This is a genomic window from Streptomyces sp. NPDC048734 (assembly GCF_043198675.1).
In the GTDB taxonomy this organism is placed as follows: Bacteria; Actinomycetota; Actinomycetes; order Streptomycetales; family Streptomycetaceae; genus Streptomyces.
Genome location: NZ_JBICUZ010000004.1, coordinates 57,672 through 113,602, shown reverse-complemented (window position 1 = coordinate 113,602; position 55,931 = coordinate 57,672). Strand labels below are relative to the sequence as shown.

Here is a 55,931-nt window from a genome sequence, read left to right as displayed (position 1 = left end):
GCGGGGCGGGCCGGACGGCGTACCGGTGAGGGTGACGGGAGGGGGGACATCGGCCAGCATGGGAGATCCCGCCCGCCGGACCCGGTTCATCCGAGGAGCCTCAGTGCGTGACATCTCCGTGTTCAGCGGCAGTGCCCACCCCGACCTGGCCGCCGAGGTCTGCGCCCACCTCGGCGTGCCCCTCAGCCCGTCGCGGCTCAGCAGGTTCGCCAACGACTGCCTGGAGGTCCAGCTCCGGGCGAACTGCCGGGAACGCGACGTCTTCCTCGTGCAGCCCCTGGTCCGGCCCGTGCAGGAGCACCTGGTGGAACTGCTGCTGATGTGCGACGCGGCCCGCGGGGCGTCCGCGGGCCGGATCACCGTCGTCATGCCCCACTACTCCTACGCCCGCTCCGACAAGAAGGACGCGCCCCGCATCTCCCTGGGCGGACGGCTGGTCGCCGACCTGATGACGGCGGCGGGAGTGCACCGCGTCCTCACCATGACGCTGCACTCCCCCCAGGTGCACGGCTTCTTCTCGGTCCCCGTCGACCACCTGCACGCCCGCCGGGAACTCGCCACCCACTTCCGCCGCCACGACCTCACCCGCACGACGGTCGTCTCGCCCGACCTCGGCAACGCCAAGGAGGCCGCCGCGTTCGCCCGGATGCTCGGCGCGCAGGTGGCGGCCGGCGCCAAACAGCGGTACGCCGACGACCGGGTCAGCATCAACACGGTGATCGGCGAGGTCGCCGGACGGGACGTGATCGTGCTGGACGACGAGATCGCCAAGGGCAGCACCGTCCTCGAACTCCTGGACCGGCTCAGGGAGTCGGGGCCCCGGTCGATCCGGGTGGCCTGCACGCACGGACTCTTCGCGGGCGGTGCCCTCAAACGGCTCAGCGAACAGCCGGACGTGCTGGAGATCGTGTGCACCAACACCGTGCCCGTGGCGGCGGAGGAACACACGGAGAAACTGCGCGTGCTGTCCATCGCCCCGGCCCTCGCCGAGGCCGTACGGCGCATTCACAACGGTGAGTCGGTCAGCGCCCTCTTCGACGCGGACCGTACCGAATAGACCCCGGGAGGGGTCATGACGAGCCGGACGTGGCCCCCGGCCGTGCCAGGGCCGCCTCCAGGCTGGCCGCGGGCGGCAGCAGCCGGGACAGGCCGGTGGCCCGCAGGACGCGCAGCGTCAGCGGGTGGGTGCAGACGAGGTGCAGGTCACCGCCGTGGTCGCGGACCCGGGCGCGGGCGCGGTAGAGCAGGCGCAGCCCCGAGCAGTCGAAGAACTCGATCCCGCTCAGGTCGAGCACGACGCGCGGTGCGGGGCCGGCCGTCGCGCCGTCCAGGAGGGGACCGACCTCCGCCGCGGCAACGATGTCGATCTCGCCGCGGAACTCCAGCACCGTGTACCCCCGGTCCTCGCGGACGCGCAGGTGCGGGGTGCCCGCGGCGGGTTCCTGCTGCACGACGACATCGCCTCCCACACAGCTCCACCGGTCGGGAGCCTTCAACGGCGGGGGTGCGCACGGCAGTTCCCCCCCCAGCAAGTTACCCCCGATCGAGTGAATTCCAGCATGTTCGATTGACATATGTCTTCGAAATAAGGGCGTGTCTCGACCGGGTTTTTTCGCGTCGTGAACGAAGTGGTGAAGAATACCCCTACGGCGGGCGTACGCGCGCCTGCGAAAGGGCACCGACCGGCGGCGCGCGCATCCACAGCTCCACCGGCCCGGAGCACTGCGACTGGCAGTCCGCGCGCTTCCTGACCCTCGGCCGCGGCGAGACGGCCACGACCTACGTCCGCGACCCCGACGGCGTCCTCGGAACCGATCCGCCGACCGCCCCGTACGACCCCGACGTGCCGCTTCCCGCCGGCGCGCGACACCGGGTACCGGTACGGGGAGGAGCGGTTGTGGCTGACGGACGACCGGGGGACGGCGTACGTCCGCACCCCCGACGGCGTCGAGGCCTGGCCCGCGGTGCCGGACGGGCCGGCCTGCGTGTGAGGGCTCAGCGGCTCGCGTGCAGGGCGACCAGCAACTGCCACACCTGGTCGGCGATCTCGGCGGGCCCCGCGTCCAGCAGGCCGTGCAGCCAGTCCGCGAGCACCCCGGCGAAGGTCGCGGCGACGGCCGAGGCGACGAGCGGCGCGTCGGCCGCGCCCGCCCGCTCGCGCTCCCGCAGGCTGTAGGCCCGCAGGTCCCGGTGCAGCACCCGGCCCAGCGGGCCCCCGCCACCCGGTGTCAACAGGGCGCGGTACAGCGCCGCGTGCGGGGCCAGCGACGCGAAGAACTCCGCGAGCGCCGCGGGGGCGTGCACCGGATCGGGCCGCCCCCGCCAGGCGTGCAGCGCCTCCACCGCCTCACCCACGACGTCCGCGCAGGCGTCGACGGCGAGGGCCTCCAGGCCGTCGTAGTGGACGTAGAAGGTGGCCCGGCCGACGCCGGCTCGGCGGACCAGCGCGGCGACACCGACCTCCGCCAGCGGCCGCTGCGCGCACTCGTCGAGGAGCGCGGTGCGCAGCCTCGCCCGGGTGCGGGCCGCCCGCGGGTCCTCGGGCTCGCCGCGGATCACCGCGCGATCAGCACGGCGGTCAGGGCGAGGGCGCCGGGCAGCGCCTGCGCGACCAGGATCCGGCGGTTCGCCGTGACCGCGCCGTAGACGCCCGCGACGATCACGCAGCACAGGAAGAACACCTGCGCACGGAAGCCGGTCGGGTCACCGGCGACCAGCCCCCAGACCAGGCCTGCCGCCAGGAACCCGTTGTACAGGCCCTGGTTGGCGGCCAGCGGGGCGGTCGCCCGGGCCATCTCCGCGTCGAAGCCGTGGAAGGCGCGCCCCCGTTTCCCCTGCCACAGGAACATCTCCAGCACCAGGATGTAGACATGCAGTGCGGCGACCAGCCCCACGAGAACGTCGGCGACGGCTTCCATCGTCTTCCCCATTTCTTGGACAGGTGTCCACTATAGCTGGACGGGTGTCCAAGAAGTCTAGCGGCCGGGGCGCCCTGCGCGGACAGCCGTCCGCGGCCACACTGGGATCATGACCTCAGCACCCGCACGCTCCCCGCGGCAGCGCAAGCACGACACCCTGCGCCGGCTGGAACACGACGTCGACGCCTGGGTCGCCACCGCCGCCGAGGACGGCGCGGCCCCCCACCTGATCCCCCTCTCCTACGTCTGGGACGGCGCCACCCTGCTGATCGCCACCCCGGCCGCGAGCCGTACCGGACGGAACCTGCGCGCCACCGGCGTCGCCCGCCTCGGGATCGGCCCCACCCGGGACGTCGTGCTCGTCGAGGGTTCCGTCCTGGCGGTGGAGCCCGCCGACCTGCCGGAGGAGGACGCCGAGATCTTCGCGGCCAAGACCGGCTTCGACCCGCGCGAACTGGCCACGCCCCACCTGTACTTCCACGTCCGGCCGCGCCGGATCCAGGCCTGGCGCGAGACGGACGAACCCGCGGGACGGGAGCTGATGCGGGACGGTGAGTGGCTGGTGGCCGACTGAATCCGGGGTAACCGCAGGTTTCGGGGGCGGCGCGGGTCCGCCCCGCCACCTGAACCTCGCGGAGGAGACATGTCACTGGTCAAAGCGGGCGTCGTGGTGCTCGACTGCGCCGAGCCCGAGAAGCTCGCCGAGTTCTACGCGGGCCTGCTGGACGCCGAGGTGACCCACGCGTCCGCCAACCTCGTGGAGATCACGGGCGCCGCCGGCACCCGGCTGGGCTTCCGGCGCGACGTCAACGCGACCCCGCCCAGCTGGCCCCGCCCCGAGGCCTCGCTCCAGGCCCACCTCGAGTTCCTGGTGGAGGACCTCGACAAGGCGGAACGCCGGATCGTGGGCCTGGCCGGGCGCCCCGTGGAGACGAAGGGCGCCGCCGGCGCGCACGAGGAGCGCCAGTACGCCGACCCGGCCGGGCACTCCTTCACCCTGCGCCTGCGGCCGTCCACGGCACCCAAGCAGAACTGAGGGCGGCGCCGCCCCGCGAAGGGGCGGCGCCGGCCGTGTCCGTCAGTCCCGGCCGCCCTTGTCCTTGGCCGGCCACACGCCGGTGGACCGTTCGATGGCCTTCGCGCCCGCACGGTCCGCCGCGCTGCGGACCGCGGCGAAGATCGCCCCCTGGACCGCCGCGGCGAGGAGGACCTCCCCCCAGCCGCGGTCCCGGTCCAGGGCGTCCGGCGCGTCGTCCTCGTGACGGACGACCTTCCAGATCTTGCGGAAGGCCATCCCCGCCAGCGCGCCGCCGGCCCAGCCGAAGGCGAATCCGACGGGCTGGTAGACGAGCGGGAGCTTCTGCTTCTTTCCCATGTGTACCTCCTGGTGCGTAGGGACTGGGTAGGGACTGGACAGTGCGTACTCGATGGTGCGTACTGAGTGGTGGGTAAGGACCGGACGAGGTGTGCGGGAGTCAGGGACGGCCCTGCGGCGGGACCTCCTCACCCGGCCGCGCCGGACCCGGCGGCGTCCCGTCGCCCAACGGCCGCACGCCGAGCCGCTTTTGGGGGTGGCGCCGCGCGCGCCGCTCATGGGCCCCGGCGAGGAAGCGGATGCCGAGCGCCGGGTGCCGTCCGTCGCGGCCGTCCGCGGTGGTCCGGTGGGCGAAGTGGGTCTCGGCCCGCTCGAACGCCTTGTGCCCGTAGGCGCCGTTGCCGTCGGCCCGGCCCGCCATGGTTCCTCCCGGTCGTGGTGCGTACGTGCGTCGTCCACCGCCTTCCCCGTTTTCCGCCGACCGCACGGTATGAGCCCGATCGGCCGGGGCAACCGGCGGAAGTGACCGGTACCTCATCGAAAACCACGACCGCGAGAGGCGCCACCTCGCAGACGGCGGCCCGGACGCCACGACCACGCAGGGCACGGCCCCGGAGGGCGCGACGGCCCGAGGGACGAGCGCGGAAAACACCGCGGAGCCCGCTGCCGACCGCAGTACCCGCGTCACCGTGCTGGTGGCGCTCGCGGCCAACCTGGTCATCGCGGTCGCCAAACCGGCCGGCGGCCTGCTCGCGGGCTCGCCCGCGCTGCTGTCCGAGGCGGCGCACTCCGTGGCCGACAGCCTCAACGAGGTCTTCCTGCTCGCCGCGCCGCAGCCGCCGCCCCGCCGACCGCCGGCACCCCTTCGGCTACGGCAAGGAACGCTTCTTCTGGTCGCTCCTCGCGGCCGTGGGCATCTTCGTCATGGGCGGCTGCTTCTCCTTCTTCCAGGGCGTCGAGGCCCTGCCTGCCGGGAGCACGACGAAAGCCCCGCCGCGACGGGGGAGCGCGGCGGGGCCTGACAGTCGACTGCCCGGCACGCGGACGTCCATGCCGTGGCGGGCAGGTTTTTCCCCGGGACCCCTCCGCGGGGGCGCCGGCCGGCGCCCCCGCGGAGGCCGGCGGGTCAGTGCGCCCGGTCTGCCGGCTCCAGGACGAACACGGGGATCTCCCGGTCCGTCTTCTCCTGGTACTCGGCGTACTGCGGGAACGCGGCGACCGCGCGCTCCCACCACCGCGCCTTCTCCTCGCCGGTCACCTCACGGGCCCTCATGTCCTGCTTCACCGGCCCGTCCTGCAGCTCCACGCGCGGATCGGCCTTCACGTTGAAGTACCAGACCGGATGCTTGGGGGCCCCGCCCAGCGAGGCGACCGCGGCGTAGTGTCCCTCGTGCTCCACCCGCATCAGGGGCGTCTTGCGGATCTTCCCGCTCCTCGAGCCCACGGTCGTCAGGACGATCACGGGCTTTCCGGTGTCCAGGAGCGTGGTCCCCCGGGTGCCGCCGGAGCTCTCGTACAACTCCACCTGCTCGCGCACCCACTGGGTCGGGCTCGGTTCGTACTCGCCCTCGAGAGGCATGGCATCCGTCCCTTCGTCATGTCGTCGACCGGCAACCACCCTCAACACTGGCACCGGCGCGTTTCATCCGCCGCGCGACGCACCGTCGCCCCGCCGCGCGCCGGGCCGGCACGATCAGGCCACCATGCGCAGAGCCCGCACGGTCATGACCGCGCTCGGGTCGAGCGCGGTCAGCGGCCGTCCCCGGTGGCCGGGCAGGGCCCGGCCCGGCAGGGCGCCGCTCCCGGTGAGCAGCGGCCGTCGGCTCACCGCCCCCGCCTCACCGCCCCCGGCTCGGTGTGTCCGGTCCCGCCCGGTCCCGCCCGGCGGCCGAGGGCGGCCGGCTGTCCGGCGGTACGGCGCTCAGCAGGTGCCGGGCGGCCTCCCGCGCCTCGGCGGCCGGACCGGCGGAGCCGGTGATCCCGGCGGTCACCATCGCCCCCTCGGCCAGCAGGAACAGCGGCCCGGTCAGGCCGGCGGGCAGCCCCGCCCCGGCCACGAGAGCGGCGAGGTGGTCGCGGAACGCCTCCTTGTGCGCCCGCACCTGACGCGCCACCCGTTCCGAACCGGCCCCGAGTTCGCCGTACGCGTTGATCCAGGCGCAGCCGCGGAAGCCGGGCTCGCCGAACCATCCCTCCAGCCAGTCGAACACGGCGAGGATCCGGTCCGAGGGATCCTCGCGCCGGGCGACGAACTCGGCCAGGCGCCCCCGCCAGCGCACGTCGCGGCGCTCCAGATAGGCCTCCACCAACTGCTCCTTCGCCGGGAAGAGCTGGTACAGCCGCTTGAGCGACACGCCCGACGCGCTCCGGATGTCGTCCATGCCGACGGATCGCACGCCCCGCCCGTAGAACAGCTTCTCCGCGGCGTCGAGCGCCTGTTCGCGGGCCGTCGCCGGGTCCATGGCCGGTCTGTCCCTCCCGTGCCGGGTCCGCCCCGCCTTGACGCGAGAACGAGCGTTCTCCTACCGTAGCAGCCATGGTGGAGAACGTTCGTTCTCCCGCTCTCGTCAAGCGAGGAGCCCCTGTGCCGTCCGACGTCCGCCCGCCCGTGCCGCCGTTCACCCGTGAGAGCGCCGCCCGCAAGGTCCAGGCCGCCGAGGACGCCTGGAACACCCGCGACCCGCACCGGGTCGCGCTCGCCTACTCCGAGGACTCGGTCTGGCGCAACCGCGACACCTTCCTCACCGGCCGTGCCGCCATCGTCGAGTTCCTCACCGCCAAGTGGACCCGGGAGCGTGAGTACGCCCTGCGCAAGGACCTGTGGGCGTACGACGGCCACCGCATCGCGGTCCGCTTCCAGTACGAGTCGCGGGACGCCGACGGCCGCTGGACGCGCAGCTACGGCAACGAACTGTGGGAGTTCGACGAGCGGGGGCTGATGACCCGTCGGGAGGCGAGCATCGACGACGTCCCGATCGAGGAGCGCGAGCGCCGCATCCACGGCCCGCGCCCCGAAGCCGAACGCGGGCTGTCCCTCCCCCTTCAGTAGGGTGCGCGCGTGACCGCACAGGACGAGAAACCGCCCTTCCTCTACGTCGTCGTCTGCGCCGCCGGCATCGCCGCCGACGTCGGCAGGCTGATCACCGCCGCGCAGGAGAGGGGGTGGCGGGTGGGAGTGATCGCGACGCCCGTCGCCGCGGACGGCTTCTTCGACACGGCCGCCGCCGAGGCGCGCACCGGCCTGCCCGTGCGCTCGGCCTGGCGGCGGCCCGGCGAACCGCGGCCGTTCCCCGCCCCCGACGCGGTCGTCGTCGCCCCGGCCACCTTCAACACGGTCAACAAGTGGGCGGCCGGCATCGCCGACACCCTCGCCCTGGCCACCCTGTCCGAGGCGGCCGGCCTCGGTGTTCCCGTCGGCGTCCTGCCCTGTGTGAACGACGCGCTGGCCGGCCACCCCGCCTACCAGGAGAGCCTGGTACGGCTGTGCGGGATGGGTGTCCGCTTCGGACACCCCCACGACGGCACCGGGGGCGCGGAGTTCGGCTGGGAGCGGGCGCTCGACCTGATCGCCTGAGGCGGGCGGCGGCCGGCCCGCCCGCCGCATTCGAGACGGAATGCGCCCCGCAATTACCTCCCGAAAAGGGACACCATTACCGCGACCGCCCCGAATGGCGATCGCAATTGACGGTTTGTCAAAACCATTGTCGCGGCGAGCAATGCGTGAAGCCGTGGGATCACTTGTTCTGTCCGGCCCGCCTGTGCCAAGGTGGGGCCTTGTCGGCGCACGGAGAGCCTTTTTCCGACTGTGCGCACGAGGCGTCCCCGTCCTCACCCCCCCCACACTCCAAAAGAGCCGTACCCGGCGGGCGTTCGGGATGTCGAACGCTGTGCGCAGAGAGCCCCGTCGCCGCGAGGACGGGTTCGCGCACCCCTTTGGTACGGACTTTATGCCGCATGTCCCCGGGAGGAATGCAGCCGTGAAAGACGCAGGCCTGTCGAAATTCTCTTCGGCGCGCCGCTTCGAGGTGACGGACGAACAACTGAGCGCCGAGCTCAAGGGCTGGACGGGCACCTCGCCCGCGTTGCACCCCGTCGGTGAACTGCTGGACCGGCACTGGGAGGCGGCCTTCGCCTACGCGCGGTTGTGCACCGACGGCGAGCGTGCGGCCGGCATGCTCACCACGGCGGCCTTCACCCGGCTCTTCGGCGAGACCCTGCGGCAGGACGGGCCGACCTCCGCCTGGCGCCCCCACCTTCTGGTCACCGTGCGCCGCATCGCCGCGGAGTGGGACTCCGACGGCCGCCGGGACCTGCTCCACCCCGACCTGCGCGCCGCCGAGGGCGACGGCGAACGGCCGGCCGGCCGGCTGCTGCCGCCCGTGCACCGCCGGCTGCTGTCCCGGGCGTTCCAGCGGCTGCCCCAGTCCGCGCGCTGCCTGCTGTGGCACACCGAGATAGAGGCCGAACCCCTCGCCGTCCCGGCCGGACTGCTCGGCCTGGAGGAGGAGGGGGCCCGCGTCGAACTGCGCCGGGCCCGCGAGCGCCTCCGCGAGGAGTGCCTCCAGGGCCACCGCGAACTCGCCGTCGACGAGGACTGCCACCGCTACCACCGGCTTCTCGACGTCACCTGCCGCCGCGGCGGCATCGACGTCGACCCCGACCTGCGCGCCCACCTCGGCCACTGCCGGCACTGCGCGCACACCGCCGACCAGTTGGGCCAGTTCGACGCGGGCCTCGGCATCGCCCTCGCCGAGGGTGTCCTCGGCTGGGGCGCCGCCGCCTATCTGCGAGCCAGGACGGAACCCTCCGCCGACGCGCCCGCGGCGGTACCGCCCCCGCGGCGGCCGGCCTCCGTCGGCGAGGCGTTCACCGACGACACACCCGCCGGCGTACCTGCCGACACATCCGCCGCCGCGCCCGGCGCCGCGCCCCCCGGCGCGACGACCGGTGCGACGACCGGCACCGGCGAGCGGACGGGGGCCGCGGCGCCGGGCGCGGAACCGCACACCGCCTCCCCTTCCCGCTCCCGCTCCGGCTCCCGCTCCGGCGGGAACACCAGCCCCGTCTCCCGCCGTTCGGCCCACAAGGCGGCCCGCCGGGCCCGGCGCCGCAATCTGGCCGTCGCCGTGCTCACCGTCAGCGGGCTGGTCGTCCTCCCGCTCGTGCTGTGGTCGGCGCTGTCCGGCGACTCCGCCCCCTCCGGCGACGACACAGCGGCCACCCCGGCACCCGGCACGGACGCCTCCACCTCCGACCCGTCCTGGGCGGGCGCGGGCGAGGAGACCCAGGGCACCCTGCGCGGCCGCCTGCACAACGTCGCCTCGGGGCTGTGCATCGGCATCGTCGGCACGAAGGCCGTGAAGGACGCCGAGGCCGAGCTGGCCACCTGCTCCTCGGACGCGGGCCAGCAGTGGTCGTACGAGGGCGACGGGCAGCTGCGCAACACCGACGACCCGGACCTCTGCCTCGACTCCCGCCTCGGCTACTCGGTGCGACTGTCCCCCTGCGCGGGCGCCTCGCAGCCCGGCGCCAGAAGCCTCCGCTACGACTTCACCCTCCAGGGCACGCTCGTCCCGCGCTCCGACCAGAACCTAGCCCTGGCGCCCGCCGCCACCGACGGCTCCGGCGCCCTCGTCCTGAAGAACCGCACGGACAGCGGCGCCCAGCGCTGGGTGATCGACACCTCGCAGCCGGACCCCCAGATGCAGGCCGTCAACTGGGGCGCCGACGACGCCCTCGCCGACACCCGGGCCTCGACCCCGCCGCCCGCCCCCGAGGCGTCGCGACCCCCGGTCCCCACGTCCGTCCCGAAGCCGGCCCCGACGCCCACCCCGGCCCCGAGCACCACCCCCGCCCCCGGAACCACCGCCTGCGCATCCCCCTACGGGGCCTACTGCCCGGGCGGCGGCACCCCGGACCACGGCTACGGCGGCTACGGCGGCTCCGGCTCGGACGGCCGCCGCTGACGGTACGGTCGGCGGGAGCGCTTCCGGGCGGCGCGGTCGCGGACCGGTCCGGACGCCGGGTCAGGGGCCGGTGCCGGGCGCGAGCACGGTGAGCCGTACCGAGGACGCGTTGCCCGCCACGGGGACCTTCCCGCCCGTCCACGGCACCCGCAGCGGGTCCCGCTCGTCGGGCGGGGTCACCACGAGCGTCGTGGGAGTCGCCGCCTCGGCCCCGCTGACCTCCGGGTGGGAGAACGTCAGCCCCGCCCACGCGCTGCGGCCCGGCGCCAGCGTCACGGTGACCGGCCCGGGCCCCGGTTCCCGCCGGGGATCGGGTCCCAGCCGCCTGCCGGAGGCGTCCAGGAAGGCGACGCCGGGGTAGCCGCGCACGGTGCACGTCCGCCCGGAGGCGTTGGTGAGGACGACGGGGAAGTTCTCCTGCCCGGCCCCGGGGTCGTTGCGTCCGACGAAGGCGCGCAGCTGCGAGGTGTGGCAGCGACCGCCCGCGGCGGGCCGGGCGGGGGAGGACGCGGTGGAAGCGGCGGCCGGCGCCGTGGGCACCTGCGCTGACGTCACCGTCGACGAGGACGGAGGGGACGGAGGGGAAGCCGCCGATGACACCGGCGCCACCGACGACGAGGCAGCGGGTGGGGACGCGGAGCCCGTACCGTCCGCACCGCCTCCGCCGCAGGCGCTCAGCGACCCCAGCGCCGCCAGGGCGCCCGCCGCCAGAACGGCCGGACGCCGTCCTCGCCGCGACCGGCCCGCAGGGGACGGGCGTACCCGTGACGACCGGGCCGGGGACGGGCCCGCCGGGGACGGGCGTGCCGGGTCCGTGAACGACCGGTCCGTGTGCGCCAGAGCCGAATCCGCCATCGCTCCACCCTCCGATGCCGCGTCACCCCGCTCCGGGTGCCCGGGGCGAGTGCCCGCCGGGGCACAGCCGGCACGCCGCTCGTCCGCCGGCCCGTGACGCCCTCAGTCGTCCCCGAGCAGTCCCAGCTCCGCCCAGATCGTCTTGCCCTCCGCGTTGTGCCGGCTGCCCCACCGCTGGGTGAGCTGGGCCACCAGCAGCAGCCCCCGGCCCCCCTCGTCGAACGTCTTCGCCCGGCGCAGGTGCGGCGCGGTGTGGCTGGTGTCGGAGACCTCGCAGATCAGGGTGGCCGCATCGTGGATCAGCCGCAACCGGATGGGCTTGGCGCCGTACCGGATGGCGTTGGTGACCAGCTCGCTGACCACCAGCTCCGCCGTGAACGAGTGCTCGCTCAGTTCCCAGCGCCCGAGCTGCTCGACCACCTGCCTGCGGATCGGCGCGACGAGCGCGGGGTCCGCGGGGATGTCCCAGGTGGCGACCTGCGAGGAGGGCAGCCCGCGGGTGCGGGCGAGCAGCAGGGCCACGTCGTCGGAGGCCCCGCCCTGCGGCAGCAGGGCGTGCAGCACCCGGTCGCAGGTCTCGTCGAGGGAGTCCGAGTACGCGGCGAGTGCCTTGTTCAGCATCCGCAGACCGGTGTCCGCGTCCCGCTCGCGGGACTCGATCAGGCCGTCCGTGTAGAAGGCCAGCACGCTGCCCTCGGCCAGCTCCAGCTCGGCCGACTCGAAGGGCAGTCCGCCGATCCCCAGGGCGGGACCGGCGGGCAGTTCGACCCGGTGCGGCTCCCCGTCCGGTCGCAGCAGGACCGGCGGGGGGTGCCCGGCCCGGGCGAACGTGCAGCGCCGGGACACGGGGTCGTACACCGCGTAGAGGCAGCTCGCGCCCACTTCGCCGGGGTCGGCCTCGCCGCCGGCCTCCTCCGACAGCCGTACGACGAGGTCGTCGAGGTGGGTGAGCAGCTCGTCGGGGGCCAGGTCGATGTCGGCGAGCGTGCGCACGGCGGTCCGCAGCCGGCCCATCGTGGCGGAGGCCTGGATGCCCTGTCCGACCACGTCCCCGACGACCATGGCGACCCGCATCCCGGACAGCGGGATCACGTCGAACCAGTCGCCGCCCACCCCGGTGCGTGCGGCCGGCAGATAGCGGGACGCGGCGTCGACGGCGAGGGTGTCCGGCAAGGTGCGCGGGAGCAGGCTGCGCTGCAGGGTGAGGGCGGTGTCCCGCTCGCGGGAGTACCGGCGGGCGTTGTCGATGCAGACGGCGGCTCGTGCGGTGATCTCCTCGGCGAGCAGCACGTCGTCCGGGGTGAAGGGGTCCGGCCGCCGGTACCGGGTGAAGACCGCCACCCCGAGCGTCACGCCGCGGGCCTTCACCGGTACGGACATCGTGACGTGGACGCCGAAGTCGCGGACCCGTTCACCGCGCAGGACGTCCCGGGTCAGCCAGGCGTCGAGCCCGTCCCCGGAGACGACGACGGTGCGCCCCGCCGTCAGGGAGTCGGCCTGCGGCGATCCCGCCGGGTAGTCCTGGACCTCGCCGGGCTCGGCCACGGCTATCGGGCTGCCGGGATCGACCGAGTGGTGAGCGGCACGGCGCAGGCCCAGCGGAGCGGCGAACCGGGCCGGCGGATCCGCTTCCTCCCACGGGTCCAGCAGGTCGACGCTGACGAAGTCGGCGAGCGCGGGCACACAGACCCGGGCCAGCTCCTGAGCCGTCCGGGTGACGTCGAGGGTGCTGCCGATCCGCACACTCGCCTCGTTGACCAGTTGCAGCCGCTCGCGGGCGAGGTGGTTCTCGGTGAAGTCGTGCGCGGCCAGGCACACCCCGCGCACGCGGCCCGCCGCGTCGGTGACCGGCGCGAACCTGGCCAGCCAGGCGTGCGCGCGCTTCTCGCCACCGGTGCGCGTGTGGATCTCGACGTCCTTCGCCCGCCCGTCGGCGAGCACCCGGAGCATGTGCCCCTCCAGTTCCGCGCTCTGCGGCCGGCCGCCGATCTCGGAGGCCCTCAGACCCCTGACCCGCTCCTCGGGCAGCCCGATGACCTCGGCCATGGCGTCGTTGATCCGGACCAGCCGCAGCCGCTCGTCGTAGACGGCGACCGCGCACGGCGACTGCGTCAGCGCCGCCGTGGCCAGGGTGTCGTCGGGGGAGCGGGCGCCGGCACGGGGGAGCGGGGTCACGACGAGCCAGGTGGCCGGGGCGCCGTCGCGGGGCGGGCGGTGGTGGGCGAGCAGCCAGACCCGTACGGCCCGGCCGTCCCGATGGCGCAGGGTGAGCGTGCCGTCCCAACGGGGGGCGGCGGCCGCGGGGAGGTCCCCCTCGGCCAGCAGTTCACCGGCGTGCCGTCCCACGACCTCGGCCGGCTCCCAGCCCAACAGGGCTCGCGCACCCTCGTTCCATCCGACGACCGTGCTGGTGTCGTCGATGACCACCCGGGCCGTCGCGGCCTCGTCGAACGGGTACTCCGGGCTCATCGTCGCCACTCCATCGCGGGAACTCACAGTGAACGGGCGCGCCACGTCCGCTCCAGCCTAGGCCCTGTCGTCACCTTCCCGCCTGCCCCGCGACGTCGTGCACGCTCCCCCGGAGGGGGGAGGGGCCCTCACTCGCCGCACCGGACCCTGACCCGAGTACGTCCGGTACGAGGGTCAGGGCCCGGCACTCCCCCGGCCTTCGGCCGGGGACCCCCGGAGCACGTACCTGACGCCGCAGGGCCCGCCCGCCGGGCGGACGGCGGGAAGGTGACGGCAGGGCCTGGACCGTCCCGCTCAGGCGCGGTTCTTCGACCGGGGGAGACCGTCGGGTGGGCGGACGCCCCGGACGGGACGCCCCGGACGGGACGCCCCGGACGGGACGCCCCGGACGGGACGCCCCGGACGGGACGCCCCGGACCGGACGCTCCGAACCGGACTCCAGGACCGGACGCCGGTGATCGCCCAGGTGATCGCCTGCGAAGCCGTCCGCGGCACCCGGCCTCGGCCCGCCCCGACGAGCGGTCGTCCCGGGGAGGCTCGAGGGGCCGTCACCATCGGCACATGGGACAAGGAACCGGCCGGATCCGGGCGGGGCGGGTGGCCGTGCCGGCCAAACCGTCCCGTCCGGACCGTTGACGGGGCGTCACGACTGCAACAAACATGTCCTCCGACCGTCATTGGGAGCGCTCCCACCGTACTGCTGCCGAGCGTTCCCGCCCCTCCCGGAGGAGCCCGGACGTGAAACGACGCAGAACCACCCTGCTGTCCCTGGCGGCCCTGCTGGGCGCGGCCCTCACCGCGCTGCCCGTGCCGCAGGCCGGGGCCGAGGAGGTCGAGCAGATCAAGAACGGAACCTTCGACGCCGGCGCCGACGCGTGGTGGTCCAGCAACGTCACCGCCGCCCCGTCGGAGGGCCGGCTGTGCGCGGACGTGCCGGGCGGCACCGTCAACCGCTGGGACTCCGCCGTCGGGCAGAGCGGAATCACCCTGGTCGCGGGGGAGACCTACCGGTTCTCCTTCAAGGCCTCCGGCGTGCCCGAGGGGCACGTGGTGCGGGCGATCGTCGGCCAGGCCGTCGCGCCGTACGACACCTGGCAGGAGGCGAGCCCGGTGCTGGGCGAGACGGCCGGGTCGTACTCCTACACCTTCACCTCGCAGGTCGACTCCGCCGAGGGCCAGGTGGCCTTCCAGGTCGGCGGCAGCGCCGATCCGTGGCGGTTCTGCCTCGACGACGTGTCCCTGCTGGGCGGAGTGCCGCCGGAGGTGTACGAGCCGGACACCGGACCGCGGGTGCGCGTCAACCAGGTCGCCTACCTGCCCGCCGGCCCGAAGAACGCCACCCTCGTCACCGACGCCACCGAAAAGCTCCCCTGGCAGCTGAGGAACGCCGCCGGGGCGACCGTCGCACGCGGCTGGACCGTGCCGCGCGGCCTCGACGCCTCCTCCGGGCAGAACGTCCACTCCGTCGACTTCGGCGCCCACCGCACCCGCGGCACCGGCTTCACACTGGTCGTCGACGGCGAGACCAGCCACCCCTTCGACATCGGCACGGCCGCCTACGAACGGCTCCGCCTGGACGCCGTCAAGTACTACTACCCGCAGCGCAGCGGCATCGCGATCCGCGACGACCTGCGGCCCGGCTACGGCAGGGCCGCAGGTCACCTCGGCGTCGCCCCCAACCAGGGCGACACCTCCGTGCCCTGCCAGCCGGGCGTGTGCGACTACACGCTGGACGTCTCCGGCGGCTGGTACGACGCCGGCGACCACGGCAAGTACGTCGTGAACGGCGGCATCGCCACCTGGGAGCTGCTCAGCACCCACGAACGCGCCCTGACGGCCCGCACCGGCGACCCGGCGAAGCTCGGCGACGGCACCCTCGCGCTCCCCGAGAGCGGCAACAAGGTGCCGGACGTCCTCGACGAGGCCCGCTGGGAACTGGAGTTCCTGCTGAGGATGCAGGTGCCGGACGGCCGGCCGCTGGCCGGCATGGCACACCACAAGGTCCACGACGAGCAGTGGACCGGCCTGCCGCTGCTGCCGGCCGACGACCCGCAGAAGCGCGAACTGCACCCGCCCACCACCGCCGCGACCCTGAACCTGGCGGCGACCGCCGCCCAGGCGGCCCGCCTGTACAAGCCCTACGACAAGGTCTTCGCCGCCCGCGCGCTGACCGCCGCCCGCAAGGCCTGGGCGGCCGCCCTCGCCCACCCCGCCGTGTACGCCGACCCGGCCGACGGCACCGGCGGCGGCGCCTACAACGACGACGACGTCACCGACGAGTTCTACTGGGCGGCCGCGGAGCTGTACCTCACCACCGGTGAGCGGCAGTTCGCCGACCACGTCCTGAACTCCCCGGTGCACACGGCCGACATCTTCGTCCCCAGGGGCTTCGACTGGTCGAGGACCGCCGCCGCGGCCCGCCTCGACCTCGCGACCGTCCCCAGCCGCCTGCCCGGCCGCGACGCGGTGCGCCGCTCGGTCGTCAAGGGCGCGGACACCTACCTCGCGACGCTGCGCGGCCAGGCGTACGGGATGCCGTACGCGCCGGAGGACAACCGCTACGACTGGGGCTCCGCCCACCAGGTCCTCAACAACGCCGTGGTCATCGCCACCGCCTACGACATCACCGGCGCCTCGAAGTACCGCGACGGAGCGGTCCAGTCGATGGACAACATCCTCGGCCGCAACGCGCTGAACATCTCCTACGTCACCGGCTACGGCGACGTCGCCGCCCATCAGCAGCACAGCCGCTGGTACGCCCGCCAGCTCGACCCCAAGCTGCCGAGCCCTCCGGCCGGCACGCTCGCGGGCGGCCCGAACTCCAGCATCCAGGACCCCCTCGCCCAGGCGAAACTGGGCGGCTGCGTCGGGCAGTTCTGCTACATCGACGACATCCAGTCCTGGTCGACGAACGAGACGGCGATCAACTGGAACGCGGCCCTGGCCCGGATGGCCTCCTTCGTGGCCGACCAGGGGTAACAGGGGTAGCGGTCGGGGCGAGAAGCCGCCGACGGACCGTTCGTGGCCGAACGGTGTCCGAACCTGCCCGGAAATGACCGGTGGCAGGCTCGCTCGGGCACCGTTCGGTACCGTCTTCCCACTGGTTTGACCAGGGGATATTTACGAGTAAGTACCCGAGCGGTACCGTGAAGGACATGCCAGCCCTCAATGTGGAATTCAGCGATCGCGAGCTGGAGGACCTGCGGCAGATCGCCAAGGAACGCGGTACGTCGATGAAGGCGCTCGTCCGGGAGGCCGCCGCCGCCGACATAGCCAGGCACCGGGCGCTCCAGGAGGGGGCGGAGGCCTTCCGCAGGTTCTTCGCCACCCACGCCGACGAGTTCGCCGCGGCGTTCCCCGACGACGAGGCGCCCGTCAGGGGCGAGGGGCGGGTCGCCTGACCGATGACCCCAGTCATCCACATCGACGTGCCCTGGCTGCTCCAGCGCCACGAAGAGGTCCTCCCGGACCAGCCGACCATCAACGACTTCTCCGCGCTCGTCGCCGCCGTCGCCCGCCACCGGGTCGACCCGCCGCGGCTCGGCGTGGACTCCGACCCGGCCTGGCGGGCCGCCGCGCTGCTGCACACCCTCGCGCTGCTCAAGCCCCTGCCCTCGGCCAACGCCCGCTTCGCCAGCGCGACGGCGGTGGCCTACATGTTCGTCAGCGGCGTCGGCATCGACCCGCCCTACGGCGCCCTCGTCGACCTGACCCGCGACCTGATCGACGGCAAGACCGACGTCTACGGCGCGGCCGACCGGCTGCGTTCCTGGCAGATCTGAGGAGGGGGCCTTCTCGGGCCGCCGGCCGAGGGCGGGAGGAACGGGGCCGGCGGCCGTTTCGCGCGCGGAGGGCCGCCGTCCCGCGCGTGGCCTCCGAGGAAGGGCCGCTCCCGGTCCACTACGCGCCGCGCACGCCGGGAACGTGTGCACCGCACCGCCGTGTGCGCGCTTCACGCCGGGCGCGCGGTCGGACGGGACCAGGGAAGGCGCGACGGCGGGGGAGGGGAGAACCGAAGCCGGCGAAAGGGGGGCGGTGCACCGGGAGGGACGGAACTGGCGGAATCGGGGCGGAACGGGCGCCGCCTGTCGACATCTTTTCAACAGTGGCCGGGGACCTCCGGCGGCTTGTTGCGCGCTACTCGGTTGTGCGAAGGTGAGCCACTCGTGCGGGGGCCGGGGCCGGGTGCCCCGTGTTCGCCGGCGGAGGCGAACACGTGCTCCCGACGCGCCGGACAGGTACGTACCGAAGGAAGCCGCACCGTGCTCACCCCCCAGCCCCCTCGCCCGCCCTGCCCCCCGCCCGGCCCGGGACCCGGGGAGTCCGACGAGTCCCTCGCCGCGGGGACCCGCGGGGGGACGGACGGCGAAGTGGCCCAGTCCACCGCGGTGCTCATCGCGCGGCACTGGCAACCGGTGCACGACTACGCGGTGATCTGCCTCGCCTCGTCCACCGGCGTCGCCTCCATGGTCACCACCGCCGCCTTCCACCAGGTCCTCGACCGGCTGAAACTGGGCGAGCACGGCACCGCGCTGCGCCCCCGCCTCCTGCTCACCGTGCGCGACACCGTCCGCCGGTGGGCCGCCGACGAGGCACTCTCCGCAGCCCTGCCCGACCTCGGGAAGCCGGCCGGCGCCCGGGGGATGAAGGCCGCCACGTCCCTGACCCCCGAGAACCGGCTGCTCACGGAACGCGCCTTCGAGAGCCTGCCCCCGGTCGCCCGCTGCGTGCTCTGGCACACCGAGGTCGAGGCCGAGCGCGTCACCGTCGCCGCCGGTCTGCTCGGCATGGACACCGACACCGTGACCGCCGTCCACGAACAGGCCCGGGAGAAGCTGCGCGAGGGCTGCGTCCGCGCCCACCGGGACCTCGCGCCCGGCAAGGAGTGCCGGTTCTACAACCGCCTCCTCGACGTCCCCATAGGCCGCGGCGGCGACCTCCTGCCGGACGTCCGCCGGCACCTGGACGCCTGCCGCTACTGCCGTGCCGCGGCGGAACAACTCGGCCACTTCGAGGGCGACCTGGGGATCCTGCTCGCCGAGGCGGTCCTGGGTTGGGGAGCCCGCCGCTACGTCGAGTCCCGGCCCGGCCGCGCCGACCGGCGGCCCGTGAGCCCGCGCGGCTCCGCCCGGCACCGCGGCGGCCGCCCCCGCGGCACCCGCCGCGCCGCCGCCCTGTTCACCCGCACCCCCGCGTCCGGCCGCCGCGAACCCGGCGCCGGCCCGCGCTCCCCACGGGCCCTGTTCACGGGCGTGGGCCTCGCCGGGGCCGGTCTGCTCACCACCCTGCTCGCCGCCGGCCTGTGGACCGACGACGGCACCACCGGCCCGGCCGCCTCACCGGTCGGCGGCACGGCCTCCTCCGACACCGGTTCCCAGGCCGCCCCCACGGTTCCCCCGGGCCCCGACACCGCCCAACTCCCCGACGCCCCGCGGCAGACCCGGCTGCGCAACCTCGCCGCCGACCTGTGCCTGGACGTCCGGGGCGAGGCGAGGGCGGGCGCCGCCCTGGAGCTGGCGGACTGCGCGAACGACCGGTCCCAGCAGTGGTCGTACGAGGAGGACGGGCAGCTGCGCAGCCTGGCCGAGCCGCAGCTGTGCGTGGACTCCCACGCGGATGCCGGCGTCGTCATCCTGGAGGCGTGCACGGGCGCCGACGCCCCGCGCGCCGACGACGTCCGCTACGACCTCACGCCGCGGGGGGAGTTGCTGCCCCGCTGGAGCGACTCCCTCGCCCTCGCCCCGGCCGGCACGGACCCCGGTGCGGACGTGGTCGTCAAGGTCCGCGACCGCTCCGACGGACAGCGCTGGCAGACCGACGCGGTCCCCGCCGCCACCGGCTCGCTGTCGATCACCGGCACCGAGCCGCCCGCGGCGCGGCCCGTCGAACTGCCGGACGGCACCGCCTGACCGACGTGCCCGCCGGGCCCTCGGCCGTCACCCGGCGTCCCCCGTCGCGGCCGCGACCTCCTGTCGTCGGCGTGCTCGACGCCGACGACAGGAGGAACGGCACGCCCTGCGCGGCGGCGGCCCGCGCCACCGCCGGTTCGGCCTCCGGATGCGCGATCGACAGCACACCCACCGGCGCCAGGGCCACCGGCGCGGGCGGCGAGCGGCCCGGCACCTCCACCGACAGATCGCGCTCGGCCACGTCCCGCAGCACCCGCGGCACGATCCGACGGCGCTCCAGGGCCGCCCGGTTGGCGCGGGCGGTGCTGCCGTCACCCGCGCAGCCCGCCACGTAGCCCACCGGTCCGGGACCGAGCCGCCGCTCGGTCAGCTCCTCCAGCCGGCCCAGGTCGGTGGGCAGCCGCGGCACCGCGCCCGTCATGCCGTTCAGAGGGATCCCGTACGGGAAGCCCGCCCAGTGCCTGGCCATCCGTACGCCCCGCCCCTCGCCGTCGAGCCGCGCTCCACGGCGACCGTACCGGCCGGCAGGAGCCGGCAGGAGAGGAGCGGACGACGGCTCGGAAGCCGCCGGACAGGGCTCGGGGGCCGGCGTCCGCCGCCTCGTGGAGGAGGCGCGCCGGTTCACGTGGAATGTTTCCGGACGATTGACGAGCCTACGGAAACCGGACACTCCGGCCGGTGAAGGGATCATGAAGCGCTTGCCCGGGCGGTTGGAACGTTCGAACTCCGTTACTTCACGCCACTGATTCAATACGCAAGGTTACCGAAACCCGTGGGGTCGATGTGAGTTCCGGCGGCGGAGTCGGCAGACTCGCGCTCGCCGCGTTCGACACCGACCGAGCCGGACCGGCACACCCTCGAAACGAGCGGAAGGATGCACACAATGCGGAACACCGCGCGCTGGGCAGCGACCCTCGGCCTCACGGCCACCGCAGTCTGCGGACCCCTCACCGGGTCCGCGCTCGCCGCCCCGGCCGCCCCGGCCTCGCTCTACGCCCCGTCGGCCCTGGTGCTGACCCTCGGGCACGGAGAGAGCGCCGCCGCCGTCAGCCCGGCCCGTGCCGTCACCCTCACCTGTGCGCCGGGACCCTCCGGCAGCCACCCCGCCCCCGCCCTGGCCTGCGCGGAACTGCGGGCGACGGCAGGCGACCTCGAGGTGCTGGCCGACCCGGGTGACGCCTGGTGCACCAGGGAGTACGACCCGGTGGTCATCACCGTCGACGGCGTGTGGCAGGGCAAGCGCGTCTCCTACGAGCGCACCTTCTCCAACGAGTGCGTGAAGAACTCCTCCGGGAGTGTCCTCTTCGCGTTCTGAGACCGGGGTCGCGTGGCCCCGTGGGCAATGCGACGGCTCGTGACGTGGGGAGTGCGAGCCACTGACACGGACAACCACGGCGATCCCGAGACCAGGGGCCGGCCGGGCGGAGTGGGGCCGCCCGCCGGCCCCTGGCACATGGACGCGCGAAGTCCCGCGGAGCGGGCCGGGTCAGGCCCGGTCACGGTGACTCGTGTCGCACCACGGATAGCGGCGGCTGCGCCGGCACGTGCACAGGGCGACCCGGAAACGGTCGGAGACGACCGTGGAACCGTCCTCCAGTTCCACCTCGACGGGCCCTTCGACGAGCAGGGGCCCCTTGCGCTGCACACGGAGCCGGCACGGCCGGTCAGCGGGGGAGTTCGGCACGGACGACCACCAGTTCCTCGTTGTTCTCGTCACCGGACAGCAGGCCCCGCCGCCGCAGCCACTCCTCCCGGGAGCGCAGGACCGGCCCGAACGGAATACGCTGCCTCCGCGTCACGGACGCCTTCAGGTCCGCCGCGCGCAGGTGCCGGACGGTCCGCTCCGGATCGCTCAGCGCGGAGTGCACCAGCAGCAGCACCCCGCCCGGCCGCAGCAGCCCCGGCGCCTCGCGGCAGATCCGGTCCAGCACCAGCCGGCCGTCGCCGCCCGCGTCCCAGGCACGGGCCGGCCCGCGCGGCGCGCGGCCGCCGGTCGGAGCGGGTACGTACGGCGGATTGGCCAGGACCAGGTCGAAGGTCCGGCCGCGCACCGGTTCGAAGAGGTTGCCGCGCAGCACGCGCACCGGCAGTCCGGCCCGCCGCGCGTTCCAGCGGGCGGCGTACACCGCTCGCCGGGACACGTCGACGGCCGTCACACGGGTCCCGAGCCGCGCGGCCTCCAGGGCCAGTGCGCCGGAGCCGGTGCCGACGTCGAGGACGTCGGCACCCGGCGACAGGGGTTCTTCGGACAGCGCCCCGGCCAGCAGGTCGGTGTCCTCCTGAGGGGCGTACACGCCCGGAAGTACCAGCGGATTCACGGTCGTCGAGTACCCCGGCAATCAAGAAATACGAGCCATTTCGGAATACAGGGGCGTGCGCAGCGAGGAAAGGCCGGCACGCCAGGAGGCGAGCAGCCGTGCGGCCAGCCGGTCCTCCAGCAAGGTGGTGACGCCGACGCCGAACGCCACGTCGGCGGCGAGATGCGGCTCCTCTTCGAGCAGACCGCCGATCACGTCGTGCCGTACGACCTGCTCGTGCACCGCGTCGGCCTCGACGTGCTCGTCGTAGAAGTGCACGGCCGCCGGGCCGGCGTCCGCGCGGCGCATCGCCTCCGCGAGCCGCCGGGAACCCGGCGAGGAGGTGATCTCCACCGTCGCGAAGTGACCGACCAGCGCACCGCGCAGACCGCGGTGCAGGCCGAGCAGCGACATGACGTTGACCGTGGCCAGCGTCTCGGCGCACGCCGCGTCCAGGTAGCGGCCGTACGCGGTGTCCAGGCCGAGGTCCGTCATCAGCTCCGCGAACAGCCGCGCGTGCACCCGGTCGGGGTGGCCACCGCCGTACTCGTCGAACTCCACCGCCGCCATCCCCGCCTTGGCGCGCCCCCACAGCCTCGGCAGCACCCAGGCGTGCGGGTCGGCCTCCTTGAGGTGGTAGAGGGAACGCTGGGCCGCGTACTCGCGCAGTTGCCACAACTCGCCCTCGTCGCGCAGGAAGTGGGAGACACCGCTGCCGTCCACCGGCTCGACCAGCAGTTCCGCGAGCGCGTCCTCGACGCTGTCGTGAACCGGCGTGTCGGCGCGCAGGGCGGTCAGGAAGCGGTGCTCGAGCGCGGCGCGCAGCCGCAGCAGGCCGGGGTCCCACTCCAGGTCGGCGCTCACCCCGGCGAAGCCGCGGTAGTGCAGTTCGTAGCAGAGGTAGAGGGCCAGCTGGAGGTCGTCACCGTACGCGGGCACGCCCGCCACCGCCCCGGCGGGCGGCAGGGGGCCCGTGCCCAGCAGGTACTCCCGGACAGCCGCGGAGACGGGGCCGCGGGCGGCGGGCAGCCGTGGTTCTTCGTGTGCCATGGGCGCCGTGTACCCCCCTGGCCGCCGGTCACCCGCCGGAGCCGGGCGAGCCTGGAGGAGGGTTCGGCACCGCCGGCGCCCGGGTCCCGGAGCAGGCCTCGACCACCTCGACGACGAGCGGGGCCGGTACCGGTCGCACCGTACGGGGCGGGCGACGGCAGCCCACCCGGCCGAGGTCGCGCGGGCGCTCGCCGGGCGGCCCCTGGGGGCCTGCCCGGCTGAGCCGCCGCCGGGCCCGTCGACCGGGCCCGTCGACCGGGCCTGCCGGTCGAGTTGGTCGGGTGGGCCCCCGCAGGGTGGTGCCTTTCCGGTCGGGGTGCCGGGCCGGGCCCGTCGACCGGGCCCGTCGACCGGGCCTGCCGGTCGAGTTGGTCGGGTGGGTCCCCGCCGGGTGGTGCCTTTCCGGTCGGGGTGCCGGGCCGAGCACGTCGGCCGGGCCCGTCGACCGGAGCCGCTGGTCGAGTCGCCAGGCCGGTCCGGCAGGCCGGTCCACCGGGGCCGGGCCCCGGACCCGCCCCGGGGCGTCGTCCGGCGGCTTCGGCCGACGGCGCCGTCAGTCCCCGCGGGACTCCTCCTGGGCCCGGGTGTTCGGGGTGACGGCCTCGCCGGCCTCACCCCGGCCGCGGCGGCTCTCCCGCTCCTCGTCGGTGCGGCGCTCGGCCTCCTCTATCTCCCGCAGCACCTCCTCGAGCGTGGTCCGGGGCGGGTCCCGCCGGTCCTCGCCGGTGTCCCGTTCCTCAGGCTCGGGTCGGTCCCCGAGGTGCTCGGCGTCCTTCGACATGGACGGCTCCCTTCCTCTCGACGCCGGGTTCCGTGCTTCCACACGGAACCCGGCCGGTTCCGGTCAGTTCGTGGCGGCGGCCGCGACCCGCAAGGGCACCGGCTCCACGGGCGCCGACTCCTCCGAGAGCCGGATCACCTCCGCCCACCAGGACGAGCCGTCCTCGATGTGCCGCAGCATGATGCCCTCGCGGATCGCCCACGGGCAGACGGTGACCGTCCTGAGGCCGGTCAGCTTCATCGCCGTATGGCCGACCACCGCGCCGGCCAGGCTCTGCGCGGCGCGCGGCGCGGAGATGCCGGGCAGCTCGGCACGCGCCGCGACCGGCAGCCGCGCCAGCCGGACCACCGCCTCGCCCAGATCGGCGGAGTTCAGCGTGCGGGCGACGAACGGGCCGTGGCGGCCGGGCGGCGCCCCGCACAACCGGGCCAGCTGCTGGAACGTACGGGAGGTGACCACCGCGGTGCGCGGCCCCTCCCAGCGGATCCGGGCGGCCACGTCCCGGAGCTGGTGGCGGACCTTGCGGCGCAGCTCGCGCACCCGGTGCGGGGGCGGCGGGTCCTGGTCCGCGAAGAACTCGTGGGTCAGCCGTCCGGCCCCCAGCGGCAGCGACGCCACGAAGTCCGGCAGCCGGCCCCGCCCGAACGCCACCTCGAAGGAGCCGCCGCCGATGTCCATCAGCGCGAGCGGCCCCGCCCGCCAGCCCATCCAGCGCCGCGCCCCGAGGAACGTCAGCTCGGCCTCCACCTCGCCCGGCAGGGTGCACAGCGGGACACCACCGCGCGCGGTGACCGTGCGCAGCACCTCCCGCCGGTTCGGGGCGTTGCGCACCATGGCCGTCGCGAAGGCCAGCGGGCTCGTCGCGCCCCAGCGGGCCGCCGTACGGTTCGCGGCGGCGACCGCGTCGGCCAGGTTCTCGATCGCCTCGTCGGGTATGGGTTCGCCCGGCTTGACCCGTTCGGACAGCCGCAGCCGCCACTTCGCCGTGTGCACCGGCAGCGGCACGCCGTCCTGTGCGTCCGCCACCACCAGCCGCACGGTGGTGGATCCCACGTCCAGCACGCTGATTCTCATGGCCGGGCGAGTACCCGGCGGGGCCGCCCCCTACGTCGACCGCGGCAGCCGACTTCCTCACACGCACGCCGGGGCACCGGCAGAGCGCCGGGGACCGGGCGGCCCGGCGGCACACGGGACGCCGGGCCGCCGCCTCAGGCCAGCTGCCGCCGCACCAGCTCGCGCAGCCGGCCGCCGCTGTCCGCGAGCAGTTGGGACGGCGGACCCTGCTCGACGATCCTGCCGTCCTCCATGACCACGATCCGGTCGGCGTCCAGCACCGTCGACAGACGGTGGGCGATGACGACGCGGGTGGCGTCGAGCCCCCGGGTGCTGTCGATGACCGTGCGCTGGGTCTCGTTGTCCAGGGCGCTGGTCGCCTCGTCGAGGAAGAGGATCCGCGGGCGCCGGATCAGCGCCTGGGCGATCATCAGCCGCTGGCGCTGGCCGCCCGAGACCGAGCCGCTGCCCGAGACGATCGTGTGCAGCCCCATCGGCATCCGCTCGATGTCCTGCGCGAGTCCCGCCATCCGGGCCGCCGCCATCGCCTCCTCGGGCGTGTACGACCCGGTGCCGCAGATGACGTCGAGGATCGACCCGGTGAACGGCTGGGCGTGCTGGAGCACCACCCCGCACTGCCGGCGCACGGCCGACTGGTCGAGGGCCGCCAGGTCCTGCCCGTCGTACAGCACGCTGCCCGAGACCGGGCGGTCGAAGCCGATGAGCAGGCGCAGCAGGGTGGACTTGCCGCAGCCACTGGGGCCGACGATCGCCACGAACTCGCCCGGCCGCACCGCGAAGGACACGTCGTCCAGGACCAGGGGGCCGTCGTCGGAGTAGCGGAACGACAGCCGGCGGGCCTCCACCGCGCCGGACAGCGGACCCGGCCGGGCGCCGGTCGCCCGCACCTCCGGGGTGGCCTCCAGCACCGGCCGGATCTCCTCGAACAGCGGCAGCGCCGCCACCCCCGACACGAACGCGCCGGTCAGCGAGGTCACCGAGGTGAGGAACATCGTCATCGACGTGAGGAAGGTGAGGAAGTCCGCCGCCGACAGCGCGCCGCGCGCCGGACCGGCCAGCAGCACGAACATCAGCAGCGAGCACAGCGGCAGGTGGACCGCGCCGAGCACCGTGCTGAGGTTCTTGATCCGGCCGAGCCGCTGCTGGAGTTCGCGGCTGCGGGCGAACCCGTCGGCCCAGGCGGCGTAGGCGTAGTTCTCGGCGGCCGCGATCCGTAGCTTCGGCAGGCCCCGCAGGGTCTGGAACGCCTGGTTGTCCAGCTTGTTGGAGAGCGTGACCAGCCTGCGCTGCCAGCGCACCTGCCACAGCCCGAGCCCCAGGAACACGGCGGCGACGACGCCGAGCATGCCGATCGCGGCCAGTGCCAGCGGGACGCTGTACCAGAGCAGCAGGCCCAGGTTCACGGCGCCGACGGTGACGGACTGGACGACCGACGGGCCGAGGCCCGCCAGCAGCCTGCGGATCGCGCTGACGCCCATGGCCGCGCTCGCCAGCTCACCCGTGGAGCGCTCGGCGAAGAACCTCGTCGGCAGCCGCAGCAGCCGGTCCCACACGGCCGGCTGGAGCGTGGCCTCGATGCGGCCCTCCAGCCGCAGGATCGTCATGTTCTGCAGCAGCATGAACACCGCCGCGACCACGCCGCCGACCAGCACGGCGAGGCACGCCTGCTCGATCGGCCCCTGCTGCGCCCTCGGCACGTACTCGCCGAGCACCTTGCCGGTGGCGACGGGCACCAGCGCGCCGACCGCCACCGTGACGAGCCCGCTGAGCAGCAGGTTCGTCAGGTCGCGGCCGGTGCCCCGGATGCTGAACCGCAGCAGTCCCAGCGGACCGAGCCGCCGCTCGGGCAGCGGGCGGTAGAACATGACGGCCCGTGGTGCGAACCCGGCCGCGTCGGCCTTCTCCACCGGCGTCTCGCGGCCGGTCGAGGGGTGGACGGCGACGTAGCCGCCGCGCCGCCACAGCAGGGCGACCGGCGTCCCGGACAGCGCCCGGTGGCCGACCAGAGGGCCGACGTCGTCGCGCCACCAGCGGCGGCCCAGCCGTACGGCGCGGGTGCGTACGCGGGAGGCCAGCGCGATCCGCTCGACCGGGTCGAGCCGGTCGTCGCCGGCGCCCGTCCGGGCCGGCTCCACCAGGGCGATGCCGGCCGCCCGCGCGACCAGCTCGCAGGCGGCGAACGTGGCGTCCGCGTCGGCGGCCGTCGCGCGCGGCCCCGCCTTCCGGCCGATCGACGCCAGCAGGGTCCGGTCGGCCTGCGCGCGCACCGCCTCACCGGCCTTGATGCCGGCGGCCGTGCGGGTCTCGTGGGTGTGCTCCAGTTGCTCGATCCAGCGGTCCAGGGCGGTCAGCAGGCGGTACTGCTGGTCGACCACGGACTGCCACAGGGCCGGGTCCATCAGCAGGTCGGCGGCGGCCTCCGCGCCGTACAGCGAGCCGTGCTGAACACTGCCGGGAGGCACCTGCATCCAGAACACGTCGTCGTCGTCCCGGGTGCCCGCACGCGCCCGCGCCGCGGTGCCCCCGTCCGCCGCGGGCCGCTCGGCGGCCGTCGGCGCCTGGAAGAGGACGGCCAGCCCGCGGCCGACGCCGAGGGCGAGGGCGTACTCCAGCGGGCTCGACGCGGGCGGTACGTGCGTGGGGTCGCCGTACTCGTCACAGGACCAGGTGCGGGTGCTCGCGGGCTGGTACAGCTCCCGCAGGGCGATGCGGTGGACCACGCACTCGCGCAGCGGGCGGGCCACCAGGGTGTGCCGGGGGCCGGCGACCGGCCCGGGCAGCAGTGCACCCGCCTCCAGCCGGCCCAGGTGGTGCCAGTGGCCCTGCTGCCCGGCGTCCACCGCGAACAGGTCCAGCGCGCCGGCGGCGACCAGCCACAGCACCTGCGGACCCTCCAGGTCGAGCCGGCCGGTCCCGGCGCAGTCCACCCGCGTGCCCGTCCGCCCCAACGCCGACAGGACGACATCGCCTTCGGGTACGACCGTCATCTCATCTCTCCCTGACCAGTGCCGCGTACACCCCGCCGCGCGCGAGGAGGTCCTCGTGCCGTCCGCGCTCCACGACCGTGCCGTGTTCGAGGACGACGATCTCGTCGCTGTCGCGGACCGTGCTGAGCCGGTGGGCGATCACCACGCAGGCGCAGCCGCGCCGGCGCAGGTTGTCCATGACGACCTGCTCGGTCTCCGCGTCCAGCGCGCTGGTCACCTCGTCCAGCACCAGGACGCTGGGTCGGCGCACCAACGCCCTCGCGATCTCCAGGCGTTGGCGCTGCCCGCCGGAGAAGTTGCGGCCGTCCTGCTCGACCCGGCCGTGGATGCCGCCGGGCCGCCGCACGACGACGTCGTACAGGGCGGCGTCCCGCAGCGCCTCCACCACCGCGTCGTCGGGGATCGAGGGGTCCCACAGCGCCACGTTGTCGCGGACCGTGCCCTCGAAGAGGAACACCTCCTGGTCGACGAAGGAGACCGAGGCGGCGAGCGCCCCGCGCGGGATGTCCTCCAGGCGCTGTCCGTCGATGCGGATCACGCCCTCCCACGGCGCGTACAGCCCCGAGATCAGCCGGGACACCGTCGACTTGCCGCTGCCCGAGCCGCCCACGAGCGCCACCTGCCGCCCCGGCCCGACACTCAGGTCGAAGCCGGTCAGCAGCGGCTCGTCCAGCGGGCTGTAACCGAAGCCGACGTTCTCCAGCTCGACCTGGCCGCGCAGCCGGCGGGTGGAGTCGCCGCCAAAGCGGCGGTCGTAGAGCGGGTCGGCCCGGAAGTTCTCCACGTCCTTCAGCCGGGCCACGTCCGCCGCGAAGTCCTGGATGCGTCCCGCGACGCCGTTGAGCCGGGTCAGGGGAGCGGTGAAGCGGGCGACCAGCGACTGGAAGGCGACCAGCAGGCCCACCGAGACGGCGCCCTCGATCGCCCGCATCCCGCCGATCCACAGGATCAGCGCGCTGTTGACGGTCGCGAGGGTCGGCGCGACCACGCCCAGCCAGGCGCTCGGCACGCCGAGCCGCTGCTGCTCCTCCAGCGTGGTGGCGTGCTGCCCGGCCCACTTGCGGAAGTAGCTGTCCTCACCGCCGGTCGCCTTCATGGTCTCGATCAACTGGAGCCCGGTGTAGGCCGTGTTGGTCAGTCGTGCGTTGTCCGCGCGCAGCTTCGCCGTACGGGTCGCGCGCAGCCGGATCACCACCCGCATGGCGACCAGGTTCAGCAGGGCCACGCCGACGCCGACGAACGTCAGCTGCGGGTCGTAGGTGTAGAGGAGGACCGCGTACAGGACGACGACCACCGCGTCCACGCCCGCCGACGCGAGGTCGCGGGCCAGGGTCTCGGCCACCGCGTCGTTCGACTGGAGGCGCTGCACCAGGTCGGCCGGGCTGCGCTGGGAGAAGAAGGTGACCGGCAGCCGCAGCAGATGGCGCAGGAAGCGGGCGCTGGACAGCGTCGAGGAGACGATCCGGCCGTGGTGCAGGTTGGCCTGCTGGAGCCAGGTCAGCGCGAGGGTGAGCAGCACGCACGCGCCCATGGACGCGAACAGCACCTCCAGCAGCGAGGTCTGACCGCCGATCAGGAACATGTCGATCCAGGTCCGGCTCAACGCCGGGACGGCCGCGCCCACGGCGACCAGCAGCAGACTCGCCAGCACAGCGGTCGGCAGGGTGCCCGCGGTGCCGCGCAGCCGGGCCGGCATCGCGCGCAGCACTCCCGGTCTGCGCCCGCCGCGCGCGAAGTCCCCGCCGGGCTCCAGCACCAGGACCACACCGGTGAAGCTGCCGTCGAAGTCCTCCATGGGTACGAACCGGCGGCCCTTGCCGGGGTCGTTGACGAAGGCCCCCCGGCGGCCGAAGCGCCGGCCCAGGCCCTCGAAGACGACGTAGTGGTTGAACTCCCAGAAGAGGATCGCGGGCGCCCGCACCTCGGCGAGGGCCGCCAGGTCCATCTGCATGCCCTTGGCGGTGAGGCCGTAACTCCGCGCCGCCTTCAGCAGGTTGCTCGCACGTGAGCCGTCCCGCGACACCCCGCACGCGATGCGCAGTTCCTCCAGCGGGACATGCCGGCCGTAGTGGCCGAGGACCATGGCGAGGGAGGCGGCACCGCACTCCACGGCCTCCATCTGGAGCACGGTGGGCGTGCGGACGGTCTTCACCCGGCTCGTGGGGAGCGAACGCCGGGGCGGCGCGGCCCGTCGCCTGCCGCGGGTGCCGGTCGCGGTCATGGGAGCAGCCAATCGAGGGGGCGCTGGTCGGCCAGCCTGATCGACGCCGTGGCCAGGGTCATGGAGGTGAGCGCGTACGGCGGCCCGTCCGCGGACGACCACCGGTAGCCGCTCGTCGTCGCGGAGGACACGTCGAGACGGACCAGGACCGCCACCGGGCGGCCCTCCTTCGTGAACTGCTCGCCCAGTTGGTCGTCGCCGAGGAAGGCGGCGATCCGCCGCGCCGACTGCGCCGCCCGGTCCACCGACTTCACGTGGCCGCGCAGCACGCCGTACCGCTGGGACGGCACGGTCTGCACGGTCAGGTCGACGGCCGCGTCCGCGGGGACGGAGCCCGCGTTCCGCGCCGGGACGTACACCGTGGCGTACAGCGGGGCGTCGGCGTCCGCGACCTTCTCCACGGCGGCGACGTTCGCGCCGGTCGCGACGATCTGCCCCAGGGCGGCGGCCAGCGCGGTGATCCGGCCCGCGGCGACCGTGCGCACCACGGTCTCGCCTTCGGCCGTCCGCACCCTCAGCACGGGGGAGCCGACGGGAAGCCGCTCGCCCTCCTTCGCGAGGACCGCGGTGACCTGGCCGGCGGCGGGGCTCTGCAGGATGTAGCTGCCCTCGCCGTGGGTGAGGACGGCGGGCGCGCTCACGGTGGAGGCGACCGAACCGGTCACCGCCCACACGGACGCGGCGGCCATGACGGCGACGGTCACCGACAGCACCAGCCACCCCTGGGGGCGGGCGAAGCGCACCGGCAGGTCGAGTTCCTCCGGCGACTGGAGCTTGGTGAGGGCCTGTTGGCGGAACTGCACGGGTCTTCCCTCAGGGTTTCACGGCACCGGCTCCGGGGGCGGTGCGCCGACTCGGGGGACGGCGCCGACTCGGGGGGCGGTGCGCCGACTCGGTCGCCACGGCACCGAAGAGCCCCGGAACCGGCTGACGGCTCCGGGACTCAAGGGGTCACGCGGCTGCGATCAGAGACCGGCGACCAGGTTGGTGACCGGGGCGGTGCTCAGGCCGGTCGTGCCCTCCACGGTGCCGACGACGGTGTCGACCAGGCCCGAGACGGGGGCGACGCCGTCCACCAGGCCGGTGACGGTGCCGACGGCGTTCACGGACAGGCCGCCGGAGACGTTGTCGAGGTCGGCGTCGGCGATCTCGGCGGTCTGGACCTGGGAGGTGGAGTTCATGGGGGAACTTCCCTTCGTATGGATATCTCACAAGGGGGGAGCGGCCCCCTCTGGGGACAGATGACGGCCGCGACCGCGGGCACCGAAGGCCCGTTCGCACAGACCCCGGCGGACCCGGCGGTGCGATGGATCAAAGCAGGTCCGCCGTCGGCGCATCCAATCAACCAGCGCTCTCACCAGGGCACTTGCGTCACAGCGGCGTCACAGCGTGCAGGTGTGGCCACGCCTTGTCGGCGGCTTCTTCACAGCCCCGGCCGAGATCGCTCCGACGAGTGGCGCACACCTTCGCGGCGAATCCGGCACACCCGGCCCAATGCCGCGACGGGACCCGCGGGGTTGTGCAGAAGCTCCGCGTCCCGTGACCCGCTTGGGCAGTCGGTGTGCAGATTCTCCGGAGCGGGGACTCCGCTCCCGGGCCCGCACGTTCCGTCAGCGTACGGTCACCTCCGGTGCCGTCCCGGGAGGGCGTGGGCGATGCTCGCCCGCACGGCCGGTTCACCGGACCGTCCGGCCGTCATGGTGACGTCCGCGAAGGCCGTCCGGCGGCCCGGCTTCGTGAGGACCGCCTGGATCAGGACGTCCGAACCGGCCACGGCGTACTGGAAGGGCGTCGGCCGCCGCACCGTCGCCATCGGCACGAAGGCCCCCGGGCCGCCGGGGCGGCGATCACCGTCACGGTGTCCGCGGCCGCCGTCCGCGACTGCCCCGACAGTCGCCGTCCTCCCGGGCCGACCCCGCCGACCAGGGCGGACACGGGGTCGCCCGGTCGTTTCCCCGCCCCGCCACGGACAGCCCCGGCGCGCGCACCCGGGGCGCGAAGCGGTCGGAAAGGATCCTGTCGGCTTCGGCGGTGGTCATCGCCATATGGTCGGTTGTTCCCCGGCCGGTGGCCCCGGACTCCGGGCGTGGCCGATTCACTGGTTCGCAAAGGAAGTTGGCAAACGGCGTTGAACGCACCACGCGCCCCCTGCGTACCCATCGGCAAGCAGGCGCCGCTGTACGGAGCTGCCGCCCCGGCAGCCGGACCCCGTCCCCCCAGGAGGTCGAGTTTCTTGAGTCACAAGCGAATTCCGAAGCGGAAGGCCGCGATAGCGCTGGGCGGTGTCGCGGCGCTCGGAGCGGCGGCACTCCTGCTTCCGCACGCCAACGCCTCCCAGGACGGCGGCGACACGGCCGCCGCGGCGCCGAAGACCCTGAAGGCCGCCGACGCCTCGGACCTCGCCTCCCAACTGGAGAACCTGCTCGGCGAGTCCTTCGCGGGCTCGTACTACGACACCGGCCGCAAGCAGCTCGTCGTGAACGTCGTCGACGTCTCCGGCGCCCGGAACGACGTCGTCGTCCAGGCCGAGAAGGCCGGCGCGGAGGTACGCGAGGTCGAGAACAGCACCGCCGAACTCGAGGCCGCCGCCAAGACCCTCAAGACCGACGCGACCATCCCGGGCACCGCCTGGGCGGTCGACCCGCGGACCAACAAGATCCTCGTCACCGCCGACTCCACGGTCACCGGCGGCAAGTGGGACCGGCTGGAGTCGACCGTCCGCGGCCTCGGCGACGCAACGGCCACCATCAGGAAGTCGGCCGGCACCTTCAAGACCTTCGCCTCGGGCGGCGACGCCATCTTCGCCGGCGGCGCGCGCTGCTCGCTCGGCTTCAACGTCACCGCGGGGGACGGCTCCCCGGCCTTCCTGACGGCCGGTCACTGCGGGGTCGCGGCCGAGGCCTGGTCCGACTCCGAGGCCGGTGAGCCCATCGCCACCGTCGACCAGGCCGTCTTCCCCGGAGACGGCGACTTCGCACTCGTGAAGTACGACGACCCGGCCACGGTCGCCCCGAGCGAGGTCGACCTCGGCGACCGGACGGTCCAGATCTCGCAGGCCGCCGACGCGACCGTCGGCACCCAGGTCTTCCGGATGGGCAGCACCACCGGTCTCGCCGACGGACAGGTCCTCGGCCTCGACGCCACCGTCAACTACCCCGAGGGCACTGTCACGGGCCTCATCCAGACCGACGTGTGCGCCGAGCCCGGCGACAGCGGCGGCTCGCTGTTCACCCAGGACGGCCTCGCGATCGGCCTGACCTCCGGAGGCAGCGGCGACTGCACGGCCGGCGGCGAGACCTTCTTCCAGCCGGTGACCACCGCCCTGGAAGCGGTCGGCGCGACCCTCGGCGACGGCGGGGCCGGCGCGGGGGTCGGTGCCGAGGACGGCGTCGGCGGCGAGGAGGCCGGCGCGGGTGCCGGTGCCGCTGACGGGGCCGGCGCGGGTGCCGGAGCCGGCGAGGAGGCCGGTCAGGAAGCGGGCGGTCAGGAAGCGGGCGACCAGGAGGCCGGCGGTGACGCCGGTGCCGACAACGGTGCCGAGGGCCACGACGGTGGCGGCGTCCAGGACGACTCCGGGCTGACCGAGACCCACTGACGCACCGCTCGACCCGCTCGCCCGGCAGCACCGTCCGGACGCTCCCACCGGTCCGGCCGGTGCCACGGTCCGGCCCTCCGGCAGGAGGGCCGGACCGTGGCGTCTCCCCGCCGCGAAAACCCCCTCGACGGCCCGTCGGCCACCGCCCGACCACCGCGAAAACCCTCCTGACGGTCCGTCAGTCTCCTTCGTGGACCGCCGCGCGCAGCAACAGCAGCGCCACGTCGTCGATCCGCTCCTCCGCCGCCGTGTCGTGCCCCACCAGTTCGTCGGCCAGCTCCTCCAGCGGCAGGTCGCCCGCCTCGCCCAGCCGCCGCCCCAGGCCGGCCACCGCGTCCTCGATGTCCACTCCCGGCGACTCGATCAGCCCGTCGGTGTAGAGGGCGAGCACGCAGCCGGGCGACATCTCGATCTCCGTGGTCGGGTAGGTCGCCTCCGGGTCGATGCCCAGCAGCGGGCCGCCCGCCAGGTCGAGGACCCGCACCCGCCCGTCCGGCCGCCGCAGCAGGGGCGGCGGATGCCCGGCCCGCGCCATCACCGCCCGACCGCGCGCCGGGTCGAGCCGCAGGTACAGGCAGCTCGCGAACAGGTCCGTGCCCAGGTCGATCATCAGCCGGTTGGTGCTGCGCATCACCTCGGCCGGTTCCTGGCCCACGGTGGTGTACGCCCGTACGGCCGTGCGCAGCTGACCCATCAGGCCCGCCGCCGTCACGTTGTGCCCCTGCACGTCCCCGATCACGGCCGCCGGCAGCGGCCGCGAGGGCACCAGGTCGTAGAAGTCGCCGCCGATCTCCATCCCGTGGGAGGCCGGCAGGTAGCGGGCGCTCGCCTCGATGCCGGGCAGGGACGGCAGCGAGTGCGGGAGCAGCGCCGCCTGGAGGCCGTGCGCGAGCCGGTGCTTGGCGTCGTACAGCAGGGCCCGGTCCAGGGCCTGCGCGATCAGCCCGGCCAGGCTGGTCAGGACCGCGCGTTCGTGCGTGGAGAAGTCGTGCGGTTCGGCGTAGGCCAGGACGCACACCCCCACCGGGCGGCCCGAGGCGATCAGCGGCAGATAGGCCCAGGCGGCGAAGCCGTCGGCGGCGAACTGCCGCGCGGGGTAGAGGTGCTCCACCTGGCTGCGGGAGCCGAAGAACGCGGGCACTCCGTGGGTGACCGCGTGCGTGCCGGGGGTGGGGGAGGCCAGCGGCATCCCGTCGAACCGCTCCACCACGTGCGGGTCCCGGTAGCCGTGGTGCCCGAGCACGTGCAGCCGGCCCGCCCGCGCGCCGAGCAGCGCCAGGGCCCCGCTGCCCACGGCCGGCGCGATCTCCTCGGCCACCAGCCGCACCACGTCCTGCACGCTCACCGTCTCGGTCAGCGCCCCGGCCAGGCTCAGCGCCTGCGACATCGACACCAGCGGGGGCGGGGTGTCGTCGCCGCGCACGGCCGCGGGCGGGGTCGTCACCGACACCGCCCGCGCCCGGACCACCCGCACGGTGGTCCCCGTGGCGCTGGGGTACAGCCGGAAGGACAGCCAGTCCGAGGGCGGGCGCAGTGCCACGAAGGAGGTGACGTGCCGGCTGATCAACGCGGCCCGGTAGCGCTCCTCGTACATCGGATCGGCCAGCCACGGCACCGACGCCCACAGCGTGGCGCCCAGCAGCTCGTCCACCGGGACGCCGAGCAGGTCGGCCGCGGCCGGGTTGGCGAACACCATCCGCCCGGTCGGATCCAGCGAGCAGAGCCCGTACGGCAGCCTGGCCACCAGCCGCGCCGCCTCCACCGTGCCCAGCGTGTCCGCGACCCCGGCCCGCCCCACGGCCGGCGGGTCGGCCTCGGCGCGCACCGGACGGTTCTCGGCGGCGGCCCGCTCCAGCCGCAGCGCCAGCCGCTCGCAGCCCGTCCGCAGCTCGTGCCGCTCCCGGTCGGACAGCTCCGGCGGGTGCGAGCCCGGCCAGGTCACGAAGACCGCGCCGTACACCTTCGAACCGGTCGCCAGCGGCAGCGCGGCCATCGCGAACGGGTACGGCAGGACCATGCCGACCCGCGGATAGGAGCGGGCCATCTCCTCCTCGCCGCCCACCCACACCAGCCGCCGCTCACGCACCGCGCGGGCCACCGGGATCCGCGCGCCGAGCCCCACCCGCTGCCAGGGCGCCACGAAGGACCGGGGCAGCCCGGCCATCACCGCCATCTCCAGCACCGGCTCGTCGTCCGGCAGCAGGTAGACCGCACCGGAGTGGGCCCCGACGGCGTCCATCATCGCCGTCAGCGGCGGCGCCAGCACCGCCCGCCCGACCGGATCCCCGGGCGCCCGGCCGGACCGCTGTCCCTCGGACACGGCGCCCACCTCCTCGCCCGGCCGTACGGTCCCGGGCAACCAAATCTGCCCCCTGCCGGCCGCGAGCGCACGGCGAGAGCGGCGGGGACGGTCGGGCGGCCGTACGCCGTGGCCCGGCACGAGGTCCACCGGCCCGGCCCGGCCCGCTCCGGGCAGGCGGGGCGGGGGAGGAGGGGGAGGAGGGGACGGGGCGGCCGGGCCGCGCACGCGTCCGCAGGCCTCCCGGGCTCCCCGCCCCGTGCCACGGCGACCTCTCCGCGTCGTCGCAAGGGCTGCGCGAACGTCGCATAAGCGCTGTAATTACGGTCGTGGTCAGTCAGGGTGCTGCGGAGCGCAAGGCGAGAGCCCTGCGTGTCGAAGATGCCCTGAGGACGGTCACGGCCCACCCCGCCTCACCGGAACGGATGCGGCGCGTTCTCGAACAGGCCCTGGTCTTCTCGAGCGCGAGCCTGGCCGCCGTCTACACGCCCGGCGGCAACGGCGACCTGCTCTGTCTGATCGAGTCGGCCGGCGCCCCCAGGACCCTGTACGGGCTGCGGGAGAGCTACCCCCTCGACGGACGGTCCCCGGTCGCCGACGCCCACCGCACCGGGGTTCCCCTGTGGCTGGGCCCCGAGCAGCTCGCCGACTGCCCGGACTCGCGCCGGATGCCCGCCGGGGACGTCCACCTCGCCGCCCTGCCCGTGCGCGGCGGCGACGGCGGCTGCCTGATCGCCGTCAGTGAGCATCCCCGCGGCTTCGACACCGGCGACCGCGCCTGTCTGGAACTCGTCGCCGAGGCCGTCTCCCTGCCCGCCCCCGGCGAGCCCGACGAGGTCGAGGAGCTGCGCGCCAACTCCTTCAGCCTCGCCATGGACACTGGCCGGGTCGAGGTCGGCGACGAGATCCTGGACCTGTTCGGCCTGCGCCGGCACGACTTCGACGGCCGGGTCGAGACGCTGCTCGGCCACACCGTCCCGGACGACCTGCCCGCGCTGATGTCCGTGGTCGAGGCCGACCACATGTCCATCGGCGAACGTGAGCTGGAGTTCCGGGTGCTGCGGGCCGACGGCGGCCCGCCCCGCTGGCTGAGGCTGCGCGGCCGTCTCCTGCCCGGCGGCGAGGGGCACCCGGCCCGGCTCGCAGGGACCGTCGCCGACGTCTCCACCGTGCGCTCCGGCGTCACCGACGTGGCCCGCGTGCAGCGCCTGGCCGCCGCCCTCGCCACCGCGGGCACGGTCCGTGACGTCAGCCAGGCCGTCGTGTCCGCGCTGCGGCTCCCGCTGCGGGCCGACCGGATCGCGCTGGCCGAGCTGGAGAACGACCGGCTCGTCGTGACCGTCCTGGACCCGCCCGAACCCGAGTCCTGGCCCGCACTGTGGCGGCTGGAGTGGCGCACCGAGTGGCCGGACGCGCCCGTGCGCACCATGCCCACCCTCGCCGCCGCCCTCCGTGAGGGGCGGGCCCGGATCTGGCCCGCCGGCACCACCCTGGAGCCGGCCCTCGCCGATGTCGGCCCCGGCGGCCTCGCCGTCCTGCCGCTGTCCGCCGGGGGCCGCATGGCCGGCGCCTGCCTGATCGGCTGGGACACCCCGCACGACTTCGGGCCCGACGAACGCGCCCTGCTCACCGCCTCCGCCGGACTCGTCGGCCAGGCCCTGATGCGCGCCCACGCCTTCGACGCCGAGCACGAACTCGTCGGCATGCTCCAGCGCCAGCTGCTGCCCCGCCGGCTGCCGAAACTCCCCGGCGCGGTCGCCGTCGCCCGCTACCTGCCGGCCACCGCCGGCCTGGAGGTCGGCGGCGACTGGTACGACGTGATCCCGCTGCCCGACAACCACGTCGCCCTCGTGATCGGCGACGTCCAGGGGCACAGCACCGGTGCCGCCACCCTCATGGGCCAGATGCGCACCGCCCTGCGCGCCTACGCGGCCGAGGGACACCCGCCGGACGTGGTGGTCTCGCACGCCAACCGGCTCCTGATGGAGCTGGAGACGGACCTCTTCGCCACCTGCTGCTACGTCGAGGTCGACCTGGAGGCCGGCACCGCCTGGTGCGTCCGCGCCGGGCACCCGCCGCCCGTGCTGCGTCACCCGGACGGCGCAACGGAGATCGCCGAGTCCGACGGCGGCCCCCCGCTCGGCGTCGTCACCCAGGCGGACTTCCCGATGACCCCGCTGCGGCTGGTGCCCGGCACCGTGATCGCCCTGACCACGGACGGGCTCGTGGAGTCCGCCGCCATGGACATCGACACCGGCATGGACCGCCTCGCGCACGAACTGTCCGTGTCCGACCCCGCCCACCTGGGCCTCGTCGCCGACGCCCTGCTCGGCAACGCCCACCGCGACGACGACGTCGCCCTGCTCCTGATGCGCTACGACGGCATGGCCGTGCAGCCGCTGCGCGAGGGCTGGACGGTGTGGCGGGTTCCCGAGGCCGCCCGGCACGCCCGCCGCTTCACCCGGCGCGGCCTGCGCGCCTGGGGCGTGCCGGCGGACGCCATGGACGCGGCCCTGCTGGTCGTCTCCGAACTCGTCACCAACGCCCTCGTGCACACCGACGGCCCGGTCCGCCTCGACCTCATGCTCGTCGGCCACCGGCTGCGCATCTCCGTCACCGACGCCTCGCCCCGCACGCCCGTCAAGCCGACCAGTCTGGGCTGGGAGGCCACCGGAGGCCGCGGCATCCTGCTCGTGGAAGCCGTGTCCGACACCTGGGGAACGCTGCCGGTCAGCGGCGGCAAGCAGGTGTGGAGCGAGCTGCAGATGGAGGGATGAGCGGGAGACACGAGCCGGAGGAGTCCGGGCGGCGCTCCGGGTGTTCCCGAGCGCACGCAGGGTACCCGGCGTCCATGAACACCCTTGCCACCGCCGTGCTGGCGGCCTCCGGAAAGTCCGCTCTGGCCACCGTCGCCTTCGTCGTCGTGGGCGTCGCGCTCGTCGGCGGTCTGATCTGGGCCTTCCGGCTCGGCGCCAGGATCCGCAGCCGCGAGCCCGCCCCGCCGCGTCCCGAGGAACAGCCCCGGATGCCCGCGTCGGGCCCGGTGCGCGAGAGCCACGGGACGCGCGAGCCCAACGAGATGCCGCGGTCGCAGAACGGCGAGCGCCTCACCCCGCACGAGCTGCGGCCCACCGGCAGCCGCGAGGGCGACGACCGGAGCCGCCCCCGCTGGAACTGACCCGGGGTCCGGCGGCTCCTTCGGCAGCGGCGCCTCTGGTGCCCGCCGACCATGACGCAGAAAGGCGATGACCGAACGTGACGACCTCACCCCTGGCCGACCGACCCACCGGCCGCGGGCCCGAGACGGGCTGGGCCAGGACCCTCCGGCTGCGCGGCGCCAGGACCGCGCCGCGCACCTGCGTGCCGGCCGTGGAACCCCCCGGCGCCGCGCCCGCGGCGCGCGGCGGCCCGGAGGGCAACATCGTCAGGGGTGAGGACTGAGCGGATCCCGCGGGGACCCGCCGCCGTACGCTGGGACCGTGCGCCTGCTGCTGACGTCCGACACCCACCTCCCCAAGCGCGCCAAGGTGCTTCCCGCCCCGCTGCTGGACGCGCTCGGGGAGGCGGACGTCGTCGTGCACGCCGGGGACTGGGTCGACACGGCCACCCTGGACCTGCTGGAGCGCCGCAGCCGCCGGCTGATCGGCGTGTACGGCAACAACGACGGTCCCGAACTGCGCGCCCGCCTCCCCGGGACCGCGTACGCCGACCTCGGCGGGCTGCGCCTCGCGGTGGTCCACGAGACCGGCCCGGCGCGGGGCCGGGAGGCCCGCTGCGCCGCACGCTTCCCCGACGTCGACGTCCTGGTCTTCGGGCACAGCCACATCCCGTGGGACACCACCGCCCCCGGCGGGCCGCGGCTGCTCAACCCGGGCTCCCCGACCGACCGGCGGCGCCAACCGCACTGCACCTACCTGACGGCCGCCGTGGACGCGGGGCGGCTGACGGACGTCGTGCTGCACCGGCTGCCGCCGCGCTGACGCGAGCGGCCGCCGCGCGGGGCGCGCGTCGCACACCACACCCTCGCACCGGAACGACGGCACGGCAGCGCCGTCCCCGCCGTGCGAACAGCGGTGGCGTGCCGTCAGCTTACTCATGGGTCAGAAGCTATTGACGGTGTCCGGGAAGGGCCGGATTGTAGTGTACATGCCTAATATTCGGGCACGTCTGCTCGCTGTTCTGGTCGTCCTCTGCGGACTCTGCGGATTCCTGACGGTGGCGGGCACCCCGGCCGCCACCGCCGCCCCCCTCCCCGACTCCCTCCCGTTCGACGGCACCGCGCTCACCGTGTCCGGCGGCCGCTTCGTGGACGGCACCGGCCGCGAGGTCGTGCTGCGCGGCTACAACGTCTCCGGCGAGACCAAGCTCGCCGAGAACGGGGGCCTGCCCTTCGCCTCCGTCGCCGACGCGAAGAAGTCGGCGACCGCCCTGCGCGCCCTCGGCGGCGGCAACTCCGTGCGCTTCCTGCTCTCCTGGGCCTACGCCGAGCCGGTGCGCGGCCAGGTCGACACCGCCTACCTGGCCGCGGCCACCGACCAGCTGCGCGCCTTCCTCGACGCGGGAATCCGCGTCTACCCCGACTTCCACCAGGACCTCTACTCCCGCCACCTCTTCGACCCCGACAGCTGGTACACGGGCGACGGCGCCCCCCGGTGGGCGGTGGAACTCGGCGACTATCCCGACGAGTCCTGCGGGATCTGCCTGTTCTGGGGTCAGAACATTACCCAGAACGGCGCGGTGAAGGCCGCCCAGCACGACTTCTGGCACAACGCCCACGGCCTCCAGGACGCCTTCCTCGCCACCGCCCAGCAGACCATGACGTACGTCCGGGAGCACCTGAGTGCCGAGGAGTTCGCCGGCGTCATCGGCTTCGACCCCTACAACGAGCCCTACGCCGGCACCTACGACTCCGGCCAGAGCAGCCGCACCTGGGAACGCGACCTGCTGTGGCCCTTCTACGAGAGGTTCCGGGACCGGATGGACGCGGCCGGCTGGCAGGACAAGCCCGCCCTCGTCGAACCGAACATGTTCTGGAACGCCAACATCGCCTCCCAGAAACAGGAGGGCGGCCTCCTCGACGCGGGCACCCTGGGCTCCCGTTACGTCTTCAACACCCACTTCTACGACCAGAAGGCCATCTCCGCGATCCTGATGTGGGGCAAGGCCGCCGACGGCCAGTACGCCACCGACTTCGCCGCCGTCCGCGACCGGGCGGCGGCGGCCGGGACGACCGCCGTGGTCAGCGAGTTCGGCCATCCCCTCGCCGGCACGGTCTCCGACAAGGCGCCGACCGTCCTCAAGGCCATGTACCAGGCCCTCGACTCGCGGGTGAAGGGCGCCGCCTGGTGGGCGAACCCGGCCGCCTCCGGACCGGTCCTCTCCGGCAACCAGTGGCAGTGGGACATCTACCACGGCCGCCACCACGAGCTGATGAACGGCAACCCCGACAAGGTGCTCACCGCCGGCGACGCCTGGAACGACGAGGACCTCTCCGCCGTACGCCTCGACGACGGCGGCAGGGCGACGCTCCGTCAGGACGCGCGGCTGCTCGACCGGATCTACCCGAGCGCCACCTCCGGCACGACCCTGGCCTTCACCTACGAGGACCGCTCCCGCGACGGCTCGACCACCCTCACCTGGAATCCGGTGCCGAGTTCGCTGCCCGGCGTGGCGCAGCTCGTGGGCTCCGGGCAGTACGGGCTGCTCGTGTGGCGCTCCGGCGGCGGCCCGGCGCCGACCGAGCTGCACCTGCCCGCCTCGTTCCCGGCCGCGTCGACGACCGTGGTCTCCGACCTCGGCACCGCCCACGCCCCGCCGGCGTACACCCCCACCGGCCCGGTCGGCGTCGCCGCCGAGCCGGGCGGCACCGGAAGCCGGCGACTGCTGCTCACCGACACCGACTCGGGCACCGTGCACTACGCCCTGGTGACCAACGGCGCCACCGCCCCGGCCCCGGCCCTGCTGGCCGCGGCCCGCGGTGAGCTGGCCGCGTGGGCGGCCCAGCGGTTCGGCGGATGACGGACCCGTCCGTGCGCCGGGCCCCTCCGGCCCCGGCGCACGGACGGGCGGCCCGGCTCAGCCCGCCGGGGACGTCCAGTCGGCCGGGACGTGGCCGAGCCGCACCCGCTGCGGGTGGTCGCCCACCGGCACCGAGACGACCTTGCGGCCGGTGGCGAAGTCGATCGCCGTGACCTGGTCGGCCCCGCTCTCGGAGACGACGCAGTCCTTGCCGTCGCCGCCGACCGTCGCCCAGTACGGCTTGGAGACGGGGACCAGCGGGCCCTCCTGGAGGGTGGCGCGGTCGACGACGGTCGCGTAGTCGTCCATCGTGCCCGCCACGCACAGCTTGCTGCCGTCCGGCCGCATCGTCAGCCCGTGGTGCCGGGAGTCGTTGACGAACGTGGTGCGGTCGTCGTTCGTGGCGGGGTTCTCCGGCAGCGTCCTGGTCCGGGTGATCCGGTCCGTGGCGACGTCGTACTCGAAGAACCCGTTGAAGAACGAGACCTGGAAGTACAGCTTGGACTCGTCGGGGGAGAAGGCGGCCGGACGCACGGCGTCGGAATGGTCCGACAGGCCGATCGCGTCCAGCCGCTGCCGCATGTCGATCGTCTTCACCGGCCGGTACGTCGTCGCGTCGACGACGGTGACGCGCCGGTCGCCCTTGGTCCAGTCCAGCCACGGCGCGTCGAGGGCGGTGGTCACGTCGCCGATCGACATGGTCCAGATGTGCTTGCCGTCCTTGGTGAAGACGTTCTCGTGCGGCTTGTCGCCCGTGGCGTACGAGCCGAGCTGCCTCCCGGTGTCGATGTCGAGCACGTGGACGGTGTTCGACGTCGACGCGGAGACCGCGACCCGCTTGCCGTCGGGGGAGACGGCCATGTGGTCGGCCCGGTAACCCGACACCGGGAAGCGCCAGTTGACGGCTCCCGTCGCCACGTCGATCGAGACGACGTCGGCGAAGCTGGGCCGGGAGACCACCACGGAGGCGCCGTCCGGCGTGGAGTACATGTCGTCGACGAACTGGTCGTGCCCCTCGCCGACGCTGTTGCGGATCGTCATGAAGGCGATCCACCGGATCGGGTCGGCGTTGATCTCCGCCATCCGCTGGTCCTTGTCGGGAATGACGTTGATCCGGCCGATCCTCGCGTAGTCCCCGGTGGACTTGATGACGTCCGCGGTGCCGTCCCAGTTGTTGGCGACCAGCAGCACCTGGCGCAGCGCGGCGGCATCTGCGGCGTCGGTGGCGGGGGTCGCGGCGGTGGCGGCGGTGGTGGGGGCGGTGACGGTCAGGACGAGGGCGGCGGCTACGGAGCAAAGGTGCCTGGTTCTGAAGGCAGCCATGGCTGCTCTCTCCTCTGGGGTGGGGGCACGTGCGGGCAGCTGTGCAGGGAGGTCCCGAATCTGAACACGCAAGCGTTCAAAGTTGACTTACTGGAAAGTAAGGAAGGGGTGCCCTTCGCCACAAGCCACGTGCACGACAAAATCGGGAGACAGGACGACGAGGGGGGAACCGTGGCGGGCAGGCTGAGGGCGCCGACCGGCCGCTACGCCGGCAGGTCCGCCGCGGAGCGACAGGCCGAGCGGCGGCGCAGGTTCCTGGACGCGGCACTGCGGCTGTTCGGCGGCACCCCCGGTTACCGGAACACCACGGTCGCGGCGCTCAGCGAGGCGGCCGGCCTGTCGACGCGGCAGTTCTACGAGGAGTTCCGCACCCTCGAGGACGTCCTGGCCGCACTGCACCTCCAGGTCAACGACCGGTCCGAGGAAGCGGTCGTCGCCGCCTTCGCCGTCGCCCGGCACCTGCCGCTCGCGGAGCGGGTCGCCGCGTTCTTCCGCGCCTACGCCGACAGCGTCACCGCCGACCCGCGCCGCATCCGCATCACCTTCGTCGAGATCGTCGGCGTCAGTCCCCGCATGGAGGAACAGCGCCTCGCGCGGCGCGCCCGCTGGGTCGAGCTCATCTGCGCCGAGGCCGACGCCGCCGCCGGCCGGGGCGAGGCCGCCCCCCGCGACTACCGCCTCGCCGCGACGGCCTTCATCGGCAGCGTCAACGGCCTCCTGCACGACTGGAGCGCGGGCTGGGTGGACGCCACCCTCGACGAGGTCGTGGACGAACTGGTGCGGCAGCTGCTGGGCATCCTGCGGCCCGCGGAACGGAGCCCGCAACGGAGCCCGGAAGGGAGCCCGCAACGGAGCCCTTGACGGCCGGTCCGCACTGTCGCACCGGCCGCCGGGCCGACCTCCTCACCCCGCCCCTCGTCTCGTCCGCCGCCGGTCGCCCCTTCCTACTCGTCCCACGCCTGGATCATCGTCTGCCCGACGATCTTGCCGTCGCGCAGGGTGATCATCGACTCGGACAGGACGCGGACACCGTCCGCGTACTCGCAGGACTCGCTGAAGGCGGCGCGGTCGCCCTGCACCACGCAGTCCTCCAGCCGGTGCGTCATGTCCCGGCTGTACACGTCCTGGAGCATCTCGGCGATCTCGTCGCGGCCGTGCAGGACCGTCGGGCGGCTGGGCTGGCTGTTGCGGTCCACGACGCGGATCTCCGCGTCGTCCGCGTAGAGCGACAGCAGCGTCGCGGGAGTCCGTCCCTCCACGCCCCTGCGCAGGGTCTCGGAGTCGAAGGCGGAACCTGTCGCGGTGCCCATGGTGACCTCCTTCGAGGACCACGGACCGCGGGGGACGGCCCGGCGGGCCCTCACCCTTCGAGACTCCTCCGCCGCACCGCGCTCGGCAAGCGCAGACCCCCGTTGCGTCCGTCGGGTGAGCGCCGCCCCGCACCCGTGTCCGCGGAGCCGTCCCGCGCGTTGCGGTAGGCATGATCTCCACTCGTCGCATCGTCGCCGTCGCCGCTCTCGCCGCCGGGGTCACCGGCCTCGCCGCACCCCTGGCGAGCGCCGCCGAAGCCCCGGCCGTGGGCAGGCTGAACCCGCTCAGCGCACTGGACTCGCTCGCCGAGGCGCAGGTTCCCGCCGAGCGGCGGGGCGAACTGCCCCCGGTCTCGGGCCAACTGGGCGAGCTGAACAAGGTGAAGGGGCTCCGGCAGCTCAACGAGCTCCAGCAGATCACCGGCCTCGTCGCCCCCGTCACCGGCCTGGTGCCGGCCGTCCGGACCTGACCCGCGGCCGCGGGATCGCGCAGGCCCGGTGGGGCCGCCCGGAGCACGGGCGGCCCCACCGGCGCGTCAGCCCGCCGTCGCCAGGAACTGCGTCGCCGCCAGCTCGGCGTAGAGCGGGTCGGCGGCCACCAGCTCACGGTGGGTGCCCACCGCCCGCACCCGCCCGGCCTCCATGACCACGATCCGGTCGGCCGACGTCACCGTCGACAGCCGGTGGGCCACCACGAGGACGGTGGTCGTGCGGGCCACGTCGGCGACGGTGTCGCGCAGGGCCGCCTCGTTCACCGCGTCCAGCTGGGAGGTCGCCTCGTCCAGCAGCAGCAGCCGTGGGTTGCGCAGCAGGGCACGGGCGATCGCCACCCGCTGGCGCTCACCGCCGGACAGCTTGGTCCCGCGGTGCCCGACCAGCGTGTCGAGCCCGTCCGGCAGACCGCCGACCAGCGTGTCCAGGCGGGTCGTCTTCAGCACCCGCCGCACGGTGTCGTCGTCGGCCTCCGCGTTCCCCAGCACCAGGTTGTCGCGCAGGGTCCCCGACAGCACCGGGGCGTCCTGCTCGACGTAGCCGATGGCGGCGCGCAGCCGGCTCAGCTCCCAGTCCGGCAGCGGGCGGCCGTCGAAGGCGATCGTCCCCGAGTCGGGGTCGTAGAACCGCTCGATCAGCGAGAACACCGTCGTCTTGCCGGCGCCGGACGGGCCGACGAACGCGGTCATGCCGCGCGCCGGCACGTCGAACGTCACCCCGTGGTGGACGTACGGCAGATCGTCGGCGTACCGGAAGCGGACGTCGGTGAAGGCCAGCGAGGCCGGTTCCGCCGTCGGCGCGGGCAGGGACGCGGGGCGGGACGCCGGTTCGGCGGGCAGCAGCAGGGTCTCCTGGATGCGGCCGAGTGCCGCCGAGCCCGCCTGGTACTGCACGACGGCGCCGATGACCTGCTGGATCGGCGACATCAGGTAGAAGACGTACAGCAGGAACGCCACCAGCGTCGCGATGTCGATCGCGCCCGTGGCGACCCGCGCCCCGCCGACCGCCAGCACCGTGATGAACGCGCTCTGCATCGCCAGACCGGCCGTGTTGCCCGCGGCCGCCGACCACTTGGCGGCCGACACGCTCTGCCGCCACGAGTCCTGCGCCGCCGCGTGCAGCGCCTTCTCCTCGCGGTCCTCGGCACCCGCCGCCTTCACCGTGCGCAACGCGCCCAGCACCCGCTCCAGCGAGGCGCCCATCACCCCGACCGCGTCCTGCGCCCGGCGGCTGGCCCGGTTGATGCGCGGCACGATCACCCCGATGACCGTCCCGGCGACCAGGATCACCGCGAGGGTGATCCCGAGCAGCACCGGGTCCACCACCCCCATCAGCACCACCGTCCCGACGAGCGTGAGCCCGCCGGTGCCGAGGCCGACCAGCGAGTCGGTGGTGACCTCCCGCAGCAGGGTCGTGTCCGAGGTCATGCGGGCCATCAGGTCACCGGGCTCGCTGCGGTCCACCGCCGCGATCCGCAGCCGCAGCAGGTACGACGACAGCGACCGCCGCGCGCTCAGCACCACCGACTCGGCCGTGCGCCGCAGCACGTACGAACCCAGCGCGCCCACCGCCGCGTTGGCGACCACCAGCACCGACAGCAGCACCAACGCGCCGGTGATCGCCCGGTCGTGGGACAGGTCCTCGATCAACCCCTTCGCCACCAGCGGCAGCAGCAGTCCGGTCGCACCGGTGACCAGCGAGAGCAGCGCCCCCGCCAGCAGCGTCCAGCGGTGCGGTCTCACGTAGTGGAGCAGCAGCCGCCACGGGGACTGGACGGCGGCCGTCTCTGCGATGCTCACGGGGCTCCTCGATGCCGGGCGGTCTGCGGCGTTCAGGCTACGTCGCCGTCCGCCGGGACCGGCGGCGGGACGGCCTTCCCTCCCGTGACCTGGCTCGTCGTGCGTGCGTACCGATCAGTCACGCGTAGGGTCGGAGGCGGACGGTCGGCCGCCGACGAAAGGAACAGCACCATGGCGCAGGAAGTGCGCGCAGTGATCGCACCGGGCAAGGACGAAGCGGTGCGGGTGGAGACGATTCTCGTGCCGGACCCCGGACCCGGGGAAGCCGTGGTCCAGATCCAGGCCTGCGGGGTGTGCCACACCGACCTGCACTACAAGCAGGGCGGCATCAACGACGACTTCCCCTTCCTGCTGGGCCACGAGGCGGCCGGCGTCGTGGAGTCGGTCGGCGAGGGCGTCACCGACGTGGCCCCCGGCGACTTCGTGATCCTGAACTGGCGGGCCGTGTGCGGCCAGTGCCGGGCCTGTCTGCGCGGTCGCCCCTGGTACTGCTTCGACACCCACAACGCGAAGCAGAGGATGACCCTCGCCTCGACGGGGCAGGAGCTGTCCCCGGCGCTGGGCATCGGCGCCTTCGCGGAGAAGACGCTGGTCGCCGCCGGTCAGTGCACCAAGGTCGACCCGTCCGTGTCGCCGGCGGTGGCCGGACTGCTGGGCTGCGGCGTGATGGCCGGCATCGGCGCCGCGATCAACACCGGCAACGTCGGCCGCGGCGACACCGTCGCCGTCATCGGCTGCGGCGGGGTCGGCGACGCGGCGATCGCCGGGGCGAACCTGGCGGGCGCGGCGAAGATCATCGCCGTCGACATCGACGACCGCAAGCTCGCCACCGCCCGCACGATGGGCGCCACCCACACCGTCAACTCCAAGGAGACGGACCCGGTCGAGGCGATCCGCGAGCTGACCGGCGGCTTCGGCGCCGACGTGGTGATCGAGGCGGTCGGCCGCCCGGAGACCTACCGGCAGGCCTTCTACGCCCGCGACCTGGCCGGCACCGTCGTCCTGGTGGGCGTGCCCACCCCGGAGATGAAACTCGAACTGCCGCTGCTGGACGTCTTCGGACGCGGCGGCGCGCTGAAGTCGTCCTGGTACGGCGACTGCCTGCCCTCCCGCGACTTCCCCATGCTGATCGACCTGCACCTGCAAGGCCGCCTGGACCTCGGCGCGTTCGTCACCGAGACCATCGGACTCGACGAGGTGGAGCAGGCCTTCGAGCGGATGCACCACGGTGACGTGCTGCGCTCGGTGGTGGTGCTGTGATGGCCACCCGCATCGAACGCGTCGTCACCTCCGGCCGGTTCAGCCTCGACGGCGGCACCTGGGACGTCGACAACAACGTCTGGATCGTCGGCGACGACCACGAGGCCGTCGTCGTCGACGCCGCCCACGACGCCGACGCCGTGCTCGCCGCGCTCGGCGACCGCCGGCTGACCGCCATCGTGTGCACCCACGCCCACAACGACCACATCGACGCCGCGCCCGCCCTCGCCGACGCGACCGGCGCCACCGTGTGGCTGCACCCAGACGACCTCCCGCTGTGGAGGATGACCCACCCCGACCGCGAGCCCGACGCCCACCTGGTGGACGGCCAGGTCATCGAGGTCGCCGGTGCCGACCTCACCGTGCTGCACACGCCCGGCCACGCGCCCGGCGCGGTCTGCCTGTACGAGCCGGGGCTCGGCGTCCTGTTCACCGGCGACACCCTCTTCCAGGGCGGCCCCGGCGCCACCGGCCGCTCCTACTCCCACTTCCCGACCATCATCGACTCCATCCGCGACCGCCTCCTGACCCTCCCGCCCGAGACGAAGGTCCTCACCGGCCACGGCGACCCGACCACCATCGGCGCGGAGGCCCCCCACCTCCAGGAGTGGATCGCACGGGGCCACTGACCGGCCCGCCCGGTGCCCGCTCTCGGCCGACCGGGCGACCCCGCCGTAAAAGGCGACAGAAGATGTCCGGCTTCCACGTGATCGTCGATGACGTCGATGACGTCATCGACGGAGACACCCACAGGAGGTCACACATGTCCGGACCGCTGGAAGGCAGGGTCGCCCTGGTCGCCGGGGCGACCCGGGGAGCGGGGCGGGGCATCGCCGTGGAACTGGGGGCGGCCGGCGCCACCGTCTACGTCACCGGTCGCTCCACCCGCGCCCGCCGCTCCGAGTACGACCGCCCCGAGACGATCGAGGACTCCGCCGACCTGGTCACCGAGGCGGGCGGCCACGGCATCGCCGTACCCACCGACCACCTCGAACCCGCCCAGGTCCGCGCGCTCGTCGACCGGATCGCCGCCGAGCAGGACCGCCTCGACCTCCTCGTCAACGACATCTGGGGCGGCGAGAACCTCTTCGCCTGGGACACCCCCGTCTGGGAGCACGACCTCGACGACGGCCTGCGGCTGTTGCGGCTCGCCGTCGAGACCCACGCGATCACCAGCCACCACGCCCTGCCGCTCCTGCTGCGCCGGCCGGGTGGTCTGGTCGTCGAGGTCACCGACGGCACCGCCGAGTACAACCGCGACACCTACCGCGTGAACTTCTTCTACGACCTGGCCAAGGCCTCCGTCCTGCGGATGGCCTTCGCCCTCGCCCACGAACTCGGCCCGCGCGGCGCCACCGCCCTCGCGCTCACCCCCGGCTGGATGCGCTCCGAGATCATGCTCGACCAGTTCGGGGTGCGCGAGGACAACTGGCGCGACGCCCTCGAGACGGTGCCGCACTTCGCCATCTCCGAGACGCCCCGCTACGTCGGCCGCGCCGTCGCCGCCCTCGCCGCCGACCCCGACGTCGCCCGCCGCAACGGGCAGTCGCTGTCCAGTGGCTCACTCGCCCCCGAGTACGGCTTCACCGACCTCGACGGCAGCCGCCCCGACGCCTGGCGCTACCTCGTCGAGGTCCAGGACGCGGGCAGGCCGGCGGACACGACGGGCTACCGGTGAGCCGGTCCGGCGGGTGATCCGGTCCGGGGGGGCGGGGGGGGGCGGGGGCCCCCCGGGGGGCCCCGGGGGGTGAAACCTTTTTGACACAGACCGACCCCCCACAAAACCAAACCCCCCCCCCCGGGGTTGTGGGGGGTGTCGGCCGGGCCGCGGGCCGCCCGGCGCACCGGGGGGGCACCGGGGGGGCGGGGCGGGGGGGGTGGCGGGCCGCGGGGGGGGGCCCGGCCGGGCCCCGGCCGGCCGGACCGGGGAAGTTCACCGTTTCGTCACAGTACGATCCGCCCTACAACCGAAACGCCGCCGAACGGGTCTAGTGGGTGGAGTCGCCGGAATCGGGCCAGGGAGAGGCAGTGGCAGTCATGGGGGACATACGCAGACGAGGTGCCGTCGCACTCGGGGTCACGGGGCTGATCGCGCCGCTGACGCTCGCGCTGGGCGCGGCGCCCGCACAGGCCGCGAGCTGCACCACGCAGGCCGGGCCGTACCAGAAGCAGGTCGAGAAGTTCCTCGGCCGGCCGGTCGACGGGAAGCAGTCGTCGGCCGACTGCAAGGCCATCCAGGCCTTCCAGAACAAGCACGGCATCACGCCGAACATCGGCTACGCGGGACCCGTCACCTGGGGCGTGATGGATCTCATGAACAAGCAGAAGGCGGTGGGCACCAAGCCCAACAAGGCGGGCAAGTGCCCGACCAACAAGGGCCGCATCGCCTGCGTGAACCTCACCCTCCAGATCAGCTGGATCCAGGACGGCAGCCGCCTCGTCTACGGGCCGGTCCCGGTCCGCACCGGACGCGACGGCTACGAGACCCGTACCGGCCTGAAGAAGGTCTACTGGCGCAACATCGACCACGTGTCGAGCATCTACAACGTGCCCATGCCGTACAGCCAGTTCTTCGACGGGGGCCAGGCCTTCCACTCGGTCGGCGTCAGCATGTGGAACCCGCCCGGTTCGCACGGCTGCGTCAACATGACGAAGACGGCCGCGAAGAAGTACTGGTCCCTGCTCAAGACCGGCGACGACGTCTTCGTGTACGGCCGCAAGCCGGGCACCTGACCGGCACTCGGCCGACGGCGGACGAGCGGACACGACAGAACGGACGTGATCAGTGACACGTCCGTTCTGTCCGTTTAATCCGTGTATTACTCACGTCGCCTTCACCCCGGGCGCCGTAAGATTCACACCATGTCCACCACTGTTGAACACCTCACCGAGCGCTCGGCGCGATCGGCCGCGGAGGTCAACGAGGAGATCAGGGCCCTGTGGCTCCGGTCGGGCGGGACACTGACGGGCGAGCAGCGCGAGGAGTACCGGCGGCTCGTCCTGGAGTGGGCCGCCGTGGCCCCGCAATCGGGCGAGGCGGCCTGACAGCCGTCCGGCCGCAGGACCTTCCCTCTCGCAGCTCCGCCTCCGCGACTCCGTCCGGGCACCCCTCGCGGGTGCCCTTCTCGTTGTCCGGTGACGCCGCAGGCGCCCGGCGTCACCGTGCTTGCCGGCACTGTGCCCTGCGTCACTGAGGGGACGTCACCGGGCCCCGTGCCACCGTGCCCTGCGTCACCTCACCCCCAGCTCGCCGAGTACTGCCGCTGGTACGCCTTGCGGTCCTGCTCCGCCCGGATGTACCGGGTCGCCACCAGCGCGACCAGACTGCCCGCGATCACCAGCAGGCCGGGCCCGATGTTGCGCGGATCGGTGAGCCGCGCCGCCAGCGACACCGCGTCCGTGCCACCCGTCACCGGCGTCGTCGAGCCCGGCGTGACCGACCCCGGGGCCACCGCCGCCTGTGTCGGCGACGACGACGGCTCGGGAGCGCCCTCGGACGGCGCGGGCGAGGCGCCGTTTCCCGCGGCGTCGGACGGCGCCGCCACGATCAGCTGCACCCCGAGCTGCGCCAGCGCCTTCGTCACCGGCTGGAAGAAGGTCGTACCGCCCGTCGTGCAGTCACCGCTGCCGCCCGAGGTGACGCCGAGCGCGATGCCCTCGGAGAACATCGGCCCGCCGCTGTCGCCGGACTCGGCGCACACGGTCGTCTCGATCAGCCCGGAGACGGTGCCCTCCGGATAGTTGACCGTCGCGTCGAGGCCGGTCACCTCGCCGTCGCGCAGGCCGGTCGTGCTGCCGCTGCGGAACACCCGCTGCCCCACGGCCGCGTCGCCGACGCCCGTGATCCGCACGCCGTTGCCGTCGCCGACGGCCACGATGTCCGCCCCCGGGCCGGCCTCCCCGCCGGCGTACTGCACGAGCGAGAAGTCGGAGCCGGGGAACGCCGAGTTGACCGTCCGGCCCACCTGCCGGGTGCCCTGGTCGTCCGCGAACCAGCTGGACCCGGCGGGGCCGCAGTGTCCGGCGGTGAGGATGAAGTCGTCCGACCCGTTGGTCACGTTGAAGCCCGCCGAACAGCGCCCGCCGGTCGACAGGATGGGCTGGGCGCCGTTGAGCCGGGTGGTGAAGGTGCCCTCGGTGCGCTCCATGCGGACGAAACCGCCGATGCCCGACGCCACGTCCGTCATCCGCCCCCAGTCGGAGGCGGACACGGTGCTGTCGCCGCGCACGACGACCTGGTTGGACTTGTAGTCCATCACCCACGCGGTGCCGGCCACCCGGGGCGCCGAACGCAGTGCCGCCGCCGCCGACTTCAGCTCGTTCATGCTGTGCCCGACCACCTTCGCCTCGGCGCCCGCCGCGCGGACCGTCGCGGCCGTGGCCTCGTCGGTGACCGCGACGACCGGACGCCCCGCCGAGTCGACCCAGGTGCCCGCCGTCCGCGAGGTGCCGAGCCGCTTCACCAGATCCGCGCCGGTGCTCGCGACGGACCGCGCCGCGCCGTCCGGCACGGTCGCGGTGGCGGGCGTCTCGCTCGCCATGGCGGCCTGCGTGACCATGGCACCCCCCAGGAGGAGCCCGCCGACGGCCGCCAGCCGTGTCGCTCGCCTGACGATCCGTCGTCGTACGTGCCTCATGCCTGGCTCCCGGGAACAGCGAACGCGCGGTACCGACACCGCGGGGTCCTCCGGTCGTCGAGGACCCGCACTTCCTTACGTGCCGGGACCCGGCCGCGTTCAGCCCGGGAACGATCCCCTCACGGCTTGCGGGCCCGCCCCGCCGAACAACTGCCCGGAACCGGGCACCGGCCCGGCGGGGGGATGTCCCTGGCCTGGCCGCTCTGCCGGGCGCTCGGCCTCGCCGACGACCCGGCGCGGGTCTTCCTGGAGCGGGGCCGGGTCGCGCTCAGCCCCGGCCCGGACTTCGGAACCGGCGGCGCCGGGCACGTACGGCTGAACCTCGCGACCTCGCCCGACGTCCTCACCGAGGGGGTGCGCAGGACGACCGCCGCACTGCGCCGACCCCCGGCGCACGTGCCTACACTGCGGGCATGGACGACAAGGCGCTCGACCGGCTCGGAGCAGGGAAGTACCTGCTGATCACCAGCTATCGGAAGAACGGGACCGGGGTCGCCACCCCGGTGTGGGTGGTGCGCGACGGGGACGCCCTCGGTGCCTGGACGGTCGCCGACTCCTGGAAGGTGAAGCGGATCAGGGCCCGCGGCGACGTCATGGTCGGTCCCTGCGACGTGCGCGGCAACCCCACCGGGGAGCAGGTCCCGGCCCGTGCCGAGATCTGCGACGCGCGGACCACCGCCCGCTACCGCACCCTGCTCGCCCGCAAGTACGGCGCCCTCGGCCGCCTCACGCTGCTCGGCAGCAGGCTTCGGCGGGGCCCGGACGGCACGGTCGGGATCCGCGTGACCCTCGACGGCTGAGGGGCGGGGACCGTCCGGCCCCCGCCCCCCTGCCCGCGACCGCGCGGGCTACGGCGCGTCCGTCACCGTTCCGGTCCGGACGGGACGGCCGGGCAGCGGCTCGCCCTCGTCGTCGGCGAGCGCCAGGCGCACCGACTCGGCCGGCTCGGCCACCTGGTCCGCCACCGTCACCACGGTGAGGTCGGCGGTGGTGGTCCCGGCCGGGACGTTCACCCAGACCCACAGAACCGCCTGTGACAACGGGCGTTCTGGGTCGGGCAGTTCACCGGTCTGGTCCATCAGCCACCGCGGGTCGACGTCCTTGGTGGACAGCTCGGCGCCCTCGGTGACCGCGAGCACCCGCACCGGCTGCCAGAACTCCACGTCCGCGGGTTCGGACAGGGAGATCCGCCAGGCCAGCGTTCCGCCCTCGGCCACCCGGTCCGTGACCGGGGTCAGGGTCACCTCGGGCGCGGGGTCGTCGTTCTCCGCGGTGACGCCGCCCCGGTAGGAGCCGACGACGGCGCCGCGCACGGCCTTCGCGAGGAGGTCGTGCTGCTCGTCGTAGCCGAAGCGGGTGTCGCCCCGCACCTCGACCGGCACGTCGAGCGGGGTGGCGCCGGGCCGCACCGTGACGAGCCGGTCCACGGACCGGCCGGTGTCGGGGTCCAGGACGGAGAAGCGGACCGTGCCGCTGCCGTGCCCGGAGACCCGTACCGGGATGTGGTAGGTCCGGGTCCCGGAGTCGCCCTCCTTGACGGTGAGGCGCCCGATGTCGACGCGCGGCAGGGCCGCCGCCCGCACCGCGGGGCTACCGGGCGCCCAGCCCCAGGCGTCCATCAGCCAGGCCTTCCCGGACGCCGAACGCGGCGTCAGTTCCAGCGACCTGACGTGCCCGAGGTCGAGTCCGGCGCGGGTGGCCGCGGTCAGCGGGACGCGCACTTCGCGCGCCCAGTAGGAGGCGGTGCGCTCACTGCCGGGCAGCCCGTCGACCGTGATCCGGCCGAGCCGGGCCCGACGGCCCGCGGAGTCGGTGACCGACACGTCCAGCTCGGTGCCGGTCGTGTTCGGCGACACGAACACGCGCAGCGCCAGGCTCCCGGCGCCGGCGAGGGAGAGCGGCGCGGCCGGCCGGACGCGCGTCGTTGTGCCCGGTGCCGTCCAGTCCAGCGCCACCGCGCTACGGCCGGCCTCCTCGTCGGTCTGCCACCACGCGAAGTGGGGCGAGGACCCCTTGGTGCCGGCGGGCAGGCAGGCCTCGGCGGGGTCGGGGTCGACCGCCGCGCACAGCCTGCCGCCGGTCACCCGCACCCCGCCGTCGGGCAGGAACCCGGCCGTGCGGCGGGCGCCGACGGCGTGGGTCAGCACCCTGGCCGGGTCCGCGGACGGGGCGCGCCGCCCCGACCCGTCGAGCAGCGGGCGCACCCGGTCGTCACCGGCGACGAACAGCCGGGCCGCGGCGGCGATGTAGGTGGCGCCGGCCCGGTGCTGCTGGTCGGCGGTCAGCCGGGTCCGGGCGCCCGCGGAGCACACCGGGTCGGGCTGCTCCGGGTCCTCCCAGAAGTCGTCGGAGGAGGGCGCCTCGGACCGGCCGGGCGTCCACTCGGTGTTGAAGAAGTTGTGGTTCGCGCCGACCACGTACACGGCGCTGTGCAGGGCGGTGCCACGACTGACGCCGCGTGTGCCGTCGACGTACACCTCGCCCTGGAGGTCGGAGACGTCGCCGTCGCAGCCCGGCAGGATCGTCGCGGACGGCACGTCGGCGACCGGATTCTGGCCGAAGACCGTCGGTCCGATGAGGACGGTGCCGCGGATCTTCCAGCGGACCGGACCGCGGTGGCCGTCCTGGGCGGCCGGCGGCGGGTACAGGCTGTCCATCGCCGCCCGGTTGACGCCTTCGCCGCCGCGGGAGTGCCCGACGAGCAGGACGCGCGAGAGGTCGGCCGTCGGGACGCCGCGCACGGCCGCCGGGGCGGTGCCGGGGCGGGCGGCCCAGCCGGCCCATGTCGCCAGGTGCCGCCGCACCAGCGAGGACCGGGCCTGTGCGCCGCCGTCCTCGGCCTCCCAGTCCTGGCCGTTGATGCCGTTGGCGGAGATCGACACCGTCACATAGCCCTGGGAGGCGAGGAGTCGCTGGTCCTTCAGGTACCCCCGGTGGCTCGGTACCGCCTTCGTCCCGGCCGGGCAGGGCCAGTCGCCGGTCACGTCGTCGGTGCCCGGCTTGTAGCAGGTGCCGTGACGGCCGTGCAGGAAGAGGGCGAGGGGCCGCTTGCCGGTGGCGCCCCGGGGCGCGACGACCACGGCCCGCATCTCGACCGGCGCGGCGAAGCCGGGCAGCTTCACCGGGTCGAGGCCGTACTCGCCGGTGAGCGTGCGGTACGCGCCCGGCCTGCCGGGGTCCACCGGGTTCGCCGGGAGCGCCGCCGGGGGCTGCGCGGCGGACGGCGCGTCGCGGTGTCTCCTCGCGGCCTGGCCGGCCGGCGCGTCCAGCCGGCGTCCGCCCGACAGGACCTGGAGGTCCCTCAGCGGCGCGTCGCCGACGGCGTCGAGGGGCAGCCGGAACGTGCGGCCGTCGTC

50 protein-coding genes and 4 pseudogenes (1 of these 54 only partly in view) are annotated in these 55,931 nt (G+C 74.2%); 27 read left to right on the top strand and 27 right to left on the bottom strand.

Annotated elements, in window-relative coordinates:
* The first annotated feature begins 103 nt into the window (after positions 1-103).
* Complete coding sequence (locus ACGFQC_RS12935; RefSeq protein WP_363088010.1) at positions 104-1,057, top strand: ribose-phosphate pyrophosphokinase; 954 nt, start codon at positions 104-106, stop codon at positions 1,055-1,057.
* 13 nt (positions 1,058-1,070) lie between these two features.
* On the opposite strand, the gene ACGFQC_RS12930 is transcribed toward ACGFQC_RS12935, so the two are convergent.
* From ACGFQC_RS12930 to ACGFQC_RS12920, 3 genes are all read right to left on the bottom strand, one after another.
* Complete coding sequence (locus ACGFQC_RS12930; RefSeq protein ID WP_363088011.1) at positions 1,071-1,451, bottom strand: anti-sigma factor antagonist; 381 nt, start codon at positions 1,449-1,451, stop codon at positions 1,071-1,073.
* A gap of 544 nt (positions 1,452-1,995) precedes the next feature.
* Positions 1,996-2,559 carry a TetR/AcrR family transcriptional regulator gene (locus ACGFQC_RS12925; RefSeq protein WP_363088012.1) on the bottom strand — a complete coding sequence of 188 codons (564 nt, stop codon included), beginning with the start codon at positions 2,557-2,559 and terminating at the stop codon, positions 1,996-1,998.
* Entirely contained in the window at positions 2,556-2,918 is a 363-nt protein-coding gene (locus ACGFQC_RS12920) for a DUF1304 domain-containing protein (protein WP_363088013.1), read from the bottom strand. Before ACGFQC_RS12920 ends, ACGFQC_RS12925 begins: the two co-directional genes overlap by 4 nt.
* Positions 2,919-3,027: 109 nt before the next feature.
* On the opposite strand from ACGFQC_RS12920, the gene ACGFQC_RS12915 reads away from it, so the two are divergent.
* Both ACGFQC_RS12915 and ACGFQC_RS12910 read left to right on the top strand, forming a co-directional pair.
* Positions 3,028-3,492 carry a pyridoxamine 5'-phosphate oxidase family protein gene (locus tag ACGFQC_RS12915; RefSeq protein WP_363088014.1) on the top strand — a complete coding sequence of 155 codons (465 nt, stop codon included), beginning with the start codon at positions 3,028-3,030 and terminating at the stop codon, positions 3,490-3,492.
* A gap of 69 nt (positions 3,493-3,561) precedes the next feature.
* Positions 3,562-3,954 carry a VOC family protein gene (locus ACGFQC_RS12910; RefSeq protein WP_363088015.1) on the top strand — a complete coding sequence of 131 codons (393 nt, stop codon included), beginning with the start codon at positions 3,562-3,564 and terminating at the stop codon, positions 3,952-3,954.
* Positions 3,955-3,996: 42 nt separating this feature from the next.
* On the opposite strand, the gene ACGFQC_RS12905 is transcribed toward ACGFQC_RS12910, so the two are convergent.
* The gene (locus tag ACGFQC_RS12905; protein WP_363088016.1) at positions 3,997-4,293 is read right to left on the bottom strand and encodes a DUF4235 domain-containing protein; all 297 of its coding nucleotides are present in this window, start codon (positions 4,291-4,293) and stop codon (positions 3,997-3,999) included.
* 100 nt (positions 4,294-4,393) lie between these two features.
* On the bottom strand, positions 4,394-4,654 hold the full coding sequence (locus tag ACGFQC_RS12900; protein WP_393288151.1) for a hypothetical protein: 261 nt from the start codon (positions 4,652-4,654) through the stop codon (positions 4,394-4,396).
* Positions 4,655-4,769: 115 nt separating this feature from the next.
* Between ACGFQC_RS12900 and ACGFQC_RS12895 the strand changes: the two are divergent.
* Positions 4,770-5,211 (top strand): annotated as a pseudogene (locus tag ACGFQC_RS12895) (cation diffusion facilitator family transporter); the annotation flags it as partial.
* A 148-nt stretch (positions 5,212-5,359) separates the two neighbouring features.
* Here the strand turns inward: ACGFQC_RS12895 and ACGFQC_RS12890 are convergent.
* The 3 genes from ACGFQC_RS12890 to ACGFQC_RS12880 all read right to left on the bottom strand — a co-directional run bounded on the left by ACGFQC_RS12890 (position 5,360) and on the right by ACGFQC_RS12880 (position 6,695).
* Positions 5,360-5,812 (bottom strand): nitroreductase family deazaflavin-dependent oxidoreductase, encoded by a 453-nt coding sequence (locus ACGFQC_RS12890; protein ID WP_363088017.1) that lies wholly within the window; start codon positions 5,810-5,812, stop codon positions 5,360-5,362.
* Between the two features lie 114 nt (positions 5,813-5,926).
* Complete coding sequence (locus ACGFQC_RS12885; RefSeq protein WP_363088018.1) at positions 5,927-6,061, bottom strand: hypothetical protein; 135 nt, start codon at positions 6,059-6,061, stop codon at positions 5,927-5,929.
* A gap of 10 nt (positions 6,062-6,071) precedes the next feature.
* Entirely contained in the window at positions 6,072-6,695 is a 624-nt protein-coding gene (locus ACGFQC_RS12880; RefSeq protein ID WP_363088019.1) for a TetR/AcrR family transcriptional regulator, read from the bottom strand.
* Between the two features lie 74 nt (positions 6,696-6,769).
* Between ACGFQC_RS12880 and ACGFQC_RS12875 the strand changes: the two genes are divergently transcribed.
* From ACGFQC_RS12875 to ACGFQC_RS12865, 3 genes are all read left to right on the top strand, one after another.
* A complete protein-coding gene (locus tag ACGFQC_RS12875) occupies positions 6,770-7,282 on the top strand; it encodes a nuclear transport factor 2 family protein (protein ID WP_363088020.1) in 513 nt (170 codons plus the stop codon).
* Between the two features lie 9 nt (positions 7,283-7,291).
* Positions 7,292-7,807 (top strand): flavoprotein, encoded by a 516-nt coding sequence (locus ACGFQC_RS12870; protein WP_363088021.1) that lies wholly within the window; start codon positions 7,292-7,294, stop codon positions 7,805-7,807.
* Between the two features lie 403 nt (positions 7,808-8,210).
* Entirely contained in the window at positions 8,211-10,199 is a 1,989-nt protein-coding gene (locus tag ACGFQC_RS12865) for an RICIN domain-containing protein (protein WP_363088022.1), read from the top strand.
* A gap of 60 nt (positions 10,200-10,259) precedes the next feature.
* Here ACGFQC_RS12865 and ACGFQC_RS12860 read toward each other — a convergent pair whose 3' ends face one another.
* Complete coding sequence (locus tag ACGFQC_RS12860; RefSeq protein ID WP_393288217.1) at positions 10,260-10,910, bottom strand: DUF4232 domain-containing protein; 651 nt, start codon at positions 10,908-10,910, stop codon at positions 10,260-10,262.
* A 246-nt stretch (positions 10,911-11,156) separates the two neighbouring features.
* Complete coding sequence (locus tag ACGFQC_RS12855; protein WP_363088024.1) at positions 11,157-13,523, bottom strand: SpoIIE family protein phosphatase; 2,367 nt, start codon at positions 13,521-13,523, stop codon at positions 11,157-11,159.
* A 738-nt stretch (positions 13,524-14,261) separates the two neighbouring features.
* Between ACGFQC_RS12855 and ACGFQC_RS12850 the strand changes: the two genes are divergently transcribed.
* The 4 genes from ACGFQC_RS12850 to ACGFQC_RS12835 all read left to right on the top strand — a co-directional run bounded on the left by ACGFQC_RS12850 (position 14,262) and on the right by ACGFQC_RS12835 (position 19,432).
* On the top strand, positions 14,262-16,502 hold the full coding sequence (locus ACGFQC_RS12850; RefSeq protein WP_363088025.1) for a glycoside hydrolase family 9 protein: 2,241 nt from the start codon (positions 14,262-14,264) through the stop codon (positions 16,500-16,502).
* Between the two features lie 176 nt (positions 16,503-16,678).
* Complete coding sequence (locus ACGFQC_RS12845) at positions 16,679-16,924, top strand: hypothetical protein (RefSeq protein WP_363088026.1); 246 nt, start codon at positions 16,679-16,681, stop codon at positions 16,922-16,924.
* Between the two features lie 3 nt (positions 16,925-16,927).
* Positions 16,928-17,305, top strand: coding sequence for a toxin Doc (locus ACGFQC_RS12840; RefSeq protein WP_356565833.1), 378 nt, complete (start codon positions 16,928-16,930; stop codon positions 17,303-17,305).
* Positions 17,306-17,785: 480 nt separating this feature from the next.
* Complete coding sequence (locus ACGFQC_RS12835) at positions 17,786-19,432, top strand: RICIN domain-containing protein (RefSeq protein ID WP_363088027.1); 1,647 nt, start codon at positions 17,786-17,788, stop codon at positions 19,430-19,432.
* Between the two features lie 33 nt (positions 19,433-19,465).
* On the opposite strand, the pseudogene ACGFQC_RS12830 reads toward ACGFQC_RS12835, so the two are convergent.
* Positions 19,466-19,901: pseudogene (locus ACGFQC_RS12830) on the bottom strand (alpha-hydroxy-acid oxidizing protein); the annotation flags it as partial.
* Between the two features lie 414 nt (positions 19,902-20,315).
* On the opposite strand from ACGFQC_RS12830, the gene ACGFQC_RS12825 reads away from it, so the two are divergent.
* Positions 20,316-20,747 carry a protease inhibitor gene (locus ACGFQC_RS12825; protein WP_363088028.1) on the top strand — a complete coding sequence of 144 codons (432 nt, stop codon included), beginning with the start codon at positions 20,316-20,318 and terminating at the stop codon, positions 20,745-20,747.
* Positions 20,748-20,918: 171 nt separating this feature from the next.
* Here ACGFQC_RS12825 and ACGFQC_RS12820 read toward each other — a convergent pair whose 3' ends face one another.
* From ACGFQC_RS12820 to ACGFQC_RS12775, 10 genes and pseudogenes are all read right to left on the bottom strand, one after another.
* Entirely contained in the window at positions 20,919-21,116 is a 198-nt protein-coding gene (locus ACGFQC_RS12820; protein ID WP_363088029.1) for a CDGSH iron-sulfur domain-containing protein, read from the bottom strand.
* The gene (locus tag ACGFQC_RS12815) at positions 21,097-21,726 is read right to left on the bottom strand and encodes a HemK2/MTQ2 family protein methyltransferase (protein WP_363088030.1); all 630 of its coding nucleotides are present in this window, start codon (positions 21,724-21,726) and stop codon (positions 21,097-21,099) included. Before ACGFQC_RS12815 ends, ACGFQC_RS12820 begins: the two co-directional genes overlap by 20 nt.
* Before the next feature lie 45 nt (positions 21,727-21,771).
* A complete protein-coding gene (locus ACGFQC_RS12810; protein ID WP_363088031.1) occupies positions 21,772-22,779 on the bottom strand; it encodes an iron-containing redox enzyme family protein in 1,008 nt (335 codons plus the stop codon).
* Positions 22,780-23,332: 553 nt separating this feature from the next.
* Entirely contained in the window at positions 23,333-23,560 is a 228-nt protein-coding gene (locus ACGFQC_RS12805) for a hypothetical protein (protein WP_363088032.1), read from the bottom strand.
* Positions 23,561-23,623: 63 nt separating this feature from the next.
* A complete protein-coding gene (locus tag ACGFQC_RS12800) occupies positions 23,624-24,634 on the bottom strand; it encodes a Ppx/GppA family phosphatase (RefSeq protein ID WP_363088033.1) in 1,011 nt (336 codons plus the stop codon).
* A gap of 134 nt (positions 24,635-24,768) precedes the next feature.
* Positions 24,769-27,621 (bottom strand): NHLP bacteriocin export ABC transporter permease/ATPase subunit, encoded by a 2,853-nt coding sequence (locus ACGFQC_RS12795; protein WP_363088034.1) that lies wholly within the window; start codon positions 27,619-27,621, stop codon positions 24,769-24,771.
* A gap of 1 nt (position 27,622) precedes the next feature.
* Complete coding sequence (locus ACGFQC_RS12790) at positions 27,623-29,842, bottom strand: NHLP family bacteriocin export ABC transporter peptidase/permease/ATPase subunit (RefSeq protein ID WP_363088035.1); 2,220 nt, start codon at positions 29,840-29,842, stop codon at positions 27,623-27,625.
* Complete coding sequence (locus ACGFQC_RS12785) at positions 29,839-30,645, bottom strand: HlyD family efflux transporter periplasmic adaptor subunit (protein WP_363088036.1); 807 nt, start codon at positions 30,643-30,645, stop codon at positions 29,839-29,841. The genes ACGFQC_RS12790 and ACGFQC_RS12785 overlap by 4 nt, the downstream gene beginning before the upstream one ends.
* A gap of 162 nt (positions 30,646-30,807) precedes the next feature.
* Positions 30,808-31,023, bottom strand: a complete 216-nt coding sequence (locus tag ACGFQC_RS12780; protein ID WP_363088037.1) for a type A2 lantipeptide — start codon at positions 31,021-31,023, stop codon at positions 30,808-30,810.
* Positions 31,024-31,463: 440 nt separating this feature from the next.
* Positions 31,464-31,887: pseudogene (locus ACGFQC_RS12775) on the bottom strand (thioesterase).
* Between the two features lie 188 nt (positions 31,888-32,075).
* On the opposite strand from ACGFQC_RS12775, the gene ACGFQC_RS12770 reads away from it, so the two are divergent.
* On the top strand, positions 32,076-33,437 hold the full coding sequence (locus tag ACGFQC_RS12770) for a S1 family peptidase (RefSeq protein WP_363088038.1): 1,362 nt from the start codon (positions 32,076-32,078) through the stop codon (positions 33,435-33,437).
* Between the two features lie 178 nt (positions 33,438-33,615).
* Here the strand turns inward: ACGFQC_RS12770 and ACGFQC_RS12765 are convergent, their stop codons facing one another.
* The gene (locus tag ACGFQC_RS12765) at positions 33,616-35,766 is read right to left on the bottom strand and encodes a SpoIIE family protein phosphatase (RefSeq protein WP_363088066.1); all 2,151 of its coding nucleotides are present in this window, start codon (positions 35,764-35,766) and stop codon (positions 33,616-33,618) included.
* Between the two features lie 299 nt (positions 35,767-36,065).
* Between ACGFQC_RS12765 and ACGFQC_RS12760 the strand changes: the two genes are divergently transcribed.
* The 5 genes from ACGFQC_RS12760 (at position 36,066) to ACGFQC_RS12740 (ending at position 41,754) form a co-directional block, all read left to right on the top strand.
* On the top strand, positions 36,066-38,513 hold the full coding sequence (locus tag ACGFQC_RS12760; protein ID WP_363088039.1) for a SpoIIE family protein phosphatase: 2,448 nt from the start codon (positions 36,066-36,068) through the stop codon (positions 38,511-38,513).
* Positions 38,510-38,914 carry a DUF6479 family protein gene (locus ACGFQC_RS12755; RefSeq protein ID WP_393288148.1) on the top strand — a complete coding sequence of 135 codons (405 nt, stop codon included), beginning with the start codon at positions 38,510-38,512 and terminating at the stop codon, positions 38,912-38,914. The genes ACGFQC_RS12760 and ACGFQC_RS12755 overlap by 4 nt, the downstream gene beginning before the upstream one ends.
* 77 nt (positions 38,915-38,991) lie before the next feature.
* Positions 38,992-39,177, top strand: a complete 186-nt coding sequence (locus ACGFQC_RS12750) for a hypothetical protein (protein ID WP_363088041.1) — start codon at positions 38,992-38,994, stop codon at positions 39,175-39,177.
* A 38-nt stretch (positions 39,178-39,215) separates the two neighbouring features.
* On the top strand, positions 39,216-39,716 hold the full coding sequence (locus ACGFQC_RS12745; RefSeq protein WP_363088042.1) for a metallophosphoesterase: 501 nt from the start codon (positions 39,216-39,218) through the stop codon (positions 39,714-39,716).
* 166 nt (positions 39,717-39,882) lie between these two features.
* Positions 39,883-41,754, top strand: coding sequence for a cellulase family glycosylhydrolase (locus ACGFQC_RS12740; protein WP_363088043.1), 1,872 nt, complete (start codon positions 39,883-39,885; stop codon positions 41,752-41,754).
* A 57-nt stretch (positions 41,755-41,811) separates the two neighbouring features.
* Here ACGFQC_RS12740 and ACGFQC_RS12735 read toward each other — a convergent pair whose 3' ends face one another.
* Complete coding sequence (locus ACGFQC_RS12735; protein ID WP_363088044.1) at positions 41,812-43,077, bottom strand: YncE family protein; 1,266 nt, start codon at positions 43,075-43,077, stop codon at positions 41,812-41,814.
* 171 nt (positions 43,078-43,248) lie between these two features.
* Between ACGFQC_RS12735 and ACGFQC_RS12730 the strand changes: the two genes are divergently transcribed.
* Complete coding sequence (locus ACGFQC_RS12730; protein ID WP_363088045.1) at positions 43,249-43,938, top strand: TetR/AcrR family transcriptional regulator; 690 nt, start codon at positions 43,249-43,251, stop codon at positions 43,936-43,938.
* Between the two features lie 83 nt (positions 43,939-44,021).
* Here ACGFQC_RS12730 and ACGFQC_RS12725 read toward each other — a convergent pair whose 3' ends face one another.
* Complete coding sequence (locus tag ACGFQC_RS12725) at positions 44,022-44,387, bottom strand: nuclear transport factor 2 family protein (RefSeq protein ID WP_363088046.1); 366 nt, start codon at positions 44,385-44,387, stop codon at positions 44,022-44,024.
* Between the two features lie 170 nt (positions 44,388-44,557).
* On the opposite strand from ACGFQC_RS12725, the gene ACGFQC_RS12720 reads away from it, so the two are divergent.
* Positions 44,558-44,857, top strand: coding sequence for a hypothetical protein (locus tag ACGFQC_RS12720; protein ID WP_363088047.1), 300 nt, complete (start codon positions 44,558-44,560; stop codon positions 44,855-44,857).
* A 66-nt stretch (positions 44,858-44,923) separates the two neighbouring features.
* On the opposite strand, the gene ACGFQC_RS12715 is transcribed toward ACGFQC_RS12720, so the two are convergent.
* The gene (locus ACGFQC_RS12715) at positions 44,924-46,678 is read right to left on the bottom strand and encodes an ABC transporter ATP-binding protein (protein WP_363088048.1); all 1,755 of its coding nucleotides are present in this window, start codon (positions 46,676-46,678) and stop codon (positions 44,924-44,926) included.
* Between the two features lie 171 nt (positions 46,679-46,849).
* Here ACGFQC_RS12715 and ACGFQC_RS12710 point away from each other — a divergent pair, with 171 nt between their 5' ends.
* From ACGFQC_RS12710 to ACGFQC_RS12690, 5 genes are all read left to right on the top strand, one after another.
* Positions 46,850-47,938, top strand: coding sequence for an S-(hydroxymethyl)mycothiol dehydrogenase (locus tag ACGFQC_RS12710; protein WP_363088049.1), 1,089 nt, complete (start codon positions 46,850-46,852; stop codon positions 47,936-47,938).
* Entirely contained in the window at positions 47,938-48,567 is a 630-nt protein-coding gene (locus tag ACGFQC_RS12705) for an MBL fold metallo-hydrolase (protein ID WP_363088050.1), read from the top strand. Before ACGFQC_RS12710 ends, ACGFQC_RS12705 begins: the two co-directional genes overlap by 1 nt.
* Positions 48,568-48,701: 134 nt before the next feature.
* The gene (locus tag ACGFQC_RS12700) at positions 48,702-49,616 is read left to right on the top strand and encodes an SDR family oxidoreductase (protein WP_363088051.1); all 915 of its coding nucleotides are present in this window, start codon (positions 48,702-48,704) and stop codon (positions 49,614-49,616) included.
* A gap of 359 nt (positions 49,617-49,975) precedes the next feature.
* Complete coding sequence (locus ACGFQC_RS12695; protein WP_363090079.1) at positions 49,976-50,671, top strand: L,D-transpeptidase; 696 nt, start codon at positions 49,976-49,978, stop codon at positions 50,669-50,671.
* A 129-nt stretch (positions 50,672-50,800) separates the two neighbouring features.
* Complete coding sequence (locus ACGFQC_RS12690) at positions 50,801-50,983, top strand: hypothetical protein (protein WP_363090064.1); 183 nt, start codon at positions 50,801-50,803, stop codon at positions 50,981-50,983.
* Positions 50,984-51,174: 191 nt separating this feature from the next.
* On the opposite strand, the gene ACGFQC_RS12685 is transcribed toward ACGFQC_RS12690, so the two are convergent.
* Positions 51,175-52,575: a S1 family peptidase gene (locus ACGFQC_RS12685; RefSeq protein WP_363090063.1), complete on the bottom strand. Its 1,401-nt coding sequence runs from the start codon at positions 52,573-52,575 to the stop codon at positions 51,175-51,177.
* Positions 52,576-52,716: 141 nt separating this feature from the next.
* Between ACGFQC_RS12685 and ACGFQC_RS12680 the strand changes: the two are divergent.
* A pseudogene (locus ACGFQC_RS12680) lies at positions 52,717-53,037 on the top strand (hypothetical protein); the annotation flags it as partial.
* Positions 52,989-53,375 carry a PPOX class F420-dependent oxidoreductase gene (locus ACGFQC_RS12675; RefSeq protein WP_363090062.1) on the top strand — a complete coding sequence of 129 codons (387 nt, stop codon included), beginning with the start codon at positions 52,989-52,991 and terminating at the stop codon, positions 53,373-53,375. The pseudogene ACGFQC_RS12680 and the gene ACGFQC_RS12675, both read left to right, overlap by 49 nt.
* 48 nt (positions 53,376-53,423) lie before the next feature.
* On the opposite strand, the gene ACGFQC_RS12670 is transcribed toward ACGFQC_RS12675, so the two are convergent.
* On the bottom strand, positions 53,424-55,931 hold the 3' portion of the coding sequence (locus tag ACGFQC_RS12670) for a hypothetical protein (RefSeq protein WP_363090061.1). 312 nt of this gene lie beyond the right edge of the window; only the last 2,508 of its 2,820 coding nucleotides appear in the window; the start codon falls outside the window, past its right edge; its stop codon occupies positions 53,424-53,426.

What these genes read in the sequence shown, in the direction of transcription:
- ACGFQC_RS12905 (WP_363088016.1), bottom strand. Translation starts at nt 4,293, where the DNA reads ATGGGAAAGAAGCAGAAGCTCCCGCTCGTCTACCAGCCCGTCGGATTC.
- ACGFQC_RS12700 (WP_363088051.1), top strand. Translation starts at nt 48,702, where the DNA reads ATGTCCGGACCGCTGGAAGGCAGGGTCGCCCTGGTCGCCGGGGCGACC.
- ACGFQC_RS12690 (WP_363090064.1), top strand. Translation starts at nt 50,801, where the DNA reads ATGTCCACCACTGTTGAACACCTCACCGAGCGCTCGGCGCGATCGGCC.
- ACGFQC_RS12840 (WP_356565833.1), top strand. Translation starts at nt 16,928, where the DNA reads ATGACCCCAGTCATCCACATCGACGTGCCCTGGCTGCTCCAGCGCCAC.
- ACGFQC_RS12790 (WP_363088035.1), bottom strand. Translation starts at nt 29,842, where the DNA reads ATGACCGCGACCGGCACCCGCGGCAGGCGACGGGCCGCGCCGCCCCGG.
- ACGFQC_RS12710 (WP_363088049.1), top strand. Translation starts at nt 46,850, where the DNA reads ATGGCGCAGGAAGTGCGCGCAGTGATCGCACCGGGCAAGGACGAAGCG.
- ACGFQC_RS12880 (WP_363088019.1), bottom strand. Translation starts at nt 6,695, where the DNA reads ATGGACCCGGCGACGGCCCGCGAACAGGCGCTCGACGCCGCGGAGAAG.
- ACGFQC_RS12805 (WP_363088032.1), bottom strand. Translation starts at nt 23,560, where the DNA reads ATGTCGAAGGACGCCGAGCACCTCGGGGACCGACCCGAGCCTGAGGAA.
- ACGFQC_RS12780 (WP_363088037.1), bottom strand. Translation starts at nt 31,023, where the DNA reads ATGAACTCCACCTCCCAGGTCCAGACCGCCGAGATCGCCGACGCCGAC.
- ACGFQC_RS12720 (WP_363088047.1), top strand. Translation starts at nt 44,558, where the DNA reads ATGATCTCCACTCGTCGCATCGTCGCCGTCGCCGCTCTCGCCGCCGGG.
- ACGFQC_RS12890 (WP_363088017.1), bottom strand. Translation starts at nt 5,812, where the DNA reads ATGCCTCTCGAGGGCGAGTACGAACCGAGCCCGACCCAGTGGGTGCGC.
- ACGFQC_RS12875 (WP_363088020.1), top strand. Translation starts at nt 6,770, where the DNA reads ATGGTGGAGAACGTTCGTTCTCCCGCTCTCGTCAAGCGAGGAGCCCCT.
- ACGFQC_RS12800 (WP_363088033.1), bottom strand. Translation starts at nt 24,634, where the DNA reads ATGAGAATCAGCGTGCTGGACGTGGGATCCACCACCGTGCGGCTGGTG.
- ACGFQC_RS12755 (WP_393288148.1), top strand. Translation starts at nt 38,510, where the DNA reads ATGAGCGGGAGACACGAGCCGGAGGAGTCCGGGCGGCGCTCCGGGTGT.
- ACGFQC_RS12795 (WP_363088034.1), bottom strand. Translation starts at nt 27,621, where the DNA reads ATGACGGTCGTACCCGAAGGCGATGTCGTCCTGTCGGCGTTGGGGCGG.
- ACGFQC_RS12735 (WP_363088044.1), bottom strand. Translation starts at nt 43,077, where the DNA reads ATGGCTGCCTTCAGAACCAGGCACCTTTGCTCCGTAGCCGCCGCCCTC.
- ACGFQC_RS12920 (WP_363088013.1), bottom strand. Translation starts at nt 2,918, where the DNA reads ATGGAAGCCGTCGCCGACGTTCTCGTGGGGCTGGTCGCCGCACTGCAT.
- ACGFQC_RS12855 (WP_363088024.1), bottom strand. Translation starts at nt 13,523, where the DNA reads ATGAGCCCGGAGTACCCGTTCGACGAGGCCGCGACGGCCCGGGTGGTC.
- ACGFQC_RS12825 (WP_363088028.1), top strand. Translation starts at nt 20,316, where the DNA reads ATGCGGAACACCGCGCGCTGGGCAGCGACCCTCGGCCTCACGGCCACC.
- ACGFQC_RS12845 (WP_363088026.1), top strand. Translation starts at nt 16,679, where the DNA reads ATGCCAGCCCTCAATGTGGAATTCAGCGATCGCGAGCTGGAGGACCTG.
- ACGFQC_RS12695 (WP_363090079.1), top strand. Translation starts at nt 49,976, where the DNA reads ATGGGGGACATACGCAGACGAGGTGCCGTCGCACTCGGGGTCACGGGG.
- ACGFQC_RS12810 (WP_363088031.1), bottom strand. Translation starts at nt 22,779, where the DNA reads ATGGCACACGAAGAACCACGGCTGCCCGCCGCCCGCGGCCCCGTCTCC.
- ACGFQC_RS12740 (WP_363088043.1), top strand. Translation starts at nt 39,883, where the DNA reads ATGCCTAATATTCGGGCACGTCTGCTCGCTGTTCTGGTCGTCCTCTGC.
- ACGFQC_RS12705 (WP_363088050.1), top strand. Translation starts at nt 47,938, where the DNA reads ATGGCCACCCGCATCGAACGCGTCGTCACCTCCGGCCGGTTCAGCCTC.
- ACGFQC_RS12910 (WP_363088015.1), top strand. Translation starts at nt 3,562, where the DNA reads ATGTCACTGGTCAAAGCGGGCGTCGTGGTGCTCGACTGCGCCGAGCCC.
- ACGFQC_RS12725 (WP_363088046.1), bottom strand. Translation starts at nt 44,387, where the DNA reads ATGGGCACCGCGACAGGTTCCGCCTTCGACTCCGAGACCCTGCGCAGG.
- ACGFQC_RS12685 (WP_363090063.1), bottom strand. Translation starts at nt 52,575, where the DNA reads ATGAGGCACGTACGACGACGGATCGTCAGGCGAGCGACACGGCTGGCG.
- ACGFQC_RS12900 (WP_393288151.1), bottom strand. Translation starts at nt 4,654, where the DNA reads ATGGCGGGCCGGGCCGACGGCAACGGCGCCTACGGGCACAAGGCGTTC.
- ACGFQC_RS12675 (WP_363090062.1), top strand. Translation starts at nt 52,989, where the DNA reads ATGGACGACAAGGCGCTCGACCGGCTCGGAGCAGGGAAGTACCTGCTG.
- ACGFQC_RS12915 (WP_363088014.1), top strand. Translation starts at nt 3,028, where the DNA reads ATGACCTCAGCACCCGCACGCTCCCCGCGGCAGCGCAAGCACGACACC.